Raw genomic sequence first — 57,671 nt, forward strand, 5'->3', positions numbered from 1 at the left:
ATGGCCCGGGCCCGGGCCGGGGCCGGGGACGATGGGGGTGCCGTTGTAGGTGGGGAAGTTCGTCGGCGCGTTCGCTCCGACGTTCGGGCCACCGCCGGGTGCTTGCGCGCCCGGCAATCCGGCGGTGTTCGTCGGCGGAGCAGTCGTGGTCGTGGGCGGGGCGGTCAGGCACGGGTTGACGTACTCGGGTGGGATCGGAGAGCCCGGTGGTAGGGAGGCGATCAAGTTCAGGTAGATCTGATGATCCCGCGCCCGCACCGCCGCACAATCCTCCGCCGGTCCTGCCGAGGCGGGTCCTGCTGTGAGCACGATCGCGGCACCGATCACTGCAGCGGTCCCGGACAACAATGCCCAGGCAGCGAGGACTCCCGCCACCGACCTACGCAGCATCATTCTCGCTACTTCTTCCGGACTTCGGCGACGAGTGTGTCTGCGCCCCACCAGAACACCCGCCCTGCGATCGACATCCACAGGAAGAACGCCAGATACACCAGGATCGTCCCGTGATCGGCAGCCCATCCGGCGAGGCGTCCGATCACCGCGAACGCCACAATCAGCAACCCGAGCCCGAACACTGTCGCGATCACCGCCGTCGAGGTTTCGTTGCCTGCTGCACCGTGGTGGCGGGTCGGTGGGGTCATCGGGTCGTGCGGTGTGGTGGTCATCGGAGTATTCCTCAATTCCTTTCCCCGCCAACCGGCATGCGGGACACGAGGTGCTTGTCTACCGGGGTGGGCGGCGGAGCAGATGGAGCTTCCGGACCGAACCCGGTGGGGTCGAACTTCTCGGTCGACGAACACGGTGGGTGTCAATCGAACGATCACTGTCCGTGGCCGGAGTCAGATAGTCGACCGGGCCGCAGGGCTGTGTCAGAGCCAGGTGGGGTCGGAGTACACGAACACACTGTTGTCCGAGGTCGCCGTCGACACCGCGAACTGCGCATAGGAGCGGACCGTGACCGGACCCATGCACGCATCGACCTTCACATGCACGTTCTCCGCCGTGATCGAGGCCTTCGACGCCTCGAGATCCTTCGTGCCCAGCGCAATCGTGGTGATCGTTCCCGGCGCGATGGTGGCCTGAATACTCGGGTTCACCGACGCGTTGACACCGAGGTTCGCCGAGGGAACCCCCGAGATGGACACACCCACCGACGGACCGAACGAGAACCCGAGCCCCACACCGAGTCCGGAGGAGACATCGATCTGACACCCGATCTGCAGACCCTGTTCGATGTACCCGGTTTTCACCGCCGTGCCACCGGCACCGGTGATGGTGCCGGTGACCTTCGCCGAGACGAACCCCTCCCGCGTGAACGCCGTCGTCGCCACGTTCGGAACCGGGTTCACCGACAAGTTGCTGGCAGTAAGATCCAACGTCCAGCCGTCATCGGTGACCGTGCTCGCGAACTTGTCGGCCAACGGCGTCGGCGTCGCCGACGCACTGCCCGCGAACGCAAGCGAACCCACCATCACTGCCGCCGACACCACCACACAACCAGCCAAAGCCCTCGATACGCCACGTCCCCGCACCGCCGAACCAGTCGTAGCGCGTGCCATCGTTTCCATGAGCGAGTCTCCGTACACGATTCGGTGATTCCATCGACCACAATGATTGCTGAAAGATAACTGAAGATCTGCCCGGGACGGTACAACACCCCACACATCCACGACAGGCCTTCGACACCCGAATCACGCCGGCGACACCCCCACCCGGACGTGACAGAAACATCTCCGGACACGCACGACCAGGCGATTTACCGCATCACAGCGAGTGACGCGCCTCATAGTCACAGAACGGTGACGACCCATAGAGAACGGAAATTTCCAGCAACCCTGGCGCAGTAGGGATTGCGAGGGCACGCTCTGCAATGTCCGAAGCCGCGCTTCCCCAGCGAGTCGGTTTCGAGCCACTCGACGGGCTTCACAGAACTGCTGTTTGCCGCGGCTCCGAGGCGGCACCCTCCACGCACCGTATGTACTATCTGTCGTACCGCGATGCCTGCGGGCATGCACTGTGCGAGTTCGAGAGGCAGCTTCAACGGTGACACGACACCTGAATTCGGCAGCGTCGACGCCGATCATTCCCACAGCAGGCGTGCTCAGTTGCTGAGAGCGGCAGGCTGCGCAGCGACCTTCCTTCTCGTTCCGGCCACGGTGACCGTTCTGGCCAGAACGGTCGTAGCTCGCGCCGGCCGCACAGAAGGCGTCCAGCACAGCACCGAAGGCTGCAGCGGGTGCGGTCTGGTCGTCTACGACGGCCGCCGAGTTGCTGCGATGATCGCGCCCGAACCTGGCTGGACCACGGGTGACGACGAGCAGTATTGCCCAGACTGCTCGGCCACCAGATTCCACACCTGGGGCTACACGTAGCAGTCGAACACGGTGCGCCGATGATCTTTCGAACTCCGGCCGACACGATCGATCACGTCGACCACCCCGGCCCGACGGCGCCGTAGTCCAGACCGGCAGCTCAGGTGATGACCGGCAGCGTGGACCATGGAAAGTTGATCCACCTGTCGGTCTCGCGCCACGAATAGTCCGGCTGCACAATAGTTCTCGGCTTGGTGTAGATGACAGCCGACCGCACGTCGGCGGTATGAGCCTTCAGTAGGTCGATGACCAGAGCCAGCGTGCGGCCGGAGTCGGCCACGTCGTCGACGACGAGCAACTTCTTGCCGACGATTGCGTCGGTGTCCAAAAGCGGTTCGAGGACAACAGGATCGGGCAGGGTCTCCTCGATGTCTGAGTAGAACTCGACATTGAGGGTGCCCGCCGCCTTGACGCCCATCGCGTAGGAGATCGCACCCGCGGGGATGAGCCCACCGCGAGCGATCGCGATGACGATGTCCGGAACGAACCCGTCGTCGACGATCTTCTTTGTCAGGTCGCGCGACGCGTCTCCGAACGTCGCCCACGTCAGCACTTCACGTTCCGGTTCGGTCATGCCGCATCACTCTACCCACAGCAATTTTGCCGATACGGCAAATAGGTTTGCGTCAACGGCCGGCAGCGGGCAGTCTCGAACCATGGCCGACCACACACATGCTCACACTCATCCCACCGACCGGACCCACGCAGAGCCGGATTTCGAGAACGGTGCCTTCGACGAAGCATTCTGGGACGACCTCTACAACCAGCGCACCACCATCTGGAGCGGAAATCCCAACGCCGTGTTGGTACAGGAGGCGTCCGCACTGACTCCGGGCCGCGCCCTGGACATCGGTTGCGGGGAAGGTGCCGACTCACTGTGGCTGGCCGGTAAAGGCTGGCATGTGACCGGCGTCGACATCTCCGACATCGCCCTCGGCCGCGCTCGCGCGGCACACCAGGCCCTCGAGCCGCAGACACTCGCGGTGGATTGGCGTCAGGAAGACGTTCTGGACTGGACTCCCCCGGCCGCAGCGTTCGATCTGGTGTCGGTGCACTTCCTCCAGGTGCCACCGGACGAACTCGAACTGACCACCCGCAGGTTCGCAGCGGCGGTCGCACCGGAGGGACGCCTGTTGATCGTCGGCCACAGCCCCAGCGACAGCCACGCCTCACAGCATCCGGCCAAGCACCGACTGTTCGCACCGGAACCGGTCGTCGCTGCGGCCGGCGATGGGTTCGAGGTGATCCACGCCGAACACCGCACCCGCATCACGCCCGACGGCGACGAGCGAATCGACACGGTCGTGGTGCTGCAGCGCCGGTAAACTCGGGCGGTGTTCTCACCGTCGACGTATCGAATTCCACTGGCCGTCACGTTCGTAGTGGCGCTGATCGTACTGTTCACCCCCGCGTCCGGGGTGCCCTCGGGATTTCAGCACAGCGACAAGATCATCCACTTCGTACTGTTCGCGGCCCTCGCGTATACGTCGCGACTGGCCGGAATCGACTGGGTCAGGACCGCGCTGTGGGTACTGGCATTCGCGGCGATCTCGGAGGTCCTGCAGGCGATCCTGCCTCTGGGACGCTCCGGATCGGTCGCCGACGCTCTGGCCGACGCACTCGGCGTCGCAGTGGGCTTGGCCGCGGCGAGCCGGGTTCTACCGCAGCGCGTCAGGAAAGCCGCGGACCTGCACTAGACTGATTCTGCACCGGGTTTCCTCGGCCAGCGAGTTCACTCCGGAAGGAACGCCATCACCTCGTCTTCTGCCCCGCACGATATCTACCTCGTTCCACCGGAGCACGAGACCAACGATGCCGTCACCAGAGAATCAGCAGCATCCGCAGCACGCCTGAGCGAACGATCCGACGTGGTCAGCCACGACGGCCGCTACGCCCTGACGATCACCTCCACCACCCCACACCAGGCGATGGTCGAGGATCTACTGTTCGTCCGCGCCGTGCTCGACTCCGCGCGAATCAAGTACCTACTCGTTCGCGGCAACGACGAACGCCCGGTCATTGCCATCGAGTTGGCTGCCCGAGACGCGCTCACCACCGCACTGGTACACGCCTGCCGCGCCGAGCCGTTCTACTCCAAGACCGTCGACGCCCGCGGGAAAGCAGTACTGGTCGCCGACGGCACACTGTCGCCGTCCGCGAACGCACGGATCGTGCGCCTGTACCGACCGCGCGTCGAGCCGTTCAGCGGCTTGTACTACGGCGCGTCGACGGCGGTGCAGATCGAGCTGTGGTCGTTCTCCCCGGCCGAGATCGTGCTGCCGATCGAGAACTCGCTGACCCGACGCAACATCCGGCCCGACGAGGCCGTCCGCGGCACGGTCGAACGCTTCGGACGAACCTGGCCGACCATCGAGAACATGTTCGCCGACCACGCGTCGGACATCAATTTCGACATCGACATCGTGTTCTCCTGGGTCGACGGCTCGTCGGCAGAGTTCCAGGCTCAGCGTGCGCGGCGGATGGCGAACTACGTCGTCGGTGAGGGCGACGATTCGGCTGCCCGATACCGGCAGATCGACGAACTGAAGTACGCGCTGCGGTCGATTCACATGTACGCACCGTGGATCAGGCGCATCTTCGTGGCCACCGACTCGGCGAGGCCGGCGTGGCTGGCCGACCATCCCAAGGTGACCTTTGTGCCGAGCGAGGCCTTCTTCGTCGACACCTCCGTTCTGCCGACCCACAATTCGCAGGCCGTCGAAAGCCAGCTGCACCACATCCCCGGATTGTCCGAGCACTTCCTGTACTCGAACGACGACATGTTCTTCGGCCGACCGGTCAGCCCGTCGATGTTCTTCTCCCCCGGCGGAATCAGTATGTTCATCGAAGCGACAACGCGAATCGGGTTGGGCTACAGCGACGCCGACCGCAGCGGCTTCGAGAACGCGGCGCGGGTGAACCGTCGGATCCTGCAGGACCGATTCGGGATGACCACAACCCGGCATCTCGAACATGCAGCAACTCCGTTGCGCCGCAGCGTGATGCAGCAGATGGAAAACGAGTTTCCGGACGAGTTCGCCTCGACTGCGGCGAGCGCATTCCGAGCGAGTACCAACATCTCGGTGACGAACTCGCTGTACCACTACTACGCGTTGATGAGCGGGCGCGCGGTGGTGCAGAAGGACGCGAAGGTTCGGTACATCGACACCACGTCCGTGGCAGGTCTCGACTTGATGGAGAAGCTGCTCCCCAAGCGATCGGTCGACTTCTTCTGCCTCAACGACGGCAGCTTCCCGGAAGTCGACCTGGATCTGCGCACCAGGACCGTGACTCAGTTCCTGGACAAGTACTTCCCCATCGTCGCGCCGTGGGAACGCGAACAGCGCTAGGCGTCGCTGAACGTCTTCCGGCGAGCACTGTCTGCGATGGTGACTCCCGCTGCACTCAGCCTGCGTGCGGTCTCCTCCGCCGAGACCGGTTCTCCCACAGTGTCGTACGACCCTGTGGGCACCACCGAATGGACTACGGTGTTTTCGTAGACGTGGACGAGATTGTATCCCTGGGCACCGTCGCGTCCGCGTAATCCGCCCGCGGGCACATTGAGATCCTGGGTGTAGCACGTGGCCGACGCCACCGAGACGGGTATACCCGCGAAGGTTGCCGTCGTCGAATAGTGCAGGTGCCCAGCAAGAATGGACCGCACATCGGTTCCGCGTAGCACGTCCGCCAGCCGCGGCTGATCGATCAGCTCCACCAGCACTGCGAGATCGAGCACCGTCGGCACCGGCGGATGATGCATCGCCAGGATCGTACCGAACTCGGCGGGCGTCGCGAGTGTGTCGGCCAGCCAGGCCAATTGCTCGTCGCCGAGCTCGCCGTGGTGCCTTCCCGGGACCGTCGTGTCGAGCGTGACGACACGGAGGCCATCGACGTCGTGCACGCGATCGATGGACTGGCCACTCGGCTCTGCGTCGAGAAGCTTCTGACGGAACGTCGCCCGGTCGTCATGATTGCCTATCGCCCAGACGATCTGTGCGCCGAGTTCCTCGGCCACCGGCTCGACCAACGCCCGCAGCTTCTCGTACGCGCCCGGCTCACCCTTGTCGGTCAGATCCCCCGTGAACACCAATGCGTCGGGCCGCACACCGGAGTTGCGTACGTCGGTCATCACCTGCTCGAGCCGCAATTGACTGTCCACGCCGCCGTACAACCGACCTCCGCCGTCGACGAGATGCGTGTCGCTCACATGCAGCAAGCAGTGATGGGGACGTGGGTACTCGGCCATCCGAGACTTCATCGAACTCTCGCTCACGATCGGACCTACCGTTTCACGTTCACCCGGCCGGGCGAACGCCACTGCTGCAAGCCAAGCATACGAGCGTTCACTGAGAAAAAGCTGGTCGGATCTACGTGGTGAACACCGCACGAACATCCGGCGTGTGACAGGTTGAGAGCATGACGAAACCGAAGCTGACCACCCTTCTCGCAACTGCCGGACTGACAGTGGGGTCGATGGTCGGTATCGGCGTCGCGCCCGCCGCCGCGCAGGAGCTGCCGACCGTGGTGCTGGTGCACGGAGCCTTCGCGGACAACACCAGCTGGGACGGCGTCGCCGAGAACCTACGCGGCCGCGGTTACCCCGTGGTGACTGCGGACAACTCACTGCGCGGACCGGCCGTCGACGCGGCCTCGGTCACCGATGTGGTCGAGAGTATCGACGGTCCGGTGATCCTGGTGGGCCACTCCTACGGCGGCACGGTGATCAGCAACGTGCACGCCGACAACGTCGAGGCATTGGTCTACGTCGCGGCCTTCATGCCGGTCGAAGGCGAACCCGTCGCCCTGGAACTCGACCCCATCCGATTCCCGGTGACCGCGCTGGTGCCGCCGGTGATCGGCCTGTCGATCGTCGACGACTCCTCCAACCTGATCGGTAAGAACGTCGACTCGTACATCACGCCCGCCTTGTTCCGGCCGTTCTTCGCCCCTGACGTCACCGAGGAGCAAGCCGCGCGGATGGCTGCGCATCAGAAGACCATCGCCGCCGGAGCACTGCTCGAGCCGAGCGGTCCGCCGTCCTGGGCACACACGCCGTCGTGGGCGTTGATCCCCCAGCAGGATCAGATCATCCCGGCATCGGCCGAGCGGTTCATGGCGCAGCGCGCCGGTGCCCAGGTGACCGAGGTTCCGGGTTCGCACGCGATCCTGGTTTCCAACCCCGCTGCCGTGGCCGACCTTGTCGCCGAGGCGGATTCGGGCAGCTGACACCTCGCACAACGACCTCGGGCCCGGCCACCTGTCGACGGTGGCCGGGCCCGAGGAGTGTTCTGACGAGCGTCAGATCCCGATGAGATCGTGATCGGCGACCTTCGACGCCAGGATGCGCAGGTGCTCGTCGGCACCGCCGAGGGTGTGCTCGATGGCCACCAGCCGACTGGTGTAGTGCCCGACCGGATATTCGGCCGTGACGCCGATTCCGCCGTGCAACTGAATCGCCTCCTGGCCGATCTTGCGACCGGACCGTGAGATCTGCAGCTTCGCGCGCGAGGCGATCGTCGGGTCGACGTTGCCGTCGGCCAACGACATCGTGGCGTACAGGCTCATGCTGCGGGCGAGTTCGAGCAGCACGTACATGTCCGCCGCGCGGAAGGTGAGCGCCTGGAACTTGGCCAGCGGAACCCCGAACTGCTTGCGCGCCTTCAGGTAGTCGGTGGTGAGCCGCAGCGCCTCCTCCATGGCACCGATCGCCTCGGCGCACAGTGCGGCCTGGGCACGCACCTCGGCACCGGTGATCGCCGCTGCGGCGTTCTCGGCGGTGCCGAGCGGTTCGGCTGCGACGTCGACGAATTCGATCTGCGCGGCGCGCTGACCGTCATGGGTGGCGTAGGACTTGCGTGTGAGACCGGTCGCGTCGGCGTCGACGACGAACAGTCCTGTTCCACCGGTGGGCAGCGCGGCACTGACCACGATCACGTCTGCACTACCGCCGTGCGGAACCGGGTTCTTGACGCCGTTGATCGACCACGATCCACCGTCCTCGGTGGCGGTGGTCGCGACCTCGATGTTGGGCCAGCGGCTGCCGGATTCGTTGTGCGCGAACGCCAACATCGACGACCCCTCGGCGACGGGCGGCAGGAGCCGCGCGCGCTGATCGGCGCTGCCGAGTTCGGAGATCAACCCTCCGGGGACGAGCACGGCGTCGAGAATCGGCTCCGGCGCGAGCCGTCGTCCGACCTCGGTCATCACTGCCATGATCTCCACGGGACCGGCGTCCATGCCGCCGTCCTCTTCGCTGAACGTCAGACCCAGCAGGCCGACCTCGGCCAACTGCTTCCAGACGTCGGTGCTCCAGCCCAGCTCGCCGGCAACGATCTTGTTGCGCTTCTCGGTGTCGTACGCCCGCGTGAGCACCTCACGAGTGGTGTCGCGCAGCAGCTTCTGCTCTTCGTTGAGTTCGAAATCCATGTCTTCAGATGCTCCCTTACAGTCCGAGAATCGCCGAGGCGATGATGGTGCGCTGAACCTCGTTCGAGCCGCCGTAGATCGACACCTTGCGGTAGTTGAGATACCCCGGTACCGAGCGCTGCGCCCAGCCTTCGCTCTCGATGTCCTCGCCCGCCTCGTAGGGCAGTGAGTCCGGCCCGGCAACGTCCATCAGCAACTCGGTCGTGGTCTGCTGCAATTCCGATCCCCGCAGCTTGAGGATCGACGACGCCGGATTCGGCTTGCCGTCGTCCGAGCTGGACACCAGGCGCAACTGAGTCAGCTCGAGGGCGAGCAGTTCGTTCTCGACCTCGGCCATCTTGGCCGCGAACAGCGGGTCCTCGAGCAGCGTGCCGCTGCCGACCTTGGTCTGCGCGGCGTGCTTCTTCGCCTGTCCCAGATGCACTTTGGTGTGTCCGGCGCGGGCGACGCCGGTGCGCTCGTTACCGAGCAGGAACTTGGCGTAGCTCCAACCCTGGTTCTCCTCGCCGACGAGGTTCTCGGCCGGAACGCGGACGTTGTCGAAGAAGACCTCGTTGACCTCGACACTGCCGTCGATCAGCTTGATGGGGCGCATCTCGATGCCGGGAGTGTTCAGATCGATGAGCAGGAACGAAATTCCGGCCTGCTTCTTCGGCGCGTCCGGGTTGGTGCGCACGAGCGCGAAGATCCAGTCGGCGTACTGGCCGAGCGTGGTCCACGTCTTCTGTCCGTTGACGATGTAGTCGTCACCGTCGCGGATGGCGGTGGTGCGCAACGACGCCAGGTCCGATCCGGCCTCGGGCTCGGAGAAGCCCTGGCACCACCAGATGTCGAGGTTCGCCGTCTTGGGCAGGAACTTCTCCTTGAGCTCCTGAGAGCCGAACGTTGCGATGACCGGGCCGACCATCGAGGCGTTGAACGCCAGCGGCTCCGGCACCGACGCCAGCTGCATTTCGTCGAGCCAGATGTGGCGCTGCACAGCGGTCCAGTCCCGGCCACCGAACTCGGCGGGCCAATGTGGGACCGCCAAGCCGTTCTCGTTGAGGATTCGCATGGTCGTAACCACCTCGTCCTTGCTCAACTCCTGACCCGTCGCGCTCTTCTCGCGAATCTCGGCGGGAACCTTCGTGGTGAAGAACGTCCGCATCTCGTCACGGAACGCGGCCTCTTCTTCTGTCAGGGCAAGATTCATCGACAATCCTCCAAGCTCGTTCACGTATCTTCGTATCGACCGTACTCCCTGGTAACTCTGGGATATTCTCCGCTCACTATGACTCTTCTGGCACTGGTTCGGCACGGTGAAACGAACTGGAATCTGCACGGGCGTCTGCAGGGCTCGTCGGACATTCCTCTCAACGACACCGGCCGTGCTCAGGCCCGCGAGGCCGGCTACGAACTCGAGTACCGCCAGTGGGACCACCTGGTCAGTTCACCGTTGATCCGAGCATCCGAGACCGCCGACATCATCGGTGCGCACCTCGGCCTGACGCGCACCGCCGAGTTCCCCGATCTGGCCGAGCGGCACTTCGGCGAGGCCGAAGGATTCACCGACTGGGATGCGTATTCGCACTGGCCGAACGGCATGTACCCCGGCTTGGAGCCCCGCTCGAATCTGATCGTCCGAGGCGTGCGCGCCGTCGACGACATCGCCGCGCGTTACCCGGACTCCGCGGTGATCGCCGTGGCGCACGGCGGCGTCATCCGGGCGATCTTCGACGCGATCCGGCGGCGGCACTCGCCGCGCATCCTCAACGCGGGCGTCTCCACCCTCGAACACGACGGTTCTCGCTGGACCGTTCGCACCATCAACGGCGTCCCGGTCTGACAGAGTTTTCCTCCATGGAGATCGAACGTCGCATCACCGAACTGGGCTTCACCTTGCCCGGTGAACCGACCGCCCCACCCGGTTTCGAGTTCTCGTTCGAATGGGTGCGCGTGCGCGGCAACCGGGTCTTCGCGTCCGGGCATTCTCCGTTGGCACCGGACGGAACTCTGGCCGGCCCGTTCGGCGCTGTGCCGTCACAGGTGAATCTCGACGCCGCAACCGACGCCGCCCGCGACACCGCACTGGCGCTCCTCGGTAGCGTCGCCCGTGCCGTCGGAGATCTCGATCGAATCAGCGCGTGGCTGACCGTCACCGGATCGGTCAACGCCGACCACGGCTTCACTCAGACCACCACGGTCGTCAACGGCTTCTCGGATCTCGTGCTCGCAATCTTCGGTCCGGAGATCGGTGCCCATGCCCGCACCGCACTCGGGGTGGCAGCCCTGCCGATGAACAACACCGTCGTGGTGTCAGCGGAACTGGAGATCGACGGGTAGGTTTTTCTCCACTCGTACATACGGCGAAAGCGGGCGCAGATGGTGCGCAGATCGATTCTTGCTCTGGTCGCGATCCTCATCGGCATCCTGGGGCTGTCCGGCTGCAGTTCGTCATCGCAGTCGCTGCTGGACCGGGTGAAGGACGAGGGCGTACTGGTCGTCGGCACCGAGGGCACCTACAGCCCGTTCAGCTATCAGGGCGGCGACGGACAACTCACCGGTTACGACATCGACGTCATCAACGCCGTCGGTGCCGAGTTGGGCGTACGCGTCGACTTCGTGCAGACCCCGTTCGATTCGATCTTCGCCGGACTGCAATCCCAACGCTTCGACCTCATCGCCAACCAGGTCTCGATCACCCCTGCGCGCCAGTCGGCCTACGACCTGTCGACGCCCTACACGGTGTCGGAAGGCCAGATCCTCACCGCCGCAGACAACTCCACCATCACCTCTCTCGCCGACCTGGCCGGCAAGACCACCGCCCAATCCTCGACGAGCAACTGGGCAGAGGTCGCGGCGGACGCGGGCGCGAACGTCGAAGCCGTCGAGGGATTCGTCCAGGCCGTCACGCTCGTCAAGGACGGCCGGGTCGACGCCACCGTCAACGACTCCCTCGCGATCGCCGAGTACCTGCAGCAGACCGGCGACACCGGAGTCAAGATCGCAAGCGAGACCGGAGACACGACCCTGCAATCCTTCGTGGCTCGCAAGGACAGTGGGCTGATGGACGAGGTCGACGCCGCCATCGACACACTCCGCGAGAACGGCACCATCGCCGAGATCTCGAACAAGTACTTCGGCAGCGACGTCGCCGCACCGACGGCCGACACCGTGGTCCCGGTGAGCGACGACGAGGGTTCGACTGCGCCCTCGAAGACACAGCTGGTTCTCGACAACCTGTGGCCGATGCTCAAAGCCACGGTGACCATGACGATTCCGCTGACCGCCATCAGCTTCGTGATCGGACTCGTGATCGCTCTCGCGGTTGCGCTCGCTCGTATTTCGTCGATCACGCCGCTCGCCGCGGTCGCCCGGTTCTACGTCTCGATCATCCGCGGTACTCCCCTGCTGCTGCAGCTGTTCATCATCTTCTACGGGCTCCCGCAATTCGGTATCGTGATCTCGCCGTTCCCGGCCGCGGTTGTCGCGTTCTCGCTGAATGTCGGTGGCTACGCGGCCGAGGTGATCCGTGCCGCGATCCTGAGCGTGCCCAAGGGCCAGTGGGAGGCCGCGCAGACCATCGGGATGGGATACCGAACGACGTTGCAGCGCATCGTGCTTCCACAGGCACTGCGCACCGCGGTACCACCGTTGTCGAACACGCTGATCTCGTTGGTCAAGGACACCTCGCTCGCGTCGACCATCCTGGTGACCGAGCTGCTGCGCGTCGCGCAACTCGCGGCGGCCCCGACATTCGACTTCTTCACCCTCTACACAGTTGCAGCGCTCTACTACTGGGTGATCTGCATCGTTCTCTCGTTCTTCCAAGGCAAACTCGAAGTCCGACTCGACAGGTACGTGGCCAAATGACAGACCTGCTGGAAGTATCCGCACTGAAGAAATCGTTCGGACCACTCGAAGTGTTGAAGAACATCTCGTTCACCGTGCCCTCCGGCACCGTCACCGTCATCATCGGACCGTCCGGATCCGGTAAGACCACGGTGCTGCGCACACTGAACGCACTCGATCAGGCCGACGCAGGCATCATCCGCATCGGGGACGTGTCGGTGGATTTCGCAGACTCCGTCAGCGCGGCGCAGCTCCGACATTTCCGCGCCCAGAGCGGCATGGTGTTCCAGAGCCACAACCTGTTTCCGCACAAGACGGTGCTGCAGAACATCATCGAGGGACCGGTGATCGTGCAGAAGCGCGCCAAGGACGACGCCATTCGGGACGCGCACGCAATCCTCGATCAGATCGGTCTCGACGCCAAGTCCGACCAGTACCCGTTCCAGCTTTCCGGCGGCCAGCAACAACGCGTCGGAATTGCGAGAGCTCTCGCACTTCGCCCCAAGTTGATGCTGTTCGACGAGCCCACCTCGGCACTCGATCCCGAGCTCGTCGGCGAAGTTCTTGCCGTCATCAAAGGCCTTGCCGCACAGGGCTGGACGATGGTGATCGTCACCCACGAAATCCGCTTCGCCCAGCAGGTCGCCGATCAGGTGCTGTTCATCGAGAACGGCGTCGTCCTGGAACGAGGCACACCGGAACAGGTGCTGGTGAACCCGACCGAGCCCCGGACCCGTCAATTCCTGCAGCGGATATTGGCGTAGAGGGGCTGCGCCCGTTCTAGAGGTGCGGTAGCACCTTGTCCAGGGTGATCGGAAGGTCACGGACTCGGACGCCGGTGGCGTTGTAGACGGCATTGCCGATGGCCGCCGAGGATCCGACTGCACCGATCTCACCGATACCCTTGCCGCCCATGGGCGCCAGTTCTGTGTCGACTTCCTCGACCCATACGGCCTCGAGATCGGTGACGTCCGCACACGCCGGGATGTGGTACTCCGCGAAATCATGATTGGCGAATCCACCGAACTCGCGATCGGTGATGCCGTTCTCCATCAGCGCCATGCCGAGTCCGAACGTCATGCCGCCGATGAGCTGAGACCTGGCCAGCCGCGGATTCATCACCGCGCCGATACCGAAGACGCCGAGCATCCTTCGTACCCGCACTTCACCGGTGTCGATGTCGACCGCCACCTCGGCGAACTGGGCACCGAAAGCCATGCGCGCCAGCTCCTTCTGACCCTCGACGTCGTCGGTGGTGTCGGCTTCGGCCGAGTTCCCCGGCTCGTACGAACCCTGAGCCTTCAGAGAGTGGCAGACCTTGGTGACGGCCCAGCCCCACGACGAGGTGCCCGAGGAGCCGCCTGCTCCAGGCGCTTTCGGCAGTGCGCTGTCGCCGAGTTCGAGTGTGACGGTGTCCGCGTCCACCCCGAGCGCATCGGCCGCGATCTGGCGCAGCACGGTGCGCGCGCCGGTTCCGATGTCCGACGCGGCGACGGAGACCGTGATCGTGCCGTCCTGCTCCACGCGCGCCGACGCGGTACTCGGTGAGATCAGCACCGGGTAGCTGGCCGTCGCGACCCCCATGCCGACCAGGGTGTTGCCTTCTCGACGCTGACCGGGCGCGGAATTGCGGCGGTCCCAGCCGAACTTCTCGGCTCCCTCGCGGAGGCATTGCACCACGCTGCGTGAGCTGAACGGGTTACCACTGGCCGGATCGACGTCCGGCTCGTTGCGAATCCGCAGATCGATCGGATCGATACCGGTGGCCACGGCCAATTCGTCGATGGCCGTCTCGACGGCGAACATGCCCGGCGCTTCGCCGGGTGCCCGCATCCACCGCGGGGTTCCGACGTCCAGCTGTGCGAGCCGGTGGGTGGTGCGACGGTTCGGAGCCGCGTAGATGTGCCGAGTCGATTCCGAAGTCTGCTCACAGAACTCGAAGATCGTGCTGGTCTGCTGGAAGGATTCGTGTGCGATCGCCTGCAGAGTTCCGGTCGAATCAGCGCCCAGACGAACGTGATTGAGCGTCGGGGTGCGATAGCCGACGACATCGAACAGGGCCTGCCTCGGCAGGACCAGCTTCACTGTCTTGCCGGTGGCCCGTGCAGCCATCGCCGCGAGGATCGCATTGGGCCGAGTACTGCCCTTGGCTCCGAATCCGCCGCCGACGTTCTCCGCGATCACGCGAACGTTCTCGGGCTCGAGGTCGAACGCCGTGGCGAGGTCGCCCTGAACACCGGACGGTGCCTGCGTCGAATCCCACAGCGTCAGAACGCCGTCGGACCACTGCGCCGTGGTGGCATGCGGCTCCATCGGACTGTTGTGCATCGGCGCGGTGGAGTACCAATTGTCGACGAGGTGCTCGGCCGATGCCAGCGCAGCGTCAGGATCGCCGACGGTCACATCGGTGGGGAACCCCGCATTGACGGACTCGGGCGCGTAGAGCGTGCTGTGCTCCGCCGTCAATGTGTTGTCGGGAGAGCGGACGTCGGCGTACCGCACCTGCACCTGGACAGCGGCGGCCCGCGCGGCTTGCAGGGTCTCGGCCACGACGACGGCAACGATCTGGCCGCGGTACGCGACGGTGTTCGACTGCAGCACATGCAATTCGGCGTCCTCGACCTCGCCGAGCTTCTCGGCGTTGCCGTGCCACAGGACGGCGTGCACCGCCGGGTCGGTAGCGAGTTCGACGTGCTCGACCGTGCCTGCAGGAACTGTCGCGGGCACGTACCAGGCATACAACTGCCCGACGGCCGGCGGCTGCTCGGCGGCGTACCGAGCCAGGCCGGTCACCTTCGCTATCGATTCGGTGCGCTGAATCGGTTGCCCGATCGATGCGGTCATGACCGATCCCCCGAATCTGTGAGTTCCACCAGGGTGCGGGCGACGAGGTTGGTCACCAGCGGAATCTTGAACGCGTTGTCGCGCAACGGCTCTGCCGCGTCGAGTTCCAATGCGATCGCCCGCCGGAACGACGCCTCGTCGGCGGCCGCGCCGAGCAGCGCGTGCTCGGCAGTGCGAGCCCGCCACGGCTTGTGCGCCACACCGCCCAGCGCGATCGACACCCCACGCACGACGCCGTCCTCGACATCGAGCACGGCGGCCACGGATGCGACCGCAAACGCGTAGGACTGCCGATCCCGCACCTTGCGGTACGTGGAGACGGTGCCGTCCGCCAATTCCGGTATCTCCACGGCCGTGACGATCTCGTCCCGCGCGACCGTGTTGTCACGTTCCGGATCGTCGCCGGGAAGTCGGTAGAAGTCGTCGATCGGCACGACACGCTCACCGTCCACTCCGCGCACGACGACACGCGCATCGAGAGCCGACAGCGCAACCGCCATGTCCGACGGATGCGTCGCCACGCACGCCTCCGAAGCCCCGAGGATCGCGAGATTCCTGTGCTCACCCGTCCGGGCCGGGCAGCCCGAACCGGGTTCGCGTTTGTTGCACGGCTTCGACGAGTCCATGAAGTAGACGCACCGGGTGCGCTGGAACAGGTTTCCGCCGGTGGTGGCCATGTTGCGTAACTGGCCCGAGGCTCCGGAGAGCACCGCCCGCGAGAGCACGGGATAACGCTGGCGCACCACCGGGTGCACCGCGAGGTCACTGTTGGTCACGCCGGAACCGACACGAAGCGAGCCGTCGTCCGACACGTCGATGTCGTGCAGCGGAAGACGCGTCACGTCGATCAGCGTCGTGGGGCCCACGACACCGAGCTTCATCAGGTCGACGAGGTTGGTTCCCCCGCCGAGCAGCATCGCGTTCTCGTTCTCGGCGAGGCGGGCCACGGCGTCGTCGACGGCGGTGGCTGCGTCGTACTCGAAGGTCTTCACGATGCGTCCCGTACGGCCGAGACGATATTGCAGTAGGCACCACAACGACAGAGGTTGCCGCTCATACGTTCTCTTACTTCGTCGGAATCGAGTTCGACATCGGCGGCCTCGATGTCCTCGGTGACCGCGCTCGGCCAACCCTGCTTGGCCTCTTCGATCACCGCCACCGCCGAACAGATCTGCCCGGATGTGCAGTACCCGCACTGGAACGCGTCACGGTCGACGAAGGCCTGCTGCACGGGATGCAGTGTGTCGCCGTCGGACAGTCCCTCGACCGTGGTGATGTCGCGATCCTGTTGCGCAACCGCGAACGTCAGGCAGCTGTTGATCCGCCGCCCCTCGACCAACACCGTGCACGCTCCGCACTGCCCGTGGTCACACCCCTTCTTGGCACCGATCAGGTCGAGGTCTTCCCGAAGGGCGTCGAGCAGGGTGGTTCGCGTGTCGCAGTCGAACTCGCGATCGGTGCCGTTGACACGGAGAGTGACGTGGGTCATGGGCGGGTGGATACCCGCGGCCTCGGCCGTCAAACGCTCGACCCCGAGGTCGTGCGCGGAGACTCGTAGTGGACTACGAATTGCCGCGCACGTGCGTCAGCGCTTTCCCTTGAACTTTCCGCCGCCGCGTGGACCGCCGCTGCGTCCGGGAGGGCCGGAATCGGGTTGCAGTTGAATCAACACGCCACTGATGCGGGTGCGGCGCAACGCCTCGACCGTCTCGTCGGCGAGGTCGGCAGGCAACTCCACCAACGAGTGATCGGGACGAATGCTGATGTGCCCGAAGTCGCTTCGACGCAGACCGCCTTCGTTGGCGATGGCACCGACGATCGCACCCGGAGCGACGTGATGCCGCTTGCCGACGCTGATGCGGTACGTCGCCATCTCCTGGCCCGTCTTGCGGTGGTGCGAACTGGCCGCGTCCTCGTCGAACGTGCGCGGTGGTCTCGGTTCGCGAGGCTCGCGCGGTGCCCGCGGCGGGGCCGGCGGCTCCGGCTTGAGCAAGAACGCTTCGCCGTCGCGGGACTGAATGGCCAGAGCGGCTGCGATGTCGACCAAGGGCACGTCGTGCTCGCGCTCGTAGTCCTCGATGAGACGACGGAACAGCGCCAGATTCTCGTTGCCCAGGCTCTCGGTGATGGAGTCCTTGAACTTCGTCACGCGCTGCGCGTTGACGTCGTCGACGCTCGGGAGCTGCATCTCGGTGATCGGCTGACGCGTCGCACGTTCGATGGCCTTGAGCAGGTGCCGCTCGCGCGGAGCGACGAACAGCAGAGCCTGACCGGCGCGACCGGCGCGACCGGTACGACCGATGCGGTGCACGTAGGACTCGGTGTCGTGCGGGATGTCGTAGTTGATGACGTGCGAGATGCGGTCGACGTCGAGACCGCGGGCCGCGACATCGGTGGCCACCAGGATGTCGATCTGGCCGTTCTTGAGCTGCCCGATGGTGCGCTCACGCTGGGCCTGCACGATGTCGCCGTTGATCGCAGCGGCCGAGAAGCCCCGTGCGCGCAGCTTTTCGGCGAGTTCCTCGGTGGCCTGCTTGGTGCGCACGAACATGATCATGGCCTCGAACTCTTCGACCTCGAAGATTCGAGTCAGTGCCTCGAGCTTGCGCTGATGGGCCACCTGGACGTACCGCTGGGTGATGTTCGGTGCCGTCGAGGTCTTGGTCTTGACGGTGATCTCCACCGGGTCGTGCAGGTACTGCTTGGAGATCTTGCGGATCGCGGCAGGCATCGTGGCCGAGAACAACGCCACCTGCTTGTACTCCGGGGTATCGGAGAGAATGCGCTCGACGTCTTCCTGGAAGCCCATCTTGAGCATCTCGTCGGCCTCGTCGAGCACGAGGTACTCGAGCCCGGACAGGTCGAGCGTGCCCTTCTCGAGATGGTCGATGACTCGACCGGGAGTGCCGACGATGATCTGCGCGCCCTTACGCAGACCCGAGAGCTGGATGCCGTACGCCTGACCGCCGTAGATCGGCAGAATATGCAGACCGGGGATGTGGGTGGCGTACTTACCGAACGCCTCGGCGACCTGCAGCGCGAGCTCGCGCGTCGGGGCCAGCACCAATGCCTGCGGCGTCCGACGCGAGACGTCGAGACGGGACAGAATCGGCACCGCGAACGCGGCGGTCTTGCCGGTACCGGTCTGCGCGAGGCCGACGACGTCGTTGCCTGCCATCAGCGGCGGGATGGTGGCCGCCTGGATGGGCGACGGGCTTTCGTAGCCGACATCGCGGAGGGCCTTCAGGACCCGCTCGTCGATTCCGAGATCGGCAAAGGTGATGTCGTCGCCGGCTGGGACGGAAGCGGACTCCGAAAGGGGCGAACTCGTCTCGTCAGACGTCACGGCGGCATCCTGATCAGTTTCTGAAGTGCTCATATGTCGCACGAGTTTAGTACCTGCTCGGCCCCCGCGAACCCTTCTACGCTGATCAGGTGACGAAAACGGCCGCGGCGGCGTGCGGTGCGAGCGGCCTCACACCGGCGACCCGACACCCGAGCGCACGCGCAGGCGGTTAAGTTGTACTCCGAGTCACACTCAACCCCCTCGGACTCGCGGCAAAGTCGACAAACCGGACACCCCGGATGGTGCGCCACGGCCCCGAATGTGATGAAATGCACAACTACCACGCTATTTTTCCGTAAGGGGTCCAGCAGTGCGCGAATATTCTGTGCCGGCGTCGTTCACCATTCCTGACGACGCATCCATGGCCGACACCGTCTACAGGTACGAGAAGGAATCGCCGAACTTCGTACCGTTCCAACGTCTGGTGAACGGCAACTGGACCGACGTCACCGCAGCTCGGTTCGCGGCCGAGGTCGCGGCAGCTGCCAAGGGACTGATCGCCTCCGGGATCGAACTCGGCGACCGCGTCGCCATCCTCAGCGCGACGCGCTACGAGTGGGTCGTCCTCGACTACGCCATCTGGTCCGCAGGCGGATGCACCGTCGCGATCTACGAGACGTCCTCCGCCGACCAGGCGCAGTGGATTCTCGAGGACTCCGCCACCAAGCTGCTCGTCGTCGAGACCGCAGCGCACGCCTCGAACCTCAAAGAGGTCACCGAAGGTGCCAAGGATCTGCGTGAGGTTCTGCAGATCGACGCCGGAGCCATCGACGAACTGACCACCCGCGGTGCCGGAGTCAGCGACGAGGATCTGCATGCGCGACGCCATCAGGTCAGCGCCGCATCGCCCGCGACCCTGATCTACACCTCGGGCACCACCGGCCGCCCCAAGGGCGTTCAGCTCACCCACGCCAACTTCTACGCCGAGGTTCAGGCCACCCAGATCGCGCTGCACGACTCGATGAAGGAGGGCAACCGCACACTGATGTTCCTCCCGATGGCGCACGTGTTCGCCCGTGCCGTGTCCTTCGGCTCCTTCGAGTCCAAGGTAACCGTCGGACACACCTCGGACGTGACGACTCTGGTGGATCAGTTCGCCGTGTTCAAGCCGGACTTCATCCTGTCGGTGCCGCGCGTGTTCGAGAAGGTCTACAACTCCGCCAAGCAGAAGGCGCACGACGGCGGCAAGGGTTCCATCTTCGACAAGGCCGCCGCGACGGCCATCGAGTGGAGCGAGGCCCAGGAGAAGGGCGGAGCCGGGCTGGTTCTGAACCTCAAGCACACAGTGTTCGACAAGCTCGTGTACTCCAAGCTGCGCGCAGCACTCGGCGGCAACTGCACCCGCGCGGTGTCCGGCGGCGGACCTCTCGGTGCCCGCCTCGGCCACTTCTTCCGCGGTGCAGGCGTCCCGGTCTACGAGGGCTACGGACTGACCGAGACCAGCGCGGCCATCACCGTCAACACCACCAAGGAACAGCGCGTCGGCACCGTCGGCAAGCCCATCGACGGCCACTCGGTCAAGGTCGCCGAGGACGGTGAACTGCTGCTCAAGGGACCGGTTGTGTTCAGCGGCTACTGGCACAACGAGAAGGCCACGGCCGAGGCGATCGTCGACGGCTGGTTCCACACCGGCGACCTCGGCGCGATCGACCAGGAAGGCTACGTCTCGATCACCGGCCGCAAGAAGGAGATCATCGTGACCGCGGGCGGCAAGAACGTCGCCCCCGCAGTGCTCGAGGACGCCCTCCGCGCGAACGCGATCATCAGCCAGTGCCTCGTCGTCGGCGACGCCAAGCCGTTCATCGGTGCGCTGATCACCCTCGACCCCGAGGCCATGCCGGGCTGGCTCCAACGGCACGATCTGTCCGCGGACATTCCGTTCTCCGAACTGTCCAAGAACGCCGACCTCGTCGCCGAGATCGACAAGGCCGTCGCCGAGGCCAACAAGAAGGTCTCCAACCCCGAGCAGATCAAGAAGTACACGATCCTCGAGAACGACTTCACCGTCGAAACCGGTGAGCTCACCCCGACGATGAAGCTCAAGCGCAACATCATTCACGCCGAGCGCGGCAGCGACATCGAAGCCATCTACACGTAGATCGACCAGACGAGAAGGGCCCGGCGCGATGTTCGCGCCGGGCCTTTCTTTTCTTCGTTGTCAGGACATGTGGTCGTCGAGGAACTCCGCCACCACCGACGTCACCTGCAGGTGGATCTTCTCGTGCAGCAGGTCGTGACCACCGTCCTCGAACTCACGCAGGGACGCGTCGGGAACACCGCCGATCCACTCGCGCACCGCATCGATCGGAGCCAGACGGTCGTCCACGCCGTGCACGGCCAGAAGCGGAATCACATTGTCTGCGAGGTCGGTGACCGAGCCGGTCACCGACTTGGGCGTTCCGCACAGCACGGCGCACCGCACTGCCTCCGGATGCGCGCCGAGGGCAGCGATGGCCGTCGCCGCACCCAACGAATGGCCCATCAGAGCGAACGACAGTTCCGGGTGCTCGGCCTCGGCCATGTCCAGCAACTGCAGCGCGTTCCGAGCGAGTGCGGGGATCTGAGCGGCATCCGTCAACTCACCCTCGGTGAGGCCGTGGCCCACGTGATCGACCGCCCACACGTCGACTCCGCGTCCGTTGAGGACCCGGGCGAAACGGTGATAGTGGCCGCTGTTCTGGCCGAGACCGTGCAGAAAAACGAGACCGAAACGAGCATCGGGAACAGTCCAGTTTCGGTAATGGACAGCACCGGTGGCTCCGTCGAAAAAAGGCATTCGATCATTTTGCCTCCTCGCGGCGGCATCCGCGCGCAACGTGACCGGTACCGCGCGTGGTGGTGACTAGGGTGGGCGCGTGTTCCTCATCGGCGATCGCGTCATCTACAGCGCCAGCGACCTCGCCTCGGCAGCGTCGTGCGAATTCGGACTGCTGCGCCGACTCGACGGCCTCACCGGTTTGATCCCGCGCGCAACCGCCGCGCCGGATCCGATGCTGGACCGCACCTCTGCACTCGGATTCGAGCACGAACGCCGACAGCTCGAGACATTCCAGCAGCGATTTCCGGGCGGTGTCCTGACGATGGACCGACCGGGACGCACCGCACAGGAATTGGCCGACGCGGCCTGGGCGACGTTCACCGCCCTCACCTCCCGGACACCCGTGGTGTATCAGGCCACCTTCTTCGACGGCCGATTTCTCGGATTCTGCGACTTTCTGGTGGCCGAGGGCGATCGGTACGCCGTGTACGACACCAAGCTGTCGCGGCACGCGAAGGTGTCGGCCCTGCTGCAGCTGGCGGCCTACGCGGACGCGCTCCGATCCGGCGGGATCGTTCCGAGCGACGAGGTACACCTGATGCTCGGCGACGGCAGCGACTCCGCGCACTCGCTCACCGAGATCCTTCCGGTCTACCGGCAGTCCCGGGAACACCTGCAACACATACTCGACGAACACCACGCCGAGGGCACCGTCGTCGACTGGTTCGATTCGCGCTACTCCGGCTGCGGGCAATGCGAGGCATGCACGGTCGAGGTGGAACAGCACCGCGACCTGGTTCTCGTCGCCGGCATGCGCGCGAGCACCAGGGACAGACTGCTCGACGCCGGCATCTCGACGGTCGACGAACTCGCTGCATCGACCGCGAACGTGGACGGCATGTCGTCTCGCACGGTCACGAATCTGCGAGCTCAGGCCGCGCTGCAGGTTCGCCAGGAACACAGCGGCGACGCCGAGTTCGAGATCTTCGACGCCGATGCACTCGGCGTGATCCCCGAGCCCGATCCGGGCGACATCTTCTTCGACTTCGAGGGCGACCCGTTGTGGGCCGAGGCCGGCAGTGCCGAATGGGGTCTCGAGTACCTGTTCGGCGTCTACACCGCCGACGGCGACTTCCTCCCGTTCTGGGCGCACGATCGCGCACAGGAACGCCGCGCCCTGATCGACTTTCTCGACTACGTCTCCGCGCGCCGTGCCGCGTACCCGAACATGCACGTCTACCACTACGCGCCGTACGAGAAGACCGCGCTACTGCGCCTCGCCGGTCGCTACGGAGTAGGTGAGGACGCGGTCGACGACCTACTGCGGGACAACGTTCTGGTTGACCTCTATCCGATCGTGCGATCTGCGGTGCGCATCGGTGCCAGGTCCTACAGCATCAAGAAGCTCGAACCCCTGTACATGCCCGCGGCCCGCGACGGAGACGTCACCGACGCGGCCGCGTCGATCGTCGAATACGCGAACTGGTGCGATCTACGAGACCAGGGGAAGGACGCCGAGGCCGCTGCTCTGCTCGCCGATATCGCCGAGTACAACCGCACCGACTGCGAATCGACGCTGCGACTGCGGGATTGGTTGCTCGCGCGCGCGGCGGATGCCGGTGTGCACCCACGGGCAACGCAGCATCTCGAGCTCGAAGACGGTGCACCCGACACCGCGAGCCCGCTCGAGCTCGAACTCGCCGACTACGCGGGTCTGCCGTGGGAGCGCACCTCGACGCAGCAGGCCGTCGCATTGTTCTCCGGTTCCATCGGGTATCACCGACGTGAACGAAAGCCGTTCTGGTGGGCTCACTTCGATCGTCTGACCCACCCGCTCGACGAGTGGGCCGACGCGGCCGACGTGCTGAAGGTCGAGCGCGCCGAGCTGGTGCACGACTGGATGAAAACTGCACCGAAGCAACGGGTCATGCGACGACAGCTCAAGCTGTTGGGACACCTGAGCAGCGGCGTCCTGTCGAGCTCGAAGGTCAAGCTGCTCTACGACGACCCGGCCCCGGAAGGACTACCGAAACAGCAGCCGACCCATCGCGCGACCACGACGGTCGAGATCGTGGAGGCGGGCTACGAGGGCACCCTCGATATGGTGGTGGTGCAGGAGAACCTACGCAAGGGAGTGGACGAGTACCCCGACTTCCCCGTCGCCACCGCACCCGAACCGCCCCCGGCGACCAAGTACCTGGAGCAGGCGATCGTTGCCGTCGCCGCCGAGGTCCACGCCGCACTGCCGGACCTTCCACGCACGGCCGTCGCCGATCTGCTGACGCTGTCGCCGCCCCGAACCCGTTCCGGCACCGGCCTTCCCGAGGTGCACGCCGGTGACTACGCGACGGCCGTCACGGCGGCGCTGCTCGATCTGGATCACTCCTACGTTGCCGTGCAGGGTCCGCCCGGGACCGGGAAGACGTACACCGCTGCACGGGTGATCGCCGAATTGGTCGATGTACATCACTGGAAGGTCGGCGTGGTGGGCCAATCGCATCACGTGGTGAACAATCTGCTCGACACCATCGTGGCCGCAGGGGTGGACCCGGCCGAGGTGGGCAAGAAGGCACCGACCGCCCACACCGTCGTCGAACCCACCGACTACGCCCGCTTCGTCACCGACGCCGAGGACGGCTGCGTCATCGGCGGTACCGCCTGGGACTTCTCCAACCCCGGCCGTATCCCGCCCGAGTCGCTCGATCTCCTGGTCATCGACGAGGCCGGGCAGTTCTCGCTGGCCAACACCATCGCCGTCTCGGTGTCCGCACGCAACCTGCTGCTGCTCGGCGACCCGGCCCAGCTGCCGCAGGTCAGCCAGGGCACCCACCCCGAACCCGTCGACGAGTCGGCGCTGGGTTGGATCACCAGCGGTCACCCGACGCTGCCCGCCGACCGCGGGTACTTCCTGGCCACGACGTGGCGGATGCATCCCGATCTGTGCGCGCCGGTCTCGGCACTGTCGTACGAGGGCAAGCTCGAGTCCAACAGTGCTGTGACACAGGCACGTTCACTGGACTCGCTCGAGCCCGGCCTGCATATCGTCTACCTCGACCACCACGGCAACTCCACAGACTCGGTGGAGGAAGCCGACGAGATCGTCACTCACGTGCAGAATCTGCTCGGCCGACCGTGGAGCGACGCGCAGTCCTTCGAGGGTGCGCGGCCCATGGACCAGGGCGACTTCCTGGTCGTTGCGGCCTACAACGCGCAGGTGGCCGTCATCGTCGAACGACTCGCGGCCGCCGGACTCGACGAGGTCTCGGTGGGCACCGTCGACAAGTTCCAAGGACGACAGGCACCGGTCGTGTTGATCTCGATGGCCGCGTCGGCGATCGAAGACGTTCCGCGAGGCATGGGCTTTCTGTTGTCCCGCAACAGACTCAACGTCGCCGTCTCGCGTGGCCAGTGGGCCGCGATACTGATCCGGTCGCGGGCACTGACCCGATACCTGCCGTCCACCCCGACCGGACTGGTCACCCTCGGCACCTTCATGAGCCTGTGCGAGAACGGAATTCAGCCGAACGCCATACCCTCACCACGATAAGTGGGGACCGCCTCGACGGACCCGTCGGCGTGCACCAGATGCAGGGTGTCGAATCGCTCGCACAGCTCGCCCGCCTTGGCGTGCCGGAACCAGACGCGATCACCGATCCGGATCTCTTCCGCTCCACTGACCGGAGTCTGCACCTCGCCCGCACCTTCGTTGCGCAGCAGCCTCAGACCGGACGTCACCACTCCCCTGGCCTTTCTCGACCAGGCGATCGGCCGCGGGGACCTCGACGTCGACGCCGGACCTGACGCGATGTAGCCACCACCGAACAGCGTGGCGATCTGCGGCGTCGGCTTGCGCACCGCGGGCAGCGCGAAGAACAGCGAGGGCTCGGCCGAGAATGCGCGATACCGATCGAAGAGCGTCGGCGCGAACAAACCCGATCCCGCGGTCACCTCGGTGACGACCGGATCGGCGGCCGAGAAGTCGATCGACCCGGTACCGCCACTGTTGACGATCTCGATCCGCCCGACGGCCGCGGTCACGGCCTCGACCACCGCCGTTCTGCGCGTGGAGATCTCACGCGACGACAGCGACTTCATCCATTCCACCGCAACATTGGAATCGGGCACACCGGCGATCTGCGCCTCGTAGAACATCAGACCGACCACCCGGAACCCACGCGCCTGCGCCACCCGCGCGAAGGCGGCGACCTGCTCGGGTTCGCGCAGCGGCGAACGTCTGACACCGATGTGCAGCGGCCCGATCCGCAGCGAGGCATCGACGTCGATACAGATACGCGGCTTGAGAAGATCACTGTCGGTCGCGTCGCGCACGATGTCCAGCTGTGCGACGTCGTCGACCATCAGCGTGATGCGCCCCGACAGAACACGATCGTTCACGACCTCGGCGAGGGCGGTGCGATCGACCGTCGGGTACCCCATGAGGATGTCCTCGACGCCGTGGCGCGCCAACCAGATCGCCTCACGCAGCGAGTACGCCATGACCCCGCTCACGCCGTCGGCCGCGAGCACCCGATCCAGTACCGCCCGGCACCGAACCGACTTGCTCGCGATCCTGATCGGCACTCCGTCCGCCCGTGCCCGCAGAGCAGCAGCATTGGCATCGAGCGCCGCGGAATCGACTGCAGCCAAAGGTGATTCGAGACCCTCGGTGGCAGCGGCGATACGGGACAGTGGTGTCGTGTCGGTGGTTGCGACACCGGCGATCGAACTCATGCGGCGTATTCCTTCGTCGTCGTTGCCAGGCCTACACAGTCAAACACTCCGCAGCCCAGAAGTCCCAGCGAGCATCTGCCACGCCGGTCCTCAGCAGTCCAAGGCCTTGCTTGCAATCAGCCCCGACAGGTCGTCGATCTGCGCCAGCACCTCGAGATCGTCGCCGTCGACCAACCACCGCAGCACCAGCCCGTCGAGGGTGGCCATCCCGAAACGCGCGATCGACGCCACCGGCTCGATCCATCGCGTCCCGGTGTGGGCGGAACACTTCTCGAAGAACAACCGGGCCTCGGAGTCCCGAATTCGGTACTGCCCACTGGCGATCTCGGCGGCCGTGGCGGACCCGAGCGCGCGATGGCGCAGCAGATAGGTCTTGATCTCGTAGGCGAGCAACTGCCGATCCGGCGACTTCTCGATCAGCAACCACACTGCGCTCAGACCGCCGTGCACCAACTCCCGCAGACCACGAACGCCTGGGAGTTCGCGCGTGCCCACGGCACTGTCCAACGCGGCGTGCAGAATCTCGGTGACATCGACGATGAGGTGCTCCCCCATCGCGATCACCAGATCCTGCTTGGTCTCGAAGTGGTACTGCACGATGCCCTTGGTGACCTCGGCTTGTTCCGAGAGAGCACGCACGGTCAGGGACTCGATCCCGACCCGCTCGGCGACGTCGATCGCAGACTGCACCAGTTGTGCGCGTCGCACATCAGCGGGCAGCCTCGATTGCATGACCCGATACTAGGGCGCTGCCGAGGTCTGTGCCTCGTATTGACCCACGGGGAGCTCGGTGTGGTTTCGGGAGTGCGATAGTGATCGGATGATCGAGCGGTCGTGGCAGAACTGGGCGGGCAATCAGCATGCGTATCCGGCGCAGCGTGCCGAGCCCGCATCGGTGGACGAACTGCGCAGCGTTCTGCAGCGTGCCGTCGACAGGTCTCGAACGGTGCGATGCGTGGGTGCCGGACACTCCTTCACCCCGATCGCGGTCACCGACGGCGTTCAGATCAGCCTGGATTCACTGCGTGGGATCGAATCGGTCGTCCGCCACGACGACGGTTCCGCCCGGGTGACGGTGCTCGCCGGCACCCGGTTGCACGAGCTGACCGCGCGGCTGTGGGACCTCGGCCTGGCCATGACGAACCTGGGCGACATCGACGAACAATCGGTTGCCGGTGCCATCTCCACGGGTACTCACGGAACCGGAGCCCGCTTCGGCGGCATCGCCACGCAGGTGTGCGCGGTGGAGCTGATGACCGCAGACGGCCGGCTCGTTCGGTGCTCTCGCGACGAGAACACGGATCTGTTCGACGCGGCACGCGTCGGGCTCGGTGCGCTCGGCGTCATCACCCGGGTCACGCTCGAATGCGTTCCGGCCTTCGCCTTACGGGCCGTCGAGGAGCCGTCGACGCTGCGAGCGACGCTCGCCGATCTCGATGCGACCGTCGCAGGCGTCGACCACTTCGAGTTCTACTGGTTTCCGCACACCGACCGGGTGCTGACCAAACACAACACCCGCCTGCCCGGCGACGCTGCGCTGCGCCCGCTGGGCAAGGTGCGTTCGTACCTCGACGACGAACTACTGTCCAACACGGTTTTCGAGGGCCTCAACCGCGTGGTGACGCGTATGCCGGCCTTGATCCCCCGCCTCAACGCGGTCTCGGCCCGGGCCCTGTCGGCCCGCGAGTACACCGACCGCTCGTACCGGGTGTTCGCGTCGTCGCGGACCGTCAAGTTCGTCGAGATGGAATATGCCGTTCCTGCAGCCGAGATCGGCTGGGTGCTGCGCGAGGTGGATCGCTGGCTCGAGCAGTCTTCGATGTCCATCGCGTTTCCCGTCGAAGTACGATTCGCCGCAGCCGACGACATCTGGCTCTCCACGGCCTATGGGCGCCCGACGGCCTACATCGCCGTGCACCAATACCACCGACGAGATCACCGCGAATACTTCGACGCCGTCGAAACCATCTGCCGCAGCGTAGGCGGGCGTCCGCACTGGGGCAAACTGCATTCCCTCGGCGGCGATGAGCTGCGCGATACCTACGAACACTTCGACGACTTCCTGCGTGTTCGGGATTCGATGGACCCGACACGATTGTTCGGCAGCGACTACCTCGAGCGTCTGCTGTCGTGAGGGCTGACCGGTGTAGCGTTCCACGCAATTCCTGCTCCACTCCTGCGACCTTCGAGTGGGTTTCCCCAGGCCAACGCGTCGAGTGGAGTGTCCCGTGCACGCGGACGCTCCCCGCACGCTTACATTGGAACGAGTGAGCACAGGAAAACGCGCGCTGTCCGGCATCATCGCCGCCGGAGTCGTCCTCGGTGTCGGTGAATTGATCGCCGTCCCCATCGGACCCAACTCGTCACCGCTGACCGCCGTCGGGTCCTCGGCCGTCGACCACAGTCCGGCCCCGGTCCGTGAATGGGCCATCGACACGTTCGGCACCTCCGACAAGCTCGCCCTGTTCATCGGCATGGCCGTGGTGATCGGTGCCATCGCCGCAGCGGCAGGCATCGCCCGCAAACCGATCGGTGCCGTCGTCTTCGCAGTACTGGGACTAGTGGGCGCACTTGCGGCGGTGACCCGACCCGACGCGACGGCCCTCTCCGCAGTCCCGACCATCGGCGGCGTCATCGTCGGCATCGTCGTCCTGCACGCCCTGATCGGTGCCACCACCCCGGCGACCGAAGGAATGACCCGACGCAGCTTCCTCACTCTCGCCGCCGGTGCTGCGGTGCTCGGCGTCGTCGCCGGAACAGCCGGACGGATGCTGACCTCGGCCCGAGCCGTCACCGCGGATCGACTCGGCTTCATGCTGCCCACGCCGACCCCGCAACCCCCGATTCCGGAGGGGGCGGACCTGAAGATCGACGGCCTCGCGTCGTACATCACCCCGAACGACGACTTCTACCGCATCGACACCGCGTTGGTCGTGCCGCGCCTGGCGTCGGATACGTGGTCGTTGCGCATCCACGGCATGGTGGACCGCGAGATCGAGCTGACGTTCGCCGACCTCGCCGAGCGCCAGGCAGTGGAGAAGACGGTCACCCTGACCTGCGTGTCCAATATCGTCGGCGGCGATCTCGTGGGCAATGCGACGTGGATCGGCTACCCGCTGAAGGACATTCTCGAAGAAGCGGGCATCTCCCCCGACGCCGACATGGCTCTGTCGTCGAGCAGCGACGCCTTCACCGCGGGCACTCCCCTGGAGGTTCTCCTCGACGGCCGCGATGCCTTACTGGCTGTGGGAATGAACGGTGCGCCGCTGCCCGTCGAGCACGGCTACCCGGCGCGGCTCGTCGTTCCGGGCCTGTACGGGTATGTCTCGGCGACCAAGTGGGTCACCGACATCGAGATCACCCGATTCGACAAGGTGACGGCCTATTGGACCGATCGCGGCTGGGGCGCACTCGGACCGATCAAGACCGCCTCACGAATCGACACCCCGAGATCGGGCAGCTCGGTGCCGGCCGGGAAGTCGGTGATCGCGGGCGTCGCCTGGGATCAGCACACCGGCATCGAGGGCGTGGAAGTGCAAGTGGACGAGGGCAATTGGGTGCCGGCCACTCTCTCTGAGGAGTACTCCAAGGACACCTGGCGGCAATGGACGGTCGAGCTGGATCTGCCTGCCGGGCAGCATGCGATCCGTGCCCGGGCCACCAACTCCGAGGGAGAGCTGCAGACCAACAAGACCGCCGACACCGTTCCCGACGGAGCGACCGGCTACCCGAGGATCTCGGTGACGGCGAGCTGATCCAGACAGTCGCACTGATCTAGACAGTTGCGAAGCTCGCGCGAATCGAGTTCTCGGCCAACTGCTGTCGCTCGGCCGCTGTCAGACCCATGCCAGCTTCGAGGGCAGCGAAGTTGTCGTCGACGTACCCGCCGAAGTAGGCGGGATCGTCGGAATTGATCGATACCGACAGGCCGCGCTCGAGCATCTGCCGCAAGGGCAGCTGCTCGACGTCGTCGATCACCTTGAGCCGGACATTGGACAGCGGGCAGACGGTGAGCGGGATCTGTTCCTCGACAAGTCGATTCACCAGTGTCTCGTCTTCGAGGCACCGCACACCGTGATCGATGCGCTCGACCTTCAGCAGATCCAGTGCCTGCCAGATGTAGTCGGGCGGGCCTTCCTCACCGGCATGGGCGACGACATGCAAACCCTCGGCGCGGGCCTTGGCGAACACGTCGACGAACAGTGACGGAGGATAGCCCACCTCGGCGGAGTCGAGACCGAGCCCGATGATCGGGGCCTGCATCGACAACAGATCCTCCAGCAGTTGATTGGCGTGCAGCACCGGCTTGTCGCGCAGGATCGACGCGATCAACCCACTGGTGACGCCGAATTCGCGCTCGCTGGTCGCGCAGGCGTCGGCCAATCCCTCGACGACGGCCGCGAGCGGGACACCACGCTCGGTGTGCGCCTGCGGGTCGAAGAAGATCTCCGCGTGCGTCACCCCGGCCTGCGCGGTGCGGCGGAAGTACGCGCGGGCCAGGTCGGCGAAATCCTCGGCGGTCTGCAACACGGCCATGTTCGCGTAGTACAGATCGAGGAACGACTGCAGGTCGCTGAACTCGTATTTCGCCTGCAGTTCTTCGATATCGTTGTACGGCAGCGTGATTGCGTTGCGCTGGGCAAGATCGAAGATCAGCGGAGGTTCGAGCGACCCTTCGATGTGCAGGTGCAGTTCGGCCAGCTGATCATTACTCACTCATACGATTCTACTTGCCCGTGTACGTCGCCTTACCCGGGCCGACCTCGAGGAAGCTCTGCACTGCGCCGCGCAGATCCTCGGTCTCGAAGAGTGCCCCGGAGACCTCCGAGGTGATCTCGTCCGCGTGGGCCACACCACCGGAACGCCACGCTGCCACAATCTGTTTGGTTGCCGCGTGCGCGACGGTGGGGCCGTCGGCCAATCGATGCGTCAGCGCGAGCGCGGCGGCGTCGACGTCGTCGTGGATCTGATTGACCACGCCCCACTCCTTCAGCGTCTGGGCGTCGTACAGATCACCGGTCATGACGAGCTCGCGAGCCCGACCCGAACCGGCCCGCTCGGCCAGACGCTGCGGCCCACCCATCGACGGCGTCAGACCGACGACGGTCTCGACCAGACCGAACTTCGCCTTCGGTCCGGCCAGGATGATGTCGCAGGCCAACGAGATCTCGAACGCCGCGGTGAGCGTCAACCCGTGCGCGGCGTAGATCACCGGGCAGGGCAACGACTCGAGCGGATGAGCAATCTGCGCGAACAGACCACGCCACAGATCGGCGCCCTGCGCAGCGGACAGGCCCTCGAAGACATGAACGTCGACGCCTGCCGAGTTGACCTTGCCCTCGGCGCGCAGCAATACCGCACGCGGAGGTCGCGCGACGAGATCGGCGACGTTCGCGGCCACCGCGTCGAACATGGCCTGATCGAACAGATTGAGCGGGCCGTGGTCGAAGGTGAGGACGGCGACCTCCGCGCCGGCCGCGGTGGTCGATCGAACGAGCGAAGTGGGTGCGTCAGCCATGGTTCGCATAGTGCCACACCCGTCCGAGGACCTTGTTACCACCGAGTATTGTGCGCAGGAAAGTGAACGTTACCGAGAGGAACACCTAGATGAAGCGCAGTCTGTTCGAGTCCGACCACGAGGACTTCCGCGCATCGGTTCGAGAATTCGTCACCCGAACCATCACGCCGGTCGAGGAGAAGCTCGTCGAACAGCGATACATCGACCGCGAGATCTGGCTCGAAGCCGGACGCAACGGCTTCCTGGGCCTCGAGGTACCGGAGGAATACGGCGGCAGCGGAGCCGAGGACTACCGATTCAACGCCGTCCTCGCCGAGGAACTCGCCCGCTCGAGTGCCGCGGTGGCGTCGTGCTTCGGTATTCACGTCGACATCGTCGCGCCCTACCTCGTCAAGCTCACCACCGAGGAGCAGAAGAAGCGGTGGCTGCCCGGCTTCTGCAGCGGCGAGATCCTCACCGCGATCGCGATGACCGAGCCGTCCGGTGGCTCCGATCTGGCCGCGCTGAAGACCACCGCCGTCAAGGACGGCGACGACTTCATCATCAACGGCTCCAAGACCTTCATCACCAACGGCAACTCCGCCGATCTCGTCATCGTCGCCACCCGCACGACGCCGGAGAAGAAGGCCAAGGGCATCACGCTCTTCGCCGTCGAGAACGGCACCGAAGGATTCTCCCGCGGCCGCAAGCTCGACAAGGTCGGCCAGCCCGAATCCGATACGGCCGAGCTGTTCTTCGAGAACGTGCGTGTTCCGAGCTCGAACATGATCGGCGAATTCGACGGCGGCTTCATCCACATGATGCAGCTACTCCCCCAGGAACGCATCAGCTGCTCGGTGGCCAACCTCGGACACGTCCGCCCCATTCTCGAGGAGACACTGCAGTACGCCAAGGACCGCAAGGCATTCGGCCAGCAGATCGGTTCACTGCAGTGGAACAAGTTCCTGCTCGCCGAGCTCGTCACCAAACTCGATGTGGCACAGGCATACATCGACAACTGCATCGCCGCGCACGGAATCGGTGAGCTGACGGCCATCGATGCAGCCAAGGCCAAGTGGTGGAGCTCGCAGGTGCAGAACGAAATCCTCGACCACTGCGTACAGCTGCACGGCGGCTACGGATTCATGAACGAGTACCGCGCCGCTCGGGCGTGGAAAGACGCTCGCGTGACCAAGATCTGGGCCGGATCGAACGAGATCATGAAGGAACTGATCGGACGCGATCTGGGCCTGTAGTGCGCTTCGCGTAGGAGTGGAGCCTGCGGAACGACCCGATGCGCAGTGGTGCGGTCAGGTGCCTTGGAAGGCGCATGACCGCACCACTGCCGCAGGCACTTACTCGAACGCAGGCCGGGTGTAGAAGCAGACCGCGATCATGCCGACGACCAACACTGCGGCGGGCAGGATCAAAGACTGCGCCATCGCGGCGGTGAAGCCGTCCCGCAGCATCTCGGGCACTCGGCCGGCGAATTCGTTTGCCCCCGAAGCCGATCCACCGGTAGGTAGTTCGGCGGCCAAGCGCGATTGGATGAGCGCGCCGATGCCCGCACTACCGAGCACGGAGCCGATCATGCGGGTGGTGTTGTAGATACCCGAACCTGCGCCCGCCTGACTCATCGGCAGGTTACGAGTTGCGGTGGCCGCCAACGGAGACCAGATCAACGCGTTCGCCACGCCCATCGCCGCGACGGGCAGAAGCAGCTTCCAGATCGCGGTGGTGGGCGTCATCTCGTACGCGAACCACAGCAGCGAGGCGGCCAGGATGAACAATCCGGAACCAGCGATGTAGCGGGGATGCGTCTTGTCGACGAGCTTGCCGACATTGGGGGCGAGAATGCCGGTCAGCAGCGCCATCGGGACGAACAGCAGTGCCGAACGGGTAGGGGTGAGCCCGGTGACGCTCTGCGCGTAGAACATGATCGGCAGCATCATGCCGGACATCGCGAAACCCATTGCGGCGATACCGATATTGGAGAGCGAGAAATTGCGATCACGGAAGAGCGCCAACGGGACCAGCGGTTCGCTCTTGTTCACCGCCTGCCAGTAGACGAACCCGGCGAAGACGAGCAGGCCGGTGCCGATGAGGATCCAGATTCCCGTTCCCCAGTCGTACTTCTGTCCTTCCTGAATGCCGAACACGATGCAGAACAGTCCGATGGCGCTCAACGCCACGCCGAGCAGATCGAACTTGTGATCATGGGTGGGTAGCACGGGAACGAACTTCAGCGCCAACACGATTGCGAGAACACCGACCGGCAGATTGATGAAGAAGATCCACTCCCAGCCGAGGGAGTCGACCAGGACGCCGCCGAGGATCGGGCCGACGAGTGTCGCCACGCCTGCGACGGCACCCCACGCGCCCATGGCCGTTCCGCGCTTCTCGGCGGGGAACACCCGGGTGATCACGGCCATCGTCTGCGGGGTGATCATCGCAGCACCGAGACCCTGGACCGCACGCGCTGCGATGAGCATCTCGATGGACCCGGAGAGGCCGCACCAGGCCGACGCGAGTGTGAACAGAACGAGGCCGGCGATGTAGAGGTTTCTGGGACCGAACTTGTCACCGAGACGCCCGGTGACGAGCAGCGGCACCGCGTAGGCCAGCAGATACGCGCTGGTCACCCAGATGACGTTGTTGATGTCGGTGTTCAGGCCCGTGAGGATCGCCGGCTGCGCGACGGCCACGATGGTGGTGTCGACCAGAATCATGAAGAAGCCCAAGCACAGCGCCCACAGGGCGGGCCAGGGCTTGATCTCTCGTTGTGGCGGAGCGGTCTCGACGACGTTCATGTGCTCTCCTGGTTTCGATCCGTCAGGGTCGTGTGGTGTGTGGATATCTCGTGCGGCCACGCCAGCTCGCCACTGTCGACCCGAGCGATGTAACTCGTCAACCAGTTCACTTCGGCTGACAACATGTGGTACGTGTAATCGATTCCAGCCCAGTAGATTTCGGATATGTTGCGGTCGGCCGCCAACCGCTGATAGCCGGACAGTTCCTCGATCTCCACCTCGAGGTCCTCGATGCGTGCGCGGAGCAACGCGATCGCCTCGGACGCCGCCAGGTTGTGCATCTCGGACAGGCCGAGGGTGAACTGCGGATATTCACGCAACGGGGTGCGGAGAATCTCGGCGAGGCGATCGACGAGAACTCGTCGGCCTGCGGGCGTGATCTCGTACGTGGTGCGTTCGGGTCGGTTGCCGCCGCGGTCGGTGCCGACCTCGGCGACCAGCGCCTGCCCGTGGAGGCGAGCAACGGCGTGGTAGAGCGATCCGGGTCGAACCTTGACGATCCGATCCTCTTTGCGCTCCAACAGAAGTTGATACATCTCGTAGGGATGCATCGGACTCTCGGACAACAGGGCGAGAACCGAGACGCCCAGCGGGTTCACTGCCTCGCCTCGCATCGAACCTCACCTCAGATCTGAATGTCCCGACTGAATTATTCCAGTTGGAATATAGAACAATAGAACTGGGATTGACAACCCGGACAATGCTCTGACCTGGGGATTATCCGGACATAGAGACGAAAAAGGACACCGACCGCAGTCGATGTCCCGTTCGAACAGACGAAGGCCGGATACTCGGAATTTCTTCCGTGTATCCGGCCCTGTCACCGAGTTTCTGGTGGAGATTACTTCGAGAAGGTCACTCCACCAGGAGAAATCGGGTTACGAAGCTTGAATCAGATGGCGCGGACGCCGGTAGCCTGGGGGCCCTTCTGACCCTGGCCCACCTCGAACTCCACGCGCTGGCCCTCGTCGAGCGACTTGAAGCCGCTACCCTGAATCTCCGAGTAATGAACGAAAACGTCCGGTCCGCCACCATCCTGCTCGATGAAGCCGAAGCCCTTTTCGCCGTTGAACCACTTCACACTGCCCTGCGTCATTCTGTAAACCTTCTGTAAGCGAGCTAGATCTTCACGTCGAAGCTCTAATCTCAAATGCGAGTCTGCCATCTATCGGCGCTGAGCGAAACACCGGGGGCAAAAAAGTTCGAAAGATTGCTTTGGGACGGTGAAACCGAAACGTCGCCCAGGGTCTCTGTGGCTAGGGTTTCAGACGTGGATCTCCCTCTTCTCGATGCCGGCCCGTTCGATCGCCACCGACTCGACATCGTCCGGTTGGCCTGGTGTCGACGACTGCAGATGGACGATCGTGCCCTCGACACGGACGCGGACCGCGTCGAACATGTCGGTGCCACCGAAGACATCACCGTCCTGCGACTGGCCGAGACCACCCTGATCGCCGGTCCGTCCTGGGCCGTGGACGCCTCGCGGGCGATCGCCGGCCACGCCGGTATCGACCGCACCTGGATCTCGTCGCTGCTGGGCGATCGATCGGAGCGGTACGAGATCGGTACTCACACGCTCGCCTACGGGTCGGACATCGGCCACACCATCGACGTTCACGACCCGCTGATCTCCCACGACGCGGAGCACGCCCGCAACCTCGCCGCGCACTGCAGTGACGCCGACGTCGCCGAAGCATTCGGCGAACCGGTCTCGCGGAACTGGTTCACTCTGCTCGGCGATGACCGACCGGCCGACTCGGCGCACTCCCTTGCCTCGGCCGGCTACTCGGAGGAGCAGCTGATACTGGCCGACATGCGGGTCCTGACGGACCCGGACCATCGCCGGCGGGGCCACGCCCAGGTGGTCGGCAGGCTGGCAACCAACGACGCCATCGACGACGGCCTGATTCCGCAGTGGCGATCGCGACCGGAGAACGCCGTTGCTCGACGCCTCGCCGCGCGGCTGGGTTACGTCGAGATCGGCGTGTGTCACACCGCAGTGCTTCGCGCTGATCGAGGTTGAGTCGGCTCCGAACTGGGTAGCGTCGACAGAACAGTTCGATGCGAGGAGTGAACAGCATGGCCGACGATGCCGCCTACGTGAAGCCGGGTAAAGAATTCACGCGCGACACCAATTACATTCCGACTCGAATCACCGCGGACGGCCGGGACGGCTACCCGGTCGAGCCCGGTCGATATCGACTGATCGCCGCACGCGCCTGCCCGTGGGCGCATCGGTCCATCATCGTTCGTCGACTGCTCGGGCTCGAAGATGTGCTATCCCTCGGCATTCCGGGACCCACGCACGACCCGCGCAGCTGGAACTTCCAGGAGGAGCCGGGCGGCGTCGACTCCGTTCTGCAGATCCAGAGGTTGCAGGACGCGTACTTCGCCCGCTTCCCGGACTACGAGCGCGGCATCACCGTCCCTGCCATCGTCGACGTCCCCACCGGTGAGGTCGTCACCAACGACTACCCACAGATCACCCTCGACCTGTCGACCGAGTGGACGCAGTACCACCGCGACGGAGCCCCGGATCTGTACCCCGAGGCGCTGCGCGGCGAGATCGACGAGGTTGCCGATCTCGTGTTCCGAGACGTCAACAACGGCGTCTATCGCTGCGGATTCGCCGGCTCCCAGGAGGCGTACGACAAGGCCTACGACCGACTGTTCGCCCGCCTCGACTGGCTAGTCGAACGCTTGTCGACACAGCGCTACCTGGTCGGTGACCACATCACGGAGGCCGACGTACGACTGTTCACCACGCTCGTGCGGTTCGATCCCGTCTATCACGGCCACTTCAAATGCAACCGGAGCAAGCTCAGCGAGATGCCGGTGCTGTGGAACTACGCACGCGACCTGTTCCAGACCCCCGGATTCGGCGACACCGTCGACTTCGACCACATCAAGCGGCACTACTACGAGGTGCACACCGACATCAATCCGTCGGGCATCGTGCCCAAGGGCCCGGACCTGACCGGTTGGCTCGAACCCCACGGTCGCGAATCCCTGGGAGGATCACCCTTCGGCGACGGCACCGCTCCCCCGCCGCCGAAGCCCGACGAGCTCGTTCCGCCCGATCACTGGGTGCGCTGACCCTCCGGATCGACCGGCCACCACACTCGCAACCGAAAGAGAGATCGATGGCAGGCAAGAAGGACGACGCACAGGTGGAGGTCGGGGGCGGAGGCAAGCTCGAACGCGCGCTGGTCAACATTCTCGACAACGCCAGCCGCCTGCAGGGACCCGCCGTCGACAAGTACGTCGCGCACGTGCGTCGAGCACACCCGTACGACACCCCGGCACAGATCATCGAACGCCTCGAGAAGCGGTTCCTGCTCGCGGTCACCGGCAGCGGCTCGGCAGTGGGCGGTGCCGCGGCGATCCCCGGCGTCGGGACCGCCGCCTCGCTCGCCGCGGTGGGTGCCGAAACCGCGTTCTTCATCGAGTCCTCGGCGCTGCTGACACTCTCGGTCGCGTCCGTGCACGGCATTCCCGTCGAGAACCACCAGCAACGGCGCGCTCTGGTGCTGTCGGTCGCGCTGGGCGAATCGGGCATGCAGATCGTGCAACGAACAGTCGGCAAGACGGCCAAGAACTGGGGCCCGCTGATCACCTCCCGTATCCCGGGCGGCTCGATGGCGACGATGAACAAGTCGCTGGTGAAGAAGTTCATCACCAAGTACCTCGCCAAACGCAGCGCGCTGTTGGTCGGCAAGATGCTGCCCGCCGGAATCGGGGCGGCGATCGGTGGCGCAGGCAACCGCGCGGTCGGCAAGGGTGTCATCAAGAACGCCCGCGACGCGTTCGGTCCGCCACCGGCCCGGTTCCCGGAGAATCGCATCATCGAGCCGGACGAATGAGCGCTCACGGAATCTTCACGAGTCGGACGCGTTGACACGAGCATGACTTCCACACCTGAACTCGGCACGTACGGCGTCTGGCGACTGCACTCGGCGTTCACTCCCGAACTGTCCCGGGCAATCGAGTCCTTCGGCTACGGAACGATCTGGCTCGGCGGCTCGCCGCCTGCGGATCTGACCACCACCGAGGAGATCCTCGACGCCACCGAGACCGTTGTCGTCGCCACCGGCATCGTCAACATCTGGTCGGACGCAGCGGCCGACGTCGCGGCGTCGTATCACCGGTTGGAGAGCAAGCACCCGGGCCGTTTCGTCCTCGGCATCGGCGCAGGCCACCCGGAGGCGACGCAGGAATACACCAAGCCGTACGACGCGCTGGTGGCGTACCTCGACGCTCTCGACGAGGCCGGGGTCCCGGTGGAACGACGCGTCCTGGCGGCTCTCGGCCCGAAGGTGCTCGCGCTGGCGGCCGACCGCACTGCAGGTGCGCATCCTTACCTGACCACCCCCGAGCACACCCGCGAAGCGCGAGAAGCACTGGGACCGAACAAGATTCTGGCCCCCGAGCACAAGGTGGTCCTCGAGTCGGATCCGGAGAAGGCGCGCTCGATCGGCCGGCCACCGGTCAACAACCCGTACCTGCATCTGCGCAACTACACCAACAATCTGAACCGACTCGGCTACTCCGACGAGGAGATCGGCGACGGCGGCAGCGACCGACTGATCGACGCGTTGGTTGCGCACGGCACGGCCGACGCGATCGCAGCACGATTGAACGAGCACCTCGACGCTGGTGCATCGCACGTGACACTGCACTCTCTACCCGACATGGCCGATCCGCTCGAGACCTACCGAGAGATCGCCGCCGCGCTGCATCGCTGACGCGGAGGGCTCGTGTGCGAGTGGTCGGCCCGGATGTCGGTCACACCCCGTAGCCTCGTGTACCGGTTGCCGCGCGCAGCCGGTACACGAGGTGTTTCACGGTGAGGGGGAGTGCGCACGGATGACCAGCTACTCGGGAGCAGCGCTCGAAGCGCACGCACTGACCAAGCAGTTCGGTACTGTTCGCGCGGTCTCGGACCTGAGCTTCGCGGTTCCACGCGGAACCGTCACCGGATTCCTCGGCCCCAACGGATCGGGTAAATCGACGACACTGCGCATGCTCCTCGGGCTCGTTGCACCCACCTCCGGCGTCGGCCTCGTCAACGGCGTTCCGTTCCGCACGGCAACCCACCCGGCTCGCACGGTGGGAGCCGTCCTCGACTCGCTGAGCCTGCACCCCAAGCGCAGCGCTGCACATCACCTGAAGATCTACACCGCCGCGATCGGCGTACCCGACAGTCGCGCACACGACGTGCTGCACCTGGTGGGCCTCGGCGACGCCGCCGACCGCGCCGCGGGCGGATACTCCCTCGGCATGCGTCAACGCCTCACGTTGGCAACCGCGCTGCTGGGGGATCCGGAAATCCTCGTGCTCGACGAACCCGCGAACGGTCTCGACCCCGAGGGCATCGCCTGGCTGCGCGACTTCCTGAAGGCATTCGCCGCGTCGGGACGCACCGTGCTGGTGTCGAGTCACATCCTGCGCGAGATCGAGCAGACCGTCGACAATCTGGTGATCGTCAGCGCCGGTGCACTCGTCTACCAGGGATCCATCGCGCAACTGCGATCGACGCGTCCGAGCCGCGTACTCGTGGCCGCATCGGACCCCGCGGCATTGGCATTGGCGTTGGCATCGAATGGATTCAACGACAGTCAACTGCTGCCCGACGGACGCATCGGCGTCGCCGGTACCGACGCGGCCACGATCGCTCGCATCGCTGCCGACGCCCAGGTGACGATCTTCGGGACCACCGGAGAACACGTCGACCTCGAGCAGGTGTTCCTGTCGATGACCGCAGGTCAGTACAACGCTGCACCCGTTCAGCAGAATCCGTACGGCGGGCCGCCGCAGGGTTACGGCCCGCCGCCGGGTCACCACCAGGGCTACGGCCCGCCGCCCGGTTACGGTGCGCCGCAGAACTGGAACGGGGGTCCGCGATGAACGCGTTGCTGACGTCGGAGATCCGCAAGGTCACGACACTGAAATTCTGGTGGGCGCTGGCGATCACGCCGCTCGTCGTCGGAATCTTCGCTTCCGTCATCACGTCGGTGATCGCGAACCAGTTGGGCGAGTTCGAGGAAGACCTGGATATCTCGGGCGGGGTCGCCTCGATCGGCCTGTACGTCGCCGCCGGTGCCGCAATTCTGTTCGCAGGCATCTTCGGTGCCGTCAACACCGGAACCGAATTCCGCCACCAGACCATCACCACCAGCTTCCTCACCGCTCGCGGCCGAGACGGAGTGATCGCCGCCAAACTCATCGTCACTGCGCTGTTCGGCCTCGGATACGGGCTGGTGGTGCTGCTGGCCAGCCTGATCTGCCTGCTGATCTTCAACGAGCGGACCGTGCTGCTCGACGGTGCGTTCATCGGCGTGGTGGCGTCGTGCCTCCTCGGCGTCGTGCTGTGGTCGCTGATCGGCGCCGGCCTCGGTCTGCTGCTCAAATCCCCGACGTGGGCTGCGGTCGTGCTCGTTGCCTGGCTGCCGTTCGGCGAGGGTCTGCTCTCGCTGATCCTGTTCGGAGTCGGGCTCGGATCGGTCGCCGTGGCGCTTCCGTCGAACCTGACTCTGCCGACGATGGCAGCGACTCAACTCGACGGCGCAGGCGACCTGGCGTCGTGGCCGTGGGCACCGCTCGGACTCGCGCTGTGGGCGGCGATCCTCGTCGGCGTCGGCTGGTTCCTGGCTCGAACCCGCGACATCGGCTGAGGTCTGCGGCGGGAGTGGAGCCTGCGGAACGACCCATACGAGCGGGAGTGGAGCCTGCGGAACGACCCATACGAGCGGGAGTGGAGCCTGCGGAACGACCCATACGAGCGGGAGTGGAGCCTGCGGAACGACCCATACGGGCGGGAGTGGAGCCTGCGGAACGACCCGGGTATCCGGTCCCTGCGGTCGTAGGCGGACCGTGTCGGTACTCGGGTCTACCGTGGTGAATCGATGGCACACAGTAATGCGGTGAAAGACCGTGCAGCGGCACCCCGACGCAACTCGTCGACACTCGGTAGCGAAGAACCCGCGTCGGGTACCCGGCGTGGATGGATCAGACGTCTGATCGCGCAGTGCATGCTGCATCGCCGCACCGCACTGGGAGCCCTGGGCGTGACGATGATCGCGGCCGTCATCGACATTTCGTTCCCGCTGCTGACCCGAGTGGCGATCGACGACGCGACCGCAGGCAACGGCGAGAAGATCGCCACCGTTGCAGCCGCCATCGCTCTGTTGGGTCTGGTGCGGTTCGCGTGCCAATTCGGCCGACGCATGCTCGCCGGCCGGCTCTCGATCGACGTCCAGCACGATCTACGCCTCGACCTGCTCGCGTCACTGCAGCGGCTCGACGGGCGCAAGCAGGACGAAATCCGTACCGGTCAGGTCGTCTCGAGATCCATCACCGACCTTCAACTGGTGCAGGGGCTGCTGGCCATGGTGCCGTTGTCGGCGGGTGCCGTCCTGCAGTTCGTGCTGGCGCTGGTGGTCATGGCGTATCTGTCGCCGCTGCTCACGGTCGTCGCGGTCCTCATCGTTCCTGCGGTCGGCATCGTGGTCTACCGAATGCGGCCCACTCTCTTCGCGGCGACCTGGTCGGCTCAACAACGCGCTGCCGATCTGGCTCAGCACGTCGAGGAAACAGTCACCGGCGTCCGAGTGGTGAAGGGCTTCGGACAGGAAGCACGCGCGGTGGATCGCATCGAGACACTGGGGCGCACGCTGTTCGCCGAGCGGATGCGATCGGCCAGGATCAACTCGCGGTTCGCACCGTCGATGGCCACCATTCCTCAACTCGGGCTCGTCGGAGTCATCGCCCTCGGCGGCTATCTCGCCCTGCAGGGCCACATCACGATCGGCACGTTCCTGGCCTTCGCCACCTACGTCGCGACCCTGTCGGCCGTGACCCGCACCGTCTCGTCGGTGGTGATCATGGCTCAGCTCTCCCGTGCGGCCGTCGAGCGCGTCTACGAGGTGGTCGACACCGAGCCGTCCGACCCGGAACCGGCCGAACCCGTCGCGTTGCCCGACGGCCCGCTCGGGGTCCGTATCTCCGAGGTGACCTTCGGATTCGAGCCCGAACGCGACGTGCTCACCGGCCTGGACCTGACCATCTCGCCCGGCGAGACGGTGGCCGTCGTCGGCAACGCGGGCTCGGGAAAGACCGCACTCGCGCTGCTGCTCCCCCGCTTCTACCGCCCCTCTCGGGGACAGATTGCGCTGACGTCCGACGGAACGTCGATCGATATCGACGACCTCGACTCGACGTCACTACGCGAGGCGATCTCCCTGGTGTTCGACGAGCCGTTCCTCTTCTCCGACACCATCGCCGCCAACATCGCGCTCGGCAGGCCCGACGCGACGGCGGAGGACATCGAGCGTGCGGCACGGCTGGCGCAGGCATCCAACTTCATCGACGCGCTGCCCGAGGGATACGACAGCCTCGTCGGTGAACGCGGACTCACCCTGTCCGGAGGTCAGCGCCAACGCATCGCACTGGCCCGCGCTCTTCTCGTCGAGCCGCGAATTCTGATCCTGGACGACGCCACCTCCGCCGTGGACGCCGAGACCGAGGCCGCCATCTTCGACGCGTTGCGCGGCGTCCGCACGCGCGCGACTCTCGTTCTCGCTCATCGCCGCTCGACCCTCACCCTGGCCGACCGCGTCGCCGTGCTCGACAACGGCCGCATCATCGACACCGGAACGGTCGACGAACTGGATCAGCGTTGTCCGTTGTTCCGGGCGCTCCTGGCCGGCGGCGATGGCGAACTCGACGACGCCCCCGGTGCGGAGCCGATCGTGGACCCGTCCGCCGACACCCTCTGGCCCGATTCGCCGCCGGAGGCAACGGTCGCACCCGGCGCAACCGCGACACCCGCGCCCGGAGGTGGAGGTGGTCACGGAACTGCGATGGCCGGGGCATTCGGCTCACTCGCACCCACACCGGCCATCTCCCGGGTAGTCGCGGCCCTGCCTCCCGCTACCGAGGACCCGGGCACATCGGGATCCGACCTGCGTCGACCCGACCCTGAATTTCGACTGTCCAGACTGCTGAGCCCGGTGCGCTCGTTGCTCGCAGCGGTTGTGGTGCTCCTCGCGCTGGACTCACTGGCCTCGATCGCCTTCCCTTCGCTCGTTCGCTATGCGGTGGACAGCGGAGTGGCGAGCGGAGACTCGAACACGCTGTGGATCGCCACGTCGATCGGCGTCGTGTTGGCAGCGGCGAGTTGGTTCGTCGTCTGTTGGACGACGGTCATCACTGCGCGGGCAGGCGAGCGAGTCCTCTTCGGTCTCCGTGTGCGTAGCTACGCGCACATTCAGCGACTCGGCCTCGACTACTACGAGCGTGAGCTCTCGGGTCGGATCATGACCCGAATGACCACCGACGTCGATGCACTGTCGTCGTTCATTCAGACCGGGGCGTCGACCGCTGTGGTGAGCGTGTTGACCGTCGTCGGTATAGCGGCCGCCCTGCTCGTCACGGACCCCACTCTCGGCCTGGTGGCGTTGGCGGTCGTACCGCCCCTCGCCGTGGCCACCGTAATATTTCGGCGCATCTCCTCGGCGGCGTACTCGACGTCCCGTGAGCGCATCTCGATCGTCAACGCCGACTTCCAGGAGAACGTCACGGGACTGCGCGCCGCACAGGCGTATCGGCGCGAGGAGTACGCCGCAACCCGGTTCGCCGAACGCTCCGACCGCTACCGGGCGAGCCGAATGCGATCGCAGACCGCGATCTCGGTGTTCTTCCCCCTCATCACGTTGCTCTCCGACGTCGCCCTCGCCGTCGTCGTGTTCGTCGGCGCACATCAGATCGCCACCGGCACCACCACCGCGGGCACCCTCGTCGCGTTCGTGCTCTATCTCGGGCTGCTCTTCGGACCGATCCAGCAGCTCTCGCAGGTGTTCGACGGTTACCAGCAGGCACGTGTCGGTGTCGGCCGGATCGGGGATCTGCTGCGCACCACCAGCTCCATCGAAACTGCCACCGCCGCGCACGCCACCGCCCTCCCCGGCGGACGTCTGCGCGCCGACATCGATCTCGTCGACGTCGGTTTCCGCTACGCCGGAGCCCAGAGCGACGCGCTGAGTGAGGTAAATCTCACGATTCCCGCCGGCACCACCGTTGCGCTGGTCGGACGCACCGGCGCGGGCAAATCCACCGTGGTGAAACTGCTGGCCCGCTTCTACGATCCGACCTCCGGATCGGTGCGCGTCGGCGGCCACGATCTACGTGACTATCGCCTCTCGGACTACCGGCACCGACTCGGCGTCGTACCGCAGGAAGCGCACCTCTTCACCGGAACCGTCGCGTCGAACATCGCCTACGGCAGGCCCGACGCCACCCGCGCCGACATCGAGGACGCTGCCCGCTCGGTGGGTGCTCTGAGCACCATCGCTGCACTTCGCGGCGGTATGCACCAACCCGTCGGCGAGCGCGGGCAAGGGCTGTCCGCGGGTCAGCGGCAGCTGATCGCACTGGCCAGGGCCGAGTTGGTCGACCCCGACCTTCTGCTGCTAGACGAGGCCACCGCCACGCTCGATCCCGCGACCGAACGCACCGTGCTGGCAGCCAGCAGTGCCGTCGCCCGGACCCGAACCGCAGTGGTCGTCGCACACCGCTTGGCGACCGCCGCACGAGCAGACCTGATCGTGGTGGTCGACGGCGGCCGTATCGTGGAAGTAGGTCGACATTCGGAGCTCCGCACGCGGGGCGGCTTCTACGCGCAACTGTGGACTGCAGCCGAAACGAACCGAGGGAATAATTCGATAGTCCAAGGAGTCATCGACAACGAGGCCGATGGTTACCGGTGAGTACATATCACAGCTACGTCCCGGACGCACGTGAGCTGGACCAACGGTCTAGCCTGGACACGTACGCGCGCTGAACGGGAACGAAGACAGAAACGAGGCGAACTACTGCCGTGAGCAGCAGCTCTACTACCCAATTCGGACAAAATCAATGGCTGGTCGACGAGATGTACCAGCGATTCAAGCAGGACCCTTCATCCGTCGACGCGAGCTGGCACGAGTTTCTGACCGGTTACGACCCCGATGCCGTGACCGACGAGACCGCCGGATCCAACGGTGCGGCCGGCAACGGCGCAGCCTCGAACGGTAGCTCCACCAAGTCCGCGCCTCCCGCAGCTCCCGCGCCACCAGCCAAGCCGGCCGCCTCTGCTCCCGACAAGACCGACGCGCCGAAGGCCGCAGCACCCAAGGCCGCCGCTCCCAAGGCCGAGGCCTCGAAGCCCGCCGCTGCCGCCAAGCCTGCCGAGAAGAAGGCAGCGCCTGCGAAGTCCGCTCCCGCAAAGCCCGCCGCAGCCGAGTTCGGTGAAGAGTCGAGCAAGATTCTGCGCGGCGCTGCCGCAGCGGTGGCGAAGAACATGTCCGCCTCGTTGCAGATTCCGACCGCGACCAGCGTGCGTGCAATCCCGGCCAAGCTCATGGTCGACAACCGCCTCGTGATCAACAACCATCTCGCTCGCACCCGTGGCGGCAAGATCTCGTTCACGCACCTGCTCGGCTACGCCATCGTGCAGGCCGTCAAGGCGTTCCCGAACATGAACCGCCACTTCGCCGAGGTCGACGGCAAGCCGAACGCCGTCACTCCGGCAGCGATCAACCTCGGTCTCGCGATCGACCTGCCCGGCAAGGACGGCAACCGTTCCCTCGTCGTCGCGGCCATCAAGAACACGCAGGACTTCACGTTCACGCAGTTCTACAACGCGTACGAGGACATCGTCCGTCGTGCTCGCGACGGCAAGCTCACCGGTGAGGACTTCCAGGGCGTCACCATCTCGCTGACCAACCCCGGTGGAATCGGAACCGTGCACTCGGTGCCGCGTCTGATGAACGGCCAGGGAGCCATCATCGGTGCAGGTGCCATGGAGTACCCGGCAGAGTTCCAGGGAGCCAGTGACGAGCGTCTCGCCGAGTTCGGCGTCGGCAAGCTCATGACGCTGACCTCGACGTACGACCACCGCATCATTCAGGGTGCAGAGTCGGGCGACTTCCTCAAGACGATCCACAACCTGCTGATCAGCGACGAGTTCTACGACGAGCTGTTCCACTCGCTCAAGATCCCCTACGAGCCGATTCGCTGGCGCAAGGATCTGCCCGAGGGCACGGTCGACAAGAACACTCGCGTGCTCGAACTCATCGCGGCGTACCGCAACCGCGGTCACCTGATGGCCGACACCGATCCGTTGCAGTTCACCAAGGACAAGTTCCGGATGCACCCGGACCTCGACGTGATCAGCCACGACCTCACGCTGTGGGATCTCGACCGCGAATTCAAGGTCGGCGGATTCCACGGCAAGGACAAGATGAAGCTGCGGGACGTGCTCAGCGTTCTGCGCGACTCGTACTGCCGCCACGTGGGCGTCGAGTACACCCACATCCTCGAGACCGAGCAGGTCACCTGGTTGCAGGAGCGCGTCGAGGCCAAGCACGTCAAACCGACTGTGGCGCAACAGAAGTACATCCTGAGCAAGCTCAACGCAGCCGAGGCGTTCGAGACGTTCCTGCAGACCAAGTACGTCGGGCAGAAGCGCTTCTCGCTCGAAGGTGCCGAGTCGGTCATCCCGATGATGGACTCCGTCATCGACCAGAGCGCCGAGTACGCCCTCGACGAGGTCGTCATCGGTATGCCGCACCGCGGCCGACTGAACGTGCTCGCCAACATCGTCGGCAAGCCCTACTCGAAGATCTTCACCGAGTTCGAGGGCAACATGAACCCGGCCGCCGCACACGGCTCCGGCGACGTGAAGTACCACCTCGGTGCCGAGGGCACGTACATCCAGATGTTCGGTGACAACGACATCAAGGTCTCGCTCACCGCGAACCCGTCGCACCTCGAAGCCGTCGACCCGGTTCTCGAAGGCCTCGTCCGCGCCAAGCAGGACCTGCTGGACAAGGGCACCGGCCAGGGCGGCTACTCCGTCCTGCCGCTGATGCTGCACGGAGACGCTGCATTCGCAGGCCAGGGCGTCGTCGCCGAGACGCTGAACCTGTCCGACCTGCGGGGCTACCGCACCGGCGGCACCGTGCACATCGTCGTCAACAACCAGGTCGGCTTCACCACGTCACCGGAGTTCTCGCGTTCGTCCGAGTACTGCACCGATGTGGCGAAGATGATCGCCGCGCCGATCTTCCACGTCAACGGCGACGACCCCGAGGCCTGCGCCTGGGTGGCTCAGCTGGCGGTGGACTTCCGTCAGAAGTTCCACAAGGACGTCGTCATCGACATGATCTGCTACCGCCGTCGCGGCCACAACGAGGGCGACGACCCCTCGATGACGCAGCCGGCGATGTACGACGTCATCGACACCAAGCGCAGCGTCCGCAAGAGCTACACCGAATCGCTCATCGGCCGTGGAGACATCTCGCTCAAGGAAGCCGAGGACGCACTCCGCGACTACCAGGGCCAGCTCGAACGCGTCTTCAACGAGGTACGCGAACTCGAGAAGTACACCCCGGAGCCCAGCGAATCGGTCGAACTCGACCAGCAGTTGCCTGCCAAGCTCACCACGGCCGTCGACAAGGCCGTGCTGCACCGCATCGGCGATGCGCACCTCGACGTTCCCGACGGATTCAACGTGCACCCGCGCGTCAAGCCGGTGCTCGAGAAGCGTCGCGAGATGGCGCACGAGGGCAAGGTCGACTGGGCCTTCGGCGAACTGTTGGCGCTCGGATCGTTGGTCGACGAGGGACGCAACATCCGTTTCTCCGGCCAGGACACCCGCCGCGGCACGTTCACCCAGCGTCACTCGGTGATCATCGACCGCAAGACCGGTGCCGAGTACACGCCGCTGCAGAACATCGGCAGCGACAACCCCGGCAAGTTCATGGTCTACGACTCCGCGCTCAGCGAGTTCGCAGCCGTCGGCTTCGAGTACGGCTACTCGGTGGGCAACCCGGACGCACTGGTGATGTGGGAAGCGCAGTTCGGCGACTTCGTCAACGGCGCGCAGTCCATCATCGACGAGTTCATCTCGTCCGGTGAAGCCAAGTGGGGCCAGCTCTCCGACGTCGTGCTGCTCCTGCCGCACGGCCATGAAGGCCAGGGTCCCGACCACACGTCCGGACGCATCGAACGCTTCCTGACACTGTGCGCCGAGGGCTCGATGACCGTCGCACTCCCCTCGACCCCCGCGAACTACTTCCACCTGCTGCGCAGGCACGCGCGTGACGGCATCCGTCGCCCGCTGATCGTCTTCACCCCGAAGTCGATGCTGCGCAACAAGGCAGCAGTGAGCAACATCGAGGACTTCACGGACGGCAAGTTCCACTCGGTGTTCGACGAGCCCACCTACGACACCGGCACCGGTGACCGCAGCACGGTCAAGCGAGTACTGATGGTCAGCGGCAAGCTCTACTACGAACTGCTCGCTCGCAAGCAGAAGGACAACCGCGACGACGTCGCGATCGTTCGCGTCGAGCAGCTCTACCCCGTGCCGGTCCGCCGCATCAGGGAAGCACTCGAAAGCTACCCGAATGCAACGGAATTCCGTTGGGTTCAGGAAGAGCCTGCGAACCAGGGTGCCTGGCCGTTCTTCGGTCTCGCACTGCCCGAGCTCATGCCCGAGAAGCTGGTCGGCATCAAGCGCATCTCGCGTCGCGCAATGTCCGCCCCGTCGTCGGGCTCGAGCAAGGTACACGCAGTCGAGCAACTCGAAATCATCGACGAGGCCTTCAACGCAGTCGGCGAAGGCTAGAAACACTCGATAACAACAGCGGCCCACTTCTTCGGAAGTGGGCCGCTGTTGTCGTTGCTGGACTCCCCGTTCCGCGTCAATGGACCATTGCATACGTCTGAGCAGTGCAACGGTCCATTCACGCAGAGTCAGCGGCTGCGTGAATGGACCCCTGCATACGTCTGAGGAGTGCAAGGGTCCATTGACGCGTGCGGGGGGGGGGGGGGGGCGGGCGCGATCAGGTCTCAGGCGTCGGCGTCGCGTCGGCTCCCAGGAGTGCGGAGATCATTCCCGGTGCCAGTGCGACGGCGGGCAGGGCGTTGACGTTGAGGTCGATCAGTTCGTCGCGACTCAGCTCGGGAGCGGTGAGCCAGTTGATGGTCGTTTCCTCGACGAATGCGATCCAGCCGCGGACGGCCAACACGATGGTGGGGGTGACTTCGATGTCGAGTCCCCCGAGTTGCGCGACGGTTCGCTCGGCCATGGCGGAGCGGGTGTCCTCGAACACCGCGCGCATCTGTGGGTCGCCACTGGGGGTGCCGCGCAGGAGCGAGACGTACATCTGCCGCTTGTCGGTGACGTAATCGACGTAGTTCGCGATGGAATCGCGCAGAATCTCGTACGGTGGCAGCGACGGATCGGGTGCGGTGCGCTCGAGCATGACGCGCGAGGATTCACGCACGATCTCGAGGTGGAATTCCTGCTTGGAGGCGAAGTAGTGGAACAGAAGCCCTCGGGAGACGCCTGCTTGGTCTGCGATGTCCTCGACGGAGATCTGTTCGAGGGGGCGGTCGGCGAGCATCTCGGTGCCGAGGTCGATCAGTTGCGCTCGTCGTTGCTGCGGACTGAGTCTGGTCCTCTTCGTTGTCGATGTGCCGGGGCTGTTCACGAACGCCATGCAACCACCCTACTGAATGTTAGTCAATAACTATTGACTCACACTCAATAAGCTTCTACGCTCCCCTACATGAGTCTTCCCGTAACAGATACTTCGGACCGTGCAACGACGCCGCGTCACGTCGATACGCTGATCATCGGCAGCGGATTCGCCGGCCTCGGTGCCGCGATCAAGCTGACGAAGGCAGGCAAGAAGGACTTCGTCGTCATCGAACGCGGCCACGACGTCGGCGGCACCTGGCGCGACAACACCTACCCCGGTGCCGCCTGCGACGTGCCGTCACACCTGTACTCCTACTCGTTCGCGCTGAACCCGGACTGGACGCGCTCGTTCTCGACGCAGCCCGAGATCCAGAAGTACATCGCCGGGGTGGCGCGCAAGTACGGCGTCATGGACAAGCACGTGTTCGGTACGGATGTGACCTCGGCACGCTGGAACGCCGAGACGAGCCGCTGGGATGTCGAGACCACCACCGGCAACTACACCGCCAAGATCGTCGTCTCGGCCGTCGGCGCGCTGTGTGAGCCGAACCTGCCCGACATCAAGGGAATTCACGACTTCAAGGGCGACGTCTTCCATTCGGCTCAGTGGAATCACGACGTCTCGCTCGCAGGCAAGCGCGTCGCCGTCATCGGGACCGGCGCGTCGGCGATCCAGATCGTGCCCGCCATCGCAGGCCAGGTGGAGCACCTGGACGTGTACCAGCGCACCGCGCCGTGGATCCTGCCCCGCGCGGACCGCCCGTACACCAAGCTCGAGCGCTTCGCCTTCAAGCACGTTCCCGGTTTCCAGCGCCTCTCCCGCACCGGCATCTACGCGATGCGCGAGACCCAGGTCGTCGGGCTGGCCAAGGCCCCGGCCTTCATGAAGCCGCTGCAGTGGGCGTCGGAGAATCACCTGCGCACCCAGATCAAGGACAAGGCGCTGCGCGCCAAGGTCACCCCGAACTTCCGCATCGGCTGCAAGCGCATGTTGATCTCGAACGCGTACTACCCGGCACTCGCTCAGAGCAACGTCGACCTCGTCACCGACGGCATCGCCGAGGTGCGCGAAGGATCGATCGTCACCAAGGACGGCACCGAGCGCCCGATCGATGCGCTCGTCGTCGCGACCGGGTTCCACGTCACCGACTCCCCCGCGTACCACGGCATCACCGGCAAGGACGGCCGCACACTGGCCCAAACCTTCGAGGACGGTGGACAGCAGGGTTACAAGGGCGCGGCCGTCGCGAACTTCCCCAACATGTTCTTCCTGGTGGGCCCCAACACCGGTCTGGGCCACACGTCGATGGTGTTCATGATCGAGTCGCAGATCAACTACCTGGTCGACGCATTGAACACGATCGACAAGCACGACATCGGCACCATCGAGGTGCGCAAGGACGTGCAGGACGAATACAACGTGACGCTGCAGGATCAGCTCGCCAAGAGCGTCTGGATGAACGGCGGGTGCGCCAGCTGGTACCTCGACAAGCACGGCAACAACACGACGCTGTGGCCGGGCTTCACCTTCGAGTTCCGCCGAATCACCAGGAACTTCGATCTCGATGCGTACCGTAGCGTCGCTACCGCAGACCTGCCCTCCGGATCGTCGGCGAACAACTCCGCCGGCAACAACACAGACAAGGTGTCCGCACGATGAGCACATTCACAGGCAAGGTGGCCGTCGTCACCGGCGCGGGCTCGGGAATCGGCCGCGCGCTGGCCCTCGAACTGGCCGGACGCGGAGCGAAGTTGGCTCTGTCCGACGTCGACACCGCCGGACTCGACGAGACCGTTCGACGGGTCGAGGCGTTGGGTGCCGAGGTCAAATCGGATTTCTTGGACGTTTCCCAGCGCGAGACCGTGCTGGATTACGCCGAGGCCGTCGTCGCGCATTTCGGCAAGGTCAACCAGATCTACAACAACGCCGGTATCGCGTACCACGGTGACGTCGAAAAATCCTCGTTCAAGGACATCGAGCGCATCGTCGACGTCGACTTCTGGGGAGTCGTCAACGGCACCAAGGCATTTCTGCCGCACATCCAGGCCTCCGGCGACGGACACATCATCAACATCTCCAGCCTCTTCGGCCTGTTGGCAATGCCGTCGCAGTCCGCGTACAACGCGGCGAAGTTCGCCGTCCGCGGGTTCAGCGAATCGTTGCGGATGGAGATGCTGATCGCCAAGGCTCCGGTGAAGGTGACCGTGGTGCACCCCGGTGGCATCAAGACCGCCATCGCCCGCAACGCCACCGTCGCGGAGAACTTCGATCAGGCCGACGTGGCCAAGTTCTTCGACAGCAAGCTCGCCAAGACCACCCCGATCGACGCGGCGAAGACCATCCTCAAGGGCGTCGAGAAGGGCAAGGGGCGGGTGCTCATCGGGTCCGACGCCATTGCGCTCGATCTGCTGCAGCGCATCACCGGTTCGCGATACCAAGGCCTGATCGCCGCAGTGTCCAAGCGTGCCATGCCACGCTCCAAGAAGTAGGCGGGTCGCATCGTGAAGTCCTTCTACGTTCCCCTGCCGATCGTCGCGGCCGCTCTGAAGCCGTTCTATCGCGTCGCGCTGAATTCGCGCTTCTCGTTCCGCACGCAGCGGCTGATCCTCGAAGCCGGGGCTCCGCTGCAGACGCTCCCGCACGGAACCGTCGCGCAGAAGTTGACGCTCGCCGGGCGTCGGGCAGAGCGCATCACCGTCGGGGCGACCGAACGCGACACCGCGATTCTGTACCTGCACGGCGGCGCGTACACGATCGGTTCGATCAACACGCATCGGTCACTGGCCGCACATCTGGCCCGGGAATCGGCCAGCGCGGTCTACGTGCTCGACTACCGGTTGGCCCCGGAGAATCCGTACCCGGCAGGTCTGGACGATGCCGTGGCGGCGTTCCGCGAGCTGGTCCGAGTGCACGGATTCACTGCGGACCGTATCGCCATCGCAGGCGATTCGGCGGGTGGAGGTCTGACGGTGGCCACCGCCCGACGTCTGGTGGACGACGGCACCAGCCCGGCGGCCCTCGGCCTGATCTCGCCGTGGGTCGATCCCGGTGCGCGCGACGCAGCCAAGGACCGCGATCTCGTGGTCAACACCGGGTGGTCGTACAGCTCGGCCGACGCCTATCTGGGCGCGGGCGACCCACTGGACCAGGGTTTCGCCCCACTGTTGGGAAATCTGGACGGGTTGCCCCCGATCGTCATGCACGTCGGTACCGACGAGGTGCTGTACGCGCAGATCACCGCGTTCGCGGACAAGCTGCGACTGTCGGGTGTCGAGCTCGAACACGTGGAATACAAGAAGCTCTGGCACGTGGCCCATCTACAGGCATCGATCCTGCGGGAGGCGGCCCAGGCCGTCCATCACATGGGCTCGTACCTGGGCCGCAAAGTCAGGGCAACGCAGACGAGCACAGTGTCACAGGTTGCGCTCACCGAGCCAGCGGCCGGCGACCTCGCCTGACGGAACACCACTGCGGACCTCGCCGATCATGTCGGCGAGGTCCGCAGTCGTCAGCTCCCCCGCCACCACCGAGAACGACCTCAGAGCGCTCTCGCTGAGCACTCCGTCGACGTAGAGCGGAACCACGTTCTGCGCCGGGTACACATGATCGTCGTCGGGCAGCGTGGTCAGATCCTTCGCCGACGGGCCGAACGACGCGGTGCGAATCGCGAGTACGTCGACCTCTCCGGCGTTCAATGCGTCGACGGCGGACTGCGCATCGGCATACGGAGTGATATCGGTGACCGACGCCCCCGTGAACGTGGGACTCCTCGAGCCTTGTGCAAGGACGTCCATGGGGTCGACCTGACCGTCCACGATTCCCACGGTCCTTTCCTCACGCCCCAGGAACTCGGTCACCGTCTCGTCGCCCGATTCACTGCCCGACGCCACCGCGATGGCAAGTCGGTCCTCGGCGGTGGCGTAGTCCCCCACCGACAACCCGGCCGGCAGCGAGCGATTCAGTTCGGTGTACACGTCCTCGGCCTCGGTTGCCGCCGACAGAGTGTCGAACGTGCGCAACAGCTCTCCGGTCAGGTCGGGAACCATCGTCACCTCACCGCGGTCCAGCGCCGCGAGGTAGTCGGCCCGATCTCCCAGGTCTTCCTTCACCTGGACGTCCGCTCCCGTCGACCGCAGTCCCCCGGCGTAGATCTGCGCGAGCAGCCGCGAAAGATCCGAGCTGCCCGATCCGACGACGACGGGCACGGCAGCAGGGTCGGTCGACGCGCCGGCACTGCAACCACCGACCAGTCCAGCGATCGACATCACCACGGCCGCTGCCAGAACCGACGATCGCACTGTCATTTTCTCCTGTTCACTGCCCGGGTGGTTTACCGATCTCGGCCGCGGGGCACTAGTGCGAACGAGACGGTAGTCGAACCAACCTTATGGGCACGCTGGTTTCGACTACCATCCCGAGCAGCCCGAGTCCTGGTTCCTTCGATGCCCCCGCAGCGCGGGTGGCCGTCGACAGGAGATGGGTAGGACTGTGCCCGAACCGATGGAAGGACACCATGACCACCTCCCGAATCACGCGCGCGTTCTCCGCTCCGAGGGCAGTGGCCGCCGTGGCCGCACTCGCGCTCTCGGTCACCGCTCTGACCGCCTGCGGCGGAAATTCGGATCCACTGTCCAGCGGGGGCGGCGAGAGCAACAGCGACACCAACTCGATCATCATCGGTTCGGCCAACTTCCCCGAGTCCGAGACCGTGGCGAACATCTACGCCGAGGCCCTGCGCGCCAACGGTTTCGAGGTGAGCACCAAGCTCAACATCGGCAGCCGTGAGGCCTACATTCCCGCTGTGCGAGACGGGTCGATCGACCTGATCCCCGATTACACCGGCAACCTGCTGCAGTACTTGGACGAATCCGCGACCGCCACGTCCTCCGAGGACGTCCTGGCCGCATTGCCTGCTGCACTGGGCGACGACCTCACCGTGACGGCGCAGGCACCGGGCGAGGACAAGGACGCCGTCGTCGTCACTCGCCAGACCGCCACCGAGCGCAACCTCACCACCATCGGCGACCTCGCCCCGTTCTCGTCCGAGGTGACCTTCGCCGGTACCCCGGAATTCCAGGAACGCGTCGGCGGCCTGCCCGGTCTGCGAGACAAGTACGGCCTGGACATCTCGCCCGGCAACTACATTCCGATCTCCGACGGCGGCGGCCCGGCCACGGTCGAGGCACTCGTCTCCGGACAGGTCGTCGCGGCGGACATCTTCACCACCGCGCCCTCGATCGCACAGAACGATCTTGTCGTCCTCGAGGACCCGGAGAACAATTTCGCTGCCCAGAACATCATTCCGGTGCTGCGTACGGCCAAGCAGTCCGACAAGCTCACTCAGGTTCTCGACGCGGTATCGGCACAGATCACCACCGAGGAGCTGATCGCGCTGAACACGCGAGTGTCCGGTGACGAGAAGGTCGAACCCGCGGCAGCAGCGGCGGATTGGGTCAAGGACAAGGGTCTGGACCAGCCGGTCAGCTGATGATCACTTTCGAGCAGGTCAACAAGACGTATCCGGACGGCACCACGGCCGTCGACTCGCTGGACCTGGTGATCGAGCCACACTCGTTCACCGTGTTCGTGGGGCCGTCGGGCTGCGGCAAGACGACATCGATGCGGATGATCAACCGCATGATCACGCCCACCTCGGGCGTGATCACGGTCGACGGTCGCAACATCGCGGACATCGACGCGGTGAAGTTGCGCCGCGGCATCGGGTACGTCATTCAGAGTGCCGGGTTGTTGCCGCACCGCACCGTCGTCGACAACGTCGCCACGGTGCCGGTACTCAACGGCGAATCACGTCGCGCTGCGCGCAAGGCTGCACTCGACGTCCTCGAGCGCGTCGGCCTCGACCCGGCATTCGCCTCGCGCTACCCGGCGCAACTGTCCGGCGGGCAGCAACAGCGGGTGGGCGTGGCCCGGGCGCTGGCCGCCGACCCGCCGATCCTGCTGATGGACGAGCCCTTCAGCGCGGTGGACCCGGTGGTTCGTGAAGAACTTCAGATCGAGATGCTGCGACTGCAGGCCGATCTGAAGAAGACGATCGTGTTCGTCACCCACGACATCGACGAAGCCGTCCGGCTCGGTGATCGCATCGCGGTCTTCGGGCCCCAGGGCCGATTGCAGCAGTACGACAAGCCGGAGACCGTACTCGCCGCCCCGGCAACGTCTTTCGTGGCGTCGTTCGTCGGCCGCGATCGTGGCTACCGTGGCCTGTCGTTTCGGTCGGCACAGGCGGTGACCATGCACCCGATCCACACCGCGACGCAGGACGAGATCCACGGCCTCCGACTGGACCAGGGGCAGTGGGTCCTCATCGTCGACGAGCAGCGCCGTCCAATCGGGTGGATCGACGCGACCGGAGTCGAGAAGGTGCGCGACGGCCGGAGCATCGACGACAGCACGGCAGCGGGCGGCTCGCTGTTCCTCGAGGGTGGCGATCTGCGTCAGGCACTCGACGCGGCGATCTCCTCGCCCTCGGGAATCGGTGTCGCGGTCGATTCGGCCGGAGCGGCCGTGGGTAGCGTCGACGGCGCGGAGATCCTCGAACACCTTGCTGCACAACGTAAGTCGGAGGACTCCGAGCGCAACCGGCACCACTTCCTCGCCAGCGGGGACACCGAACAGTGACCTGGCTGCTGGACAACTTCGATGTGGTTCTCGGCTACACGAAAACGCACCTGTATCTCTCGCTCGTCCCGCTGCTGGTCGGGTTGCTCATTGCCATCCCGCTGGGCACCGTCATTCGAAACACTCGCTGGGTTCGTCGAATCACGTTGACGGTGGCCAGCATTGCGTTCACCCTTCCCTCGCTCGCGCTGTTCGTCACCATCCCCGCGGTGGTCGGGCTACCGGTGCTCGATCCGTTGAACGTCGTGATCGCCCTTGCGGTGTACTCGACCGCGCTACTGGTGCGCGCGGTGCCCGAGGCACTCGATTCGGTACCGTTCGCCGTGGTCGATTCCGCCGAGGCGATGGGCTATTCGTCGCTGCGGCGAGCAGTGACCGTCGAACTGCCACTGGCGCTTCCGGTGCTGATCGCCAACATCAGAGTCGTGGCGGTCACGAACATCTCGCTGGTCTCGGTCGGCTCGGTCATCGGTATCGGCGGTCTCGGCCAGCTGTTCACCCAAGGCTACCAGCGCGACTATCCCGACCAGATCTTCGCAGGCATCATCTCGATCGTGTTCCTGGCGTTGATCTTCGACGCGGCCCTGTACCTGCTGGGCCGTCGACTCACTCCGTGGACGCGGCTGAGCACGGGCTCGTCGAAGAAGAAGGCACGCGCATGAATCTCTTCTCCGAGGCGTTCTCGTACATTCTCGACGGCGGAAACTGGGCCGGTCCCACAGGAATCGGCACTCGACTGACCGAACACATGTGGTACAGCCTGTTGGCGGTGTTGCTCTCGGCTGCCGTCGCGGTTCCGGTCGGTCTGCTCATCGGTCACCTGCGCCGCGGTGAGGCCGTCATCGTCGGGCTCGTCAACGCGCTGCGGTCGCTGCCGACCCTCGGCA

The 57,671-nt window shown here is 65.2% G+C and carries 49 protein-coding genes and 1 pseudogene (1 of these 50 running past the window's edge); 29 read left to right on the forward strand and 21 right to left on the reverse strand.

The window, feature by feature from the left end; genetic code table 11:
• The 3 genes and pseudogenes from CH271_RS12740 to CH271_RS12750 form a co-directional block, all read right to left on the reverse strand.
• A pseudogene (locus CH271_RS12740) lies at positions 1–393 on the reverse strand (hypothetical protein); the annotation flags it as partial.
• A 5-nt stretch (positions 394–398) separates the two neighbouring features.
• A complete protein-coding gene (locus tag CH271_RS12745) occupies positions 399–665 on the reverse strand; it encodes a hypothetical protein (protein WP_256986398.1) in 267 nt (88 codons plus the stop codon).
• 204 nt (positions 666–869) lie between these two features.
• Complete coding sequence (locus CH271_RS12750) at positions 870–1,472, reverse strand: MspA family porin (RefSeq protein ID WP_094633969.1); 603 nt, start codon at positions 1,470–1,472, stop codon at positions 870–872.
• A 525-nt stretch (positions 1,473–1,997) separates the two neighbouring features.
• Here CH271_RS12750 and CH271_RS12755 point away from each other — a divergent pair.
• A complete protein-coding gene (locus tag CH271_RS12755; RefSeq protein ID WP_143546053.1) occupies positions 1,998–2,372 on the forward strand; it encodes a hypothetical protein in 375 nt (124 codons plus the stop codon).
• A gap of 100 nt (positions 2,373–2,472) precedes the next feature.
• On the opposite strand, the gene CH271_RS12760 is transcribed toward CH271_RS12755, so the two are convergent.
• Entirely contained in the window at positions 2,473–2,946 is a 474-nt protein-coding gene (locus CH271_RS12760) for a phosphoribosyltransferase (protein ID WP_094633825.1), read from the reverse strand.
• An 82-nt stretch (positions 2,947–3,028) separates the two neighbouring features.
• Here CH271_RS12760 and CH271_RS12765 point away from each other — a divergent pair, with 82 nt between their 5' ends.
• The 3 genes from CH271_RS12765 to CH271_RS12775 all read left to right on the forward strand — a co-directional run bounded on the left by CH271_RS12765 (position 3,029) and on the right by CH271_RS12775 (position 5,722).
• Entirely contained in the window at positions 3,029–3,697 is a 669-nt protein-coding gene (locus CH271_RS12765; RefSeq protein WP_094633826.1) for a class I SAM-dependent methyltransferase, read from the forward strand.
• A 9-nt stretch (positions 3,698–3,706) separates the two neighbouring features.
• Positions 3,707–4,069: a VanZ family protein gene (locus CH271_RS12770; RefSeq protein WP_094633827.1), complete on the forward strand. Its 363-nt coding sequence runs from the start codon at positions 3,707–3,709 to the stop codon at positions 4,067–4,069.
• Positions 4,070–4,222: 153 nt separating this feature from the next.
• Positions 4,223–5,722 carry a stealth family protein gene (locus CH271_RS12775; protein WP_170945947.1) on the forward strand — a complete coding sequence of 500 codons (1,500 nt, stop codon included), beginning with the start codon at positions 4,223–4,225 and terminating at the stop codon, positions 5,720–5,722.
• Here the strand turns inward: CH271_RS12775 and CH271_RS12780 are convergent.
• Complete coding sequence (locus CH271_RS12780; protein ID WP_094633970.1) at positions 5,719–6,630, reverse strand: phosphodiesterase; 912 nt, start codon at positions 6,628–6,630, stop codon at positions 5,719–5,721. The genes CH271_RS12775 and CH271_RS12780 overlap by 4 nt on opposite strands.
• Before the next feature lie 158 nt (positions 6,631–6,788).
• Here CH271_RS12780 and CH271_RS12785 point away from each other — a divergent pair, with 158 nt between their 5' ends.
• Positions 6,789–7,598: an alpha/beta fold hydrolase gene (locus CH271_RS12785; protein ID WP_094633828.1), complete on the forward strand. Its 810-nt coding sequence runs from the start codon at positions 6,789–6,791 to the stop codon at positions 7,596–7,598.
• Between the two features lie 72 nt (positions 7,599–7,670).
• Here the strand turns inward: CH271_RS12785 and CH271_RS12790 are convergent, their stop codons facing one another.
• Both CH271_RS12790 and CH271_RS12795 read right to left on the reverse strand, forming a co-directional pair.
• On the reverse strand, positions 7,671–8,798 hold the full coding sequence (locus CH271_RS12790; protein WP_037190302.1) for an acyl-CoA dehydrogenase family protein: 1,128 nt from the start codon (positions 8,796–8,798) through the stop codon (positions 7,671–7,673).
• 16 nt (positions 8,799–8,814) lie between these two features.
• Complete coding sequence (locus CH271_RS12795) at positions 8,815–9,990, reverse strand: acyl-CoA dehydrogenase family protein (RefSeq protein WP_037190305.1); 1,176 nt, start codon at positions 9,988–9,990, stop codon at positions 8,815–8,817.
• 78 nt (positions 9,991–10,068) lie between these two features.
• Between CH271_RS12795 and CH271_RS12800 the strand changes: the two genes are divergently transcribed.
• From CH271_RS12800 to CH271_RS12815, 4 genes are read left to right on the forward strand one after another with little or no spacing between them, the layout of a single operon-like run.
• Positions 10,069–10,623 (forward strand): histidine phosphatase family protein, encoded by a 555-nt coding sequence (locus tag CH271_RS12800; protein WP_094633829.1) that lies wholly within the window; start codon positions 10,069–10,071, stop codon positions 10,621–10,623.
• 14 nt (positions 10,624–10,637) lie between these two features.
• Positions 10,638–11,120 carry a RidA family protein gene (locus CH271_RS12805; protein ID WP_037190309.1) on the forward strand — a complete coding sequence of 161 codons (483 nt, stop codon included), beginning with the start codon at positions 10,638–10,640 and terminating at the stop codon, positions 11,118–11,120.
• Positions 11,121–11,159: 39 nt separating this feature from the next.
• Complete coding sequence (locus CH271_RS12810; RefSeq protein WP_094633830.1) at positions 11,160–12,650, forward strand: ABC transporter permease subunit; 1,491 nt, start codon at positions 11,160–11,162, stop codon at positions 12,648–12,650.
• Positions 12,647–13,393 (forward strand): amino acid ABC transporter ATP-binding protein, encoded by a 747-nt coding sequence (locus tag CH271_RS12815; protein ID WP_094633831.1) that lies wholly within the window; start codon positions 12,647–12,649, stop codon positions 13,391–13,393. Before CH271_RS12810 ends, CH271_RS12815 begins: the two co-directional genes overlap by 4 nt.
• A gap of 16 nt (positions 13,394–13,409) precedes the next feature.
• Here CH271_RS12815 and CH271_RS12820 read toward each other — a convergent pair whose 3' ends face one another.
• From CH271_RS12820 to CH271_RS12835, 4 genes are all read right to left on the reverse strand, one after another.
• Positions 13,410–15,473 (reverse strand): xanthine dehydrogenase family protein molybdopterin-binding subunit, encoded by a 2,064-nt coding sequence (locus CH271_RS12820; RefSeq protein ID WP_094633832.1) that lies wholly within the window; start codon positions 15,471–15,473, stop codon positions 13,410–13,412.
• Positions 15,470–16,465 carry an FAD binding domain-containing protein gene (locus CH271_RS12825; RefSeq protein ID WP_094633833.1) on the reverse strand — a complete coding sequence of 332 codons (996 nt, stop codon included), beginning with the start codon at positions 16,463–16,465 and terminating at the stop codon, positions 15,470–15,472. The genes CH271_RS12820 and CH271_RS12825 overlap by 4 nt, the downstream gene beginning before the upstream one ends.
• Positions 16,462–16,962: a 2Fe-2S iron-sulfur cluster-binding protein gene (locus tag CH271_RS12830; RefSeq protein WP_094633834.1), complete on the reverse strand. Its 501-nt coding sequence runs from the start codon at positions 16,960–16,962 to the stop codon at positions 16,462–16,464. The genes CH271_RS12825 and CH271_RS12830 overlap by 4 nt, the downstream gene beginning before the upstream one ends.
• Positions 16,963–17,058: 96 nt before the next feature.
• The gene (locus CH271_RS12835; RefSeq protein WP_037190318.1) at positions 17,059–18,852 is read right to left on the reverse strand and encodes a DEAD/DEAH box helicase; all 1,794 of its coding nucleotides are present in this window, start codon (positions 18,850–18,852) and stop codon (positions 17,059–17,061) included.
• Between the two features lie 277 nt (positions 18,853–19,129).
• Here CH271_RS12835 and CH271_RS12840 point away from each other — a divergent pair, with 277 nt between their 5' ends.
• Positions 19,130–20,917: an AMP-dependent synthetase/ligase gene (locus CH271_RS12840; protein ID WP_170945939.1), complete on the forward strand. Its 1,788-nt coding sequence runs from the start codon at positions 19,130–19,132 to the stop codon at positions 20,915–20,917.
• A 60-nt stretch (positions 20,918–20,977) separates the two neighbouring features.
• Here the strand turns inward: CH271_RS12840 and CH271_RS12845 are convergent, their stop codons facing one another.
• Positions 20,978–21,595, reverse strand: a complete 618-nt coding sequence (locus CH271_RS12845) for an alpha/beta hydrolase (protein WP_037190321.1) — start codon at positions 21,593–21,595, stop codon at positions 20,978–20,980.
• A 79-nt stretch (positions 21,596–21,674) separates the two neighbouring features.
• Here CH271_RS12845 and CH271_RS12850 point away from each other — a divergent pair, with 79 nt between their 5' ends.
• Positions 21,675–25,124, forward strand: a complete 3,450-nt coding sequence (locus CH271_RS12850) for a TM0106 family RecB-like putative nuclease (RefSeq protein ID WP_094633835.1) — start codon at positions 21,675–21,677, stop codon at positions 25,122–25,124.
• On the opposite strand, the gene CH271_RS12855 is transcribed toward CH271_RS12850, so the two are convergent.
• Together CH271_RS12855 and CH271_RS12860 are read right to left on the reverse strand one after the other, a co-directional pair.
• A complete protein-coding gene (locus CH271_RS12855) occupies positions 25,094–26,308 on the reverse strand; it encodes an alanine racemase (RefSeq protein ID WP_037190325.1) in 1,215 nt (404 codons plus the stop codon). The genes CH271_RS12850 and CH271_RS12855 overlap by 31 nt on opposite strands.
• Before the next feature lie 90 nt (positions 26,309–26,398).
• Complete coding sequence (locus tag CH271_RS12860; RefSeq protein WP_037190327.1) at positions 26,399–27,040, reverse strand: TetR/AcrR family transcriptional regulator; 642 nt, start codon at positions 27,038–27,040, stop codon at positions 26,399–26,401.
• Between the two features lie 88 nt (positions 27,041–27,128).
• Here CH271_RS12860 and CH271_RS12865 point away from each other — a divergent pair, with 88 nt between their 5' ends.
• Together CH271_RS12865 and CH271_RS12870 are read left to right on the forward strand one after the other, a co-directional pair.
• Positions 27,129–28,442: a D-arabinono-1,4-lactone oxidase gene (locus CH271_RS12865; protein ID WP_094633836.1), complete on the forward strand. Its 1,314-nt coding sequence runs from the start codon at positions 27,129–27,131 to the stop codon at positions 28,440–28,442.
• 133 nt (positions 28,443–28,575) lie between these two features.
• On the forward strand, positions 28,576–30,063 hold the full coding sequence (locus CH271_RS12870; protein ID WP_094633837.1) for a molybdopterin-dependent oxidoreductase: 1,488 nt from the start codon (positions 28,576–28,578) through the stop codon (positions 30,061–30,063).
• 19 nt (positions 30,064–30,082) lie between these two features.
• Here the strand turns inward: CH271_RS12870 and CH271_RS12875 are convergent, their stop codons facing one another.
• Entirely contained in the window at positions 30,083–31,024 is a 942-nt protein-coding gene (locus CH271_RS12875) for an adenosine deaminase (RefSeq protein ID WP_094633838.1), read from the reverse strand.
• A 10-nt stretch (positions 31,025–31,034) separates the two neighbouring features.
• On the reverse strand, positions 31,035–31,826 hold the full coding sequence (locus tag CH271_RS12880; RefSeq protein WP_094633972.1) for an enoyl-CoA hydratase/isomerase family protein: 792 nt from the start codon (positions 31,824–31,826) through the stop codon (positions 31,035–31,037).
• Between the two features lie 89 nt (positions 31,827–31,915).
• Between CH271_RS12880 and CH271_RS12885 the strand changes: the two genes are divergently transcribed.
• Positions 31,916–33,061, forward strand: a complete 1,146-nt coding sequence (locus CH271_RS12885; protein WP_037190332.1) for an acyl-CoA dehydrogenase family protein — start codon at positions 31,916–31,918, stop codon at positions 33,059–33,061.
• 99 nt (positions 33,062–33,160) lie between these two features.
• Here CH271_RS12885 and CH271_RS12890 read toward each other — a convergent pair whose 3' ends face one another.
• The 3 genes from CH271_RS12890 to CH271_RS12900 form a co-directional block, all read right to left on the reverse strand.
• Positions 33,161–34,615: a DHA2 family efflux MFS transporter permease subunit gene (locus tag CH271_RS12890; protein WP_094633839.1), complete on the reverse strand. Its 1,455-nt coding sequence runs from the start codon at positions 34,613–34,615 to the stop codon at positions 33,161–33,163.
• Complete coding sequence (locus CH271_RS12895) at positions 34,612–35,229, reverse strand: PadR family transcriptional regulator (RefSeq protein ID WP_094633840.1); 618 nt, start codon at positions 35,227–35,229, stop codon at positions 34,612–34,614. Before CH271_RS12895 ends, CH271_RS12890 begins: the two co-directional genes overlap by 4 nt.
• Before the next feature lie 278 nt (positions 35,230–35,507).
• A complete protein-coding gene (locus tag CH271_RS12900; protein ID WP_008714360.1) occupies positions 35,508–35,711 on the reverse strand; it encodes a cold-shock protein in 204 nt (67 codons plus the stop codon).
• A gap of 174 nt (positions 35,712–35,885) precedes the next feature.
• On the opposite strand from CH271_RS12900, the gene CH271_RS12905 reads away from it, so the two are divergent.
• The 8 genes from CH271_RS12905 to CH271_RS12945 all read left to right on the forward strand — a co-directional run bounded on the left by CH271_RS12905 (position 35,886) and on the right by CH271_RS12945 (position 49,286).
• Positions 35,886–36,638, forward strand: coding sequence for a GNAT family N-acetyltransferase (locus tag CH271_RS12905; RefSeq protein ID WP_143546054.1), 753 nt, complete (start codon positions 35,886–35,888; stop codon positions 36,636–36,638).
• A gap of 56 nt (positions 36,639–36,694) precedes the next feature.
• On the forward strand, positions 36,695–37,711 hold the full coding sequence (locus CH271_RS12910) for a glutathione S-transferase family protein (protein ID WP_094633842.1): 1,017 nt from the start codon (positions 36,695–36,697) through the stop codon (positions 37,709–37,711).
• A gap of 47 nt (positions 37,712–37,758) precedes the next feature.
• A complete protein-coding gene (locus CH271_RS12915) occupies positions 37,759–38,478 on the forward strand; it encodes a hypothetical protein (RefSeq protein ID WP_094633843.1) in 720 nt (239 codons plus the stop codon).
• A 42-nt stretch (positions 38,479–38,520) separates the two neighbouring features.
• Positions 38,521–39,360: an LLM class F420-dependent oxidoreductase gene (locus CH271_RS12920; protein ID WP_094633844.1), complete on the forward strand. Its 840-nt coding sequence runs from the start codon at positions 38,521–38,523 to the stop codon at positions 39,358–39,360.
• A 121-nt stretch (positions 39,361–39,481) separates the two neighbouring features.
• Positions 39,482–40,522, forward strand: a complete 1,041-nt coding sequence (locus CH271_RS12925; RefSeq protein ID WP_094633845.1) for an ABC transporter ATP-binding protein — start codon at positions 39,482–39,484, stop codon at positions 40,520–40,522.
• Positions 40,519–41,289, forward strand: coding sequence for an ABC transporter permease (locus tag CH271_RS12930; RefSeq protein ID WP_094633846.1), 771 nt, complete (start codon positions 40,519–40,521; stop codon positions 41,287–41,289). Before CH271_RS12925 ends, CH271_RS12930 begins: the two co-directional genes overlap by 4 nt.
• Positions 41,290–41,646: 357 nt before the next feature.
• A complete protein-coding gene (locus CH271_RS12940; RefSeq protein ID WP_256986414.1) occupies positions 41,647–45,381 on the forward strand; it encodes an ABC transporter ATP-binding protein in 3,735 nt (1,244 codons plus the stop codon).
• 110 nt (positions 45,382–45,491) lie between these two features.
• Positions 45,492–49,286, forward strand: coding sequence for a multifunctional oxoglutarate decarboxylase/oxoglutarate dehydrogenase thiamine pyrophosphate-binding subunit/dihydrolipoyllysine-residue succinyltransferase subunit (locus CH271_RS12945; RefSeq protein WP_094633847.1), 3,795 nt, complete (start codon positions 45,492–45,494; stop codon positions 49,284–49,286).
• Positions 49,287–49,503: 217 nt separating this feature from the next.
• Here the strand turns inward: CH271_RS12945 and CH271_RS12950 are convergent, their stop codons facing one another.
• Positions 49,504–50,163, reverse strand: coding sequence for a TetR/AcrR family transcriptional regulator (locus tag CH271_RS12950; RefSeq protein WP_094633848.1), 660 nt, complete (start codon positions 50,161–50,163; stop codon positions 49,504–49,506).
• A gap of 69 nt (positions 50,164–50,232) precedes the next feature.
• Between CH271_RS12950 and CH271_RS12955 the strand changes: the two genes are divergently transcribed.
• From CH271_RS12955 to CH271_RS12965, 3 genes are read left to right on the forward strand one after another with little or no spacing between them, the layout of a single operon-like run.
• Positions 50,233–51,804 carry a flavin-containing monooxygenase gene (locus CH271_RS12955; RefSeq protein WP_037191600.1) on the forward strand — a complete coding sequence of 524 codons (1,572 nt, stop codon included), beginning with the start codon at positions 50,233–50,235 and terminating at the stop codon, positions 51,802–51,804.
• Entirely contained in the window at positions 51,801–52,634 is an 834-nt protein-coding gene (locus tag CH271_RS12960) for an SDR family NAD(P)-dependent oxidoreductase (protein WP_037191598.1), read from the forward strand. The genes CH271_RS12955 and CH271_RS12960 overlap by 4 nt, the downstream gene beginning before the upstream one ends.
• A 12-nt stretch (positions 52,635–52,646) precedes the next feature.
• Entirely contained in the window at positions 52,647–53,603 is a 957-nt protein-coding gene (locus CH271_RS12965) for an alpha/beta hydrolase (RefSeq protein WP_037191596.1), read from the forward strand.
• On the opposite strand, the gene CH271_RS12970 is transcribed toward CH271_RS12965, so the two are convergent.
• The gene (locus CH271_RS12970; RefSeq protein ID WP_094633849.1) at positions 53,559–54,449 is read right to left on the reverse strand and encodes a glycine betaine ABC transporter substrate-binding protein; all 891 of its coding nucleotides are present in this window, start codon (positions 54,447–54,449) and stop codon (positions 53,559–53,561) included. The genes CH271_RS12965 and CH271_RS12970 overlap by 45 nt on opposite strands.
• Positions 54,450–54,658: 209 nt before the next feature.
• Here CH271_RS12970 and CH271_RS12975 point away from each other — a divergent pair, with 209 nt between their 5' ends.
• The 4 genes in view from CH271_RS12975 to CH271_RS12990 are tightly spaced (each overlapping or abutting the next) and all read left to right on the forward strand, a layout consistent with a single transcriptional unit that may run on beyond the window.
• Positions 54,659–55,633 carry an ABC transporter substrate-binding protein gene (locus CH271_RS12975; protein WP_094633974.1) on the forward strand — a complete coding sequence of 325 codons (975 nt, stop codon included), beginning with the start codon at positions 54,659–54,661 and terminating at the stop codon, positions 55,631–55,633.
• The gene (locus tag CH271_RS12980; RefSeq protein WP_094633850.1) at positions 55,633–56,784 is read left to right on the forward strand and encodes an ABC transporter ATP-binding protein; all 1,152 of its coding nucleotides are present in this window, start codon (positions 55,633–55,635) and stop codon (positions 56,782–56,784) included. The genes CH271_RS12975 and CH271_RS12980 overlap by 1 nt, the downstream gene beginning before the upstream one ends.
• On the forward strand, positions 56,781–57,446 hold the full coding sequence (locus CH271_RS12985) for an ABC transporter permease (RefSeq protein ID WP_094633851.1): 666 nt from the start codon (positions 56,781–56,783) through the stop codon (positions 57,444–57,446). Before CH271_RS12980 ends, CH271_RS12985 begins: the two co-directional genes overlap by 4 nt.
• On the forward strand, positions 57,443–57,671 hold the 5' portion of the coding sequence (locus CH271_RS12990; protein ID WP_037191584.1) for an ABC transporter permease. It continues 464 nt past the right edge of the window; the window shows 229 of its 693 coding nt (coding positions 1–229); its start codon is at positions 57,443–57,445; the stop codon falls past the right edge of the window. Before CH271_RS12985 ends, CH271_RS12990 begins: the two co-directional genes overlap by 4 nt.

The sequence above is a fragment of the Rhodococcus sp. 05-340-2 genome, from assembly GCF_002258915.1.
GTDB lineage: Bacteria > Actinomycetota > Actinomycetes > Mycobacteriales > Mycobacteriaceae > Rhodococcoides.

What these genes read in the sequence shown, in the direction of transcription:
- CH271_RS12980 (WP_094633850.1), top strand. Translation starts at nt 55,633, where the DNA reads ATGATCACTTTCGAGCAGGTCAACAAGACGTATCCGGACGGCACCACG.
- CH271_RS12900 (WP_008714360.1), bottom strand. Translation starts at nt 35,711, where the DNA reads ATGACGCAGGGCAGTGTGAAGTGGTTCAACGGCGAAAAGGGCTTCGGC.
- CH271_RS12890 (WP_094633839.1), bottom strand. Translation starts at nt 34,615, where the DNA reads ATGAACGTCGTCGAGACCGCTCCGCCACAACGAGAGATCAAGCCCTGG.
- CH271_RS12750 (WP_094633969.1), bottom strand. Translation starts at nt 1,472, where the DNA reads ATGGTGGGTTCGCTTGCGTTCGCGGGCAGTGCGTCGGCGACGCCGACG.
- CH271_RS12835 (WP_037190318.1), bottom strand. Translation starts at nt 18,852, where the DNA reads ATGAGCACTTCAGAAACTGATCAGGATGCCGCCGTGACGTCTGACGAG.
- CH271_RS12915 (WP_094633843.1), top strand. Translation starts at nt 37,759, where the DNA reads ATGGCAGGCAAGAAGGACGACGCACAGGTGGAGGTCGGGGGCGGAGGC.
- CH271_RS12975 (WP_094633974.1), top strand. Translation starts at nt 54,659, where the DNA reads ATGACCACCTCCCGAATCACGCGCGCGTTCTCCGCTCCGAGGGCAGTG.
- CH271_RS12795 (WP_037190305.1), bottom strand. Translation starts at nt 9,990, where the DNA reads ATGAATCTTGCCCTGACAGAAGAAGAGGCCGCGTTCCGTGACGAGATG.
- CH271_RS12920 (WP_094633844.1), top strand. Translation starts at nt 38,521, where the DNA reads ATGACTTCCACACCTGAACTCGGCACGTACGGCGTCTGGCGACTGCAC.
- CH271_RS12755 (WP_143546053.1), top strand. Translation starts at nt 1,998, where the DNA reads ATGCCTGCGGGCATGCACTGTGCGAGTTCGAGAGGCAGCTTCAACGGT.
- CH271_RS12960 (WP_037191598.1), top strand. Translation starts at nt 51,801, where the DNA reads ATGAGCACATTCACAGGCAAGGTGGCCGTCGTCACCGGCGCGGGCTCG.
- CH271_RS12780 (WP_094633970.1), bottom strand. Translation starts at nt 6,630, where the DNA reads ATGAAGTCTCGGATGGCCGAGTACCCACGTCCCCATCACTGCTTGCTG.
- CH271_RS12855 (WP_037190325.1), bottom strand. Translation starts at nt 26,308, where the DNA reads ATGAGTTCGATCGCCGGTGTCGCAACCACCGACACGACACCACTGTCC.
- CH271_RS12805 (WP_037190309.1), top strand. Translation starts at nt 10,638, where the DNA reads ATGGAGATCGAACGTCGCATCACCGAACTGGGCTTCACCTTGCCCGGT.
- CH271_RS12885 (WP_037190332.1), top strand. Translation starts at nt 31,916, where the DNA reads ATGAAGCGCAGTCTGTTCGAGTCCGACCACGAGGACTTCCGCGCATCG.
- CH271_RS12810 (WP_094633830.1), top strand. Translation starts at nt 11,160, where the DNA reads ATGGTGCGCAGATCGATTCTTGCTCTGGTCGCGATCCTCATCGGCATC.
- CH271_RS12745 (WP_256986398.1), bottom strand. Translation starts at nt 665, where the DNA reads ATGACCACCACACCGCACGACCCGATGACCCCACCGACCCGCCACCAC.
- CH271_RS12820 (WP_094633832.1), bottom strand. Translation starts at nt 15,473, where the DNA reads ATGACCGCATCGATCGGGCAACCGATTCAGCGCACCGAATCGATAGCG.
- CH271_RS12860 (WP_037190327.1), bottom strand. Translation starts at nt 27,040, where the DNA reads ATGCAATCGAGGCTGCCCGCTGATGTGCGACGCGCACAACTGGTGCAG.
- CH271_RS12950 (WP_094633848.1), bottom strand. Translation starts at nt 50,163, where the DNA reads ATGGCGTTCGTGAACAGCCCCGGCACATCGACAACGAAGAGGACCAGA.
- CH271_RS12930 (WP_094633846.1), top strand. Translation starts at nt 40,519, where the DNA reads ATGAACGCGTTGCTGACGTCGGAGATCCGCAAGGTCACGACACTGAAA.
- CH271_RS12785 (WP_094633828.1), top strand. Translation starts at nt 6,789, where the DNA reads ATGACGAAACCGAAGCTGACCACCCTTCTCGCAACTGCCGGACTGACA.
- CH271_RS12940 (WP_256986414.1), top strand. Translation starts at nt 41,647, where the DNA reads ATGCTGCATCGCCGCACCGCACTGGGAGCCCTGGGCGTGACGATGATC.
- CH271_RS12815 (WP_094633831.1), top strand. Translation starts at nt 12,647, where the DNA reads ATGACAGACCTGCTGGAAGTATCCGCACTGAAGAAATCGTTCGGACCA.
- CH271_RS12880 (WP_094633972.1), bottom strand. Translation starts at nt 31,826, where the DNA reads ATGGCTGACGCACCCACTTCGCTCGTTCGATCGACCACCGCGGCCGGC.
- CH271_RS12765 (WP_094633826.1), top strand. Translation starts at nt 3,029, where the DNA reads ATGGCCGACCACACACATGCTCACACTCATCCCACCGACCGGACCCAC.
- CH271_RS12800 (WP_094633829.1), top strand. Translation starts at nt 10,069, where the DNA reads ATGACTCTTCTGGCACTGGTTCGGCACGGTGAAACGAACTGGAATCTG.
- CH271_RS12925 (WP_094633845.1), top strand. Translation starts at nt 39,482, where the DNA reads ATGACCAGCTACTCGGGAGCAGCGCTCGAAGCGCACGCACTGACCAAG.
- CH271_RS12790 (WP_037190302.1), bottom strand. Translation starts at nt 8,798, where the DNA reads ATGGATTTCGAACTCAACGAAGAGCAGAAGCTGCTGCGCGACACCACT.
- CH271_RS12845 (WP_037190321.1), bottom strand. Translation starts at nt 21,595, where the DNA reads ATGCCTTTTTTCGACGGAGCCACCGGTGCTGTCCATTACCGAAACTGG.
- CH271_RS12955 (WP_037191600.1), top strand. Translation starts at nt 50,233, where the DNA reads ATGAGTCTTCCCGTAACAGATACTTCGGACCGTGCAACGACGCCGCGT.
- CH271_RS12895 (WP_094633840.1), bottom strand. Translation starts at nt 35,229, where the DNA reads ATGCGAGGCGAGGCAGTGAACCCGCTGGGCGTCTCGGTTCTCGCCCTG.
- CH271_RS12910 (WP_094633842.1), top strand. Translation starts at nt 36,695, where the DNA reads ATGGCCGACGATGCCGCCTACGTGAAGCCGGGTAAAGAATTCACGCGC.
- CH271_RS12760 (WP_094633825.1), bottom strand. Translation starts at nt 2,946, where the DNA reads ATGACCGAACCGGAACGTGAAGTGCTGACGTGGGCGACGTTCGGAGAC.
- CH271_RS12970 (WP_094633849.1), bottom strand. Translation starts at nt 54,449, where the DNA reads ATGACAGTGCGATCGTCGGTTCTGGCAGCGGCCGTGGTGATGTCGATC.
- CH271_RS12865 (WP_094633836.1), top strand. Translation starts at nt 27,129, where the DNA reads ATGATCGAGCGGTCGTGGCAGAACTGGGCGGGCAATCAGCATGCGTAT.
- CH271_RS12830 (WP_094633834.1), bottom strand. Translation starts at nt 16,962, where the DNA reads ATGACCCACGTCACTCTCCGTGTCAACGGCACCGATCGCGAGTTCGAC.